The sequence below is a fragment of the Pseudomonas sp. PS01270 genome, assembly GCF_029959775.1.
Lineage (GTDB): Bacteria > Pseudomonadota > Gammaproteobacteria > Pseudomonadales > Pseudomonadaceae > Aquipseudomonas > Aquipseudomonas atacamensis.
In genome coordinates this window covers 1-45,120 of record NZ_JASCPT010000033.1, presented here as the reverse complement: position 1 = coordinate 45,120, position 45,120 = coordinate 1, and the positions used below count along the sequence as shown (strand labels likewise).

Sequence of the window (45,120 nt, the reverse complement as noted above, 5' to 3'; positions counted from 1 at the left end):
AGCAGTGAAACGATGCATCGCCGATGGTAGTGTGGGGTTTCCCCATGTGAGAGTAGGTCATCGTCAAGATTAAATTCCGAAACCCCAATTGCGAAAGCAGTTGGGGTTTTGTTTTGCCTGCGAGAAATGTGTCCGCTTGATTTCTATGCAACGGCCCGGGGCATGGCTATTATGCGGGCCTCATTGTGAGGCGATACCTGCATGCTGACGTTGTTGAATCTACTGAAGGATGGACGATTCCATTCCGGACAGGACCTGGGCGTTGCCCTGGGAATAAGCCGAAGTGCCGTATGGAAGCAGCTACAACAGCTTGAAGCTGAACTTGGCCTGTCGATCCATAAAGTTCGCGGTCGCGGATATCAATTGTCGACGCCTCTGACGCTCCTTGATCCTCTGGAAATAACCAGGAAGATGCCTCAATGGCCGGTGCGTGTGTTCGACTCTGTTGACTCGACAAATGCCGAAGCTCTGCGCTCCATCAGTGACGGCGCCGCCGCGCCGTTTTTGGTGCTCGCGGAGCGACAATTGGCAGGCCGTGGTCGTCGAGGTCGTAAGTGGGTAAGCCCATTTGCAGAGAATCTTTATTACAGCCTTGTACTCCGCATCGAAGGCGGCATGCGTCAGCTTGAGGGATTGAGCCTTGTTGTCGGCTTGGCGGTGATGCAGGCCTTGCGAAACACCGGTGTGCCCAATGCCGGTTTGAAGTGGCCCAATGATGTTTTGGTGGGTAACAAGAAAATAGCTGGCATTCTGCTCGAACTCGTCGGCGATCCGGCGGATGTGTGTCATGTTGTATTGGGTATAGGAATCAACGTGAATATGCAGGTTGCCGATGAGGTCGACCAGCAATGGACTTCTATAAAGCTGGAGTCAGGCAAAGCCTGCGATCGCAATGCTCTGGTGGTTGAATTGAGTAATCAACTCAAGACTTATATCCATAAACACCAGCTCAACGGGTTCGCAAGTCTGCAGGCAGAATGGGCGGAAAATCATCTGTGGCAAGGGCGTTCCGTGTCGTTGATCGCGGGTAACAGCCGTGTCGATGGAGTAGTGCTCGGGATTGATAACCAAGGCGGGTTGCGCTTGATTGTAGATGGTGTTGAAAAGGCCTTTAGTGGCGGAGAGCTCAGCCTGAGGTTGCGTGATGATTCTTGAGCTTGACTGCGGCAATAGCTTTATAAAATGGCGCGTGCTGGATGCGTCGGCGAGCGAGCTGGTCTCGGAAGGAGTTGTGGATTCCAATCAGGCTTTGCTTGAGAGCCTACGCATCATAAAGTCACTCTCGCTGCGCAAGTGTCGTTTGGTAAGCGTCAGGACCAACGAGGAAACCAGCGCTTTAACCGAAATGCTTGAGCGCGAGTTCAGTATTCCTATCGTGTGTGCGAAGCCCGCTCGCGAGATGTCTGGTGTTCGAAACGGCTACGAAGACTATGAGCGTCTGGGGCTTGATCGCTGGCTGGCGTTGCTTGGCGGCTTTCACCTGGCTGCCGAGAGTGCTTGTCTGGTTCTCGACTTCGGTACCGCGGTTACTGCCGATTTTGTCGGGCCTGACGGTGAGCATCTCGGTGGGTTCATTTGTCCAGGCATGCCTTTGATGCGAAACCAGCTTCGCACCCATACCCGTAAAATTCGTTATGGTGATGAGGCGGCAGAGCGCGCCCTTTGCAGTCATGTCCCGGGGCGTACCACCGCGGAAGCGGTGGAGCGGGGTTGTTCTTTGATGCTGAGGGGCTTTGTTCTCACTCAATTAGAGCTGGCTCGAGCGTACTGGGGAGAGCAATTCACCGTCTTTATTACGGGAGGGGATGCCGAGTTGGTTAAAGGCGTCGAGCCTGACGCCAGGGTTGTGCCCGACCTGGTTTTTGTCGGCTTGGCGATGGCGTGTCCCTTGTCCTGAGGTTTATATGCGTTGGTTGTTCCTCCTCCTAGTGGTTCTCAATGTTTTTTACTATGTCTGGCATCAGCAGGAAGCGCCCTTGCGAGCCAAAGATGTAACGCCCCTTAGTCTGTATCGCGGTGCGCAGCAGGATATCCGTCTACTGAGCGAAACTGCTGGTGAAAGCGGGAGAGGGCAGGTGGTGCCGCGTCAGCAGTGTCTTTTCCTTGGTGGATTTTCTGAAGAGGATTCAATTGCCAGGTTGCAACAGCGCCTGGTGGCGATGAAGGTCAATGCTCAATCCGTGCCGAAAGCTGCTGCAGGAAGCGGTTACTGGCTTGCAGTTGCGCCGGATGGCCAGCCGTTGTTGGGCGATCAGCAGTTGCAAAACCTTTCCAAGGAATTCAATGGGTTAAAACATAAAATAATGCTGTGCGAAGGGGTTGCACCTGCTCAATAGTTTGCATAGAATGGCGCCCGCTCCACAGCGAACACCTTAAACGGGATTCGAAGTGAGGCGTGTCAACGCAGCTAACCTCAGGTTTTTAAATGAGAAAATGCTTGACAGGGGTTTGGCATGATATAGAATGCCGGCCTGATTAGGAGGGGTTCCCGAGCGGCCAAAGGGATCAGACTGTAAATCTGACGTCTACGACTTCGAAGGTTCGAATCCTTCTCCCTCCACCAGATTTAAGCGTGAGCTGCAGGCTCCGCGGGTATAGTTTAGTGGTAGAACCTCAGCCTTCCAAGCTGATGATGCGGGTTCGATTCCCGCTACCCGCTCCAAGTTTGCAGGTTGTGCAAAAGGGTTTTGCTCTTGTAGCTCAGTTGGTAGAGCACACCCTTGGTAAGGGTGAGGTCAGCGGTTCAAATCCGCTCAAGAGCTCCATATAACAAGGCAGATATGAAAATATCTGCCTTTGTTTTAATGGTTGATATTGTTTGTCTAATTTCTTCTGTAGAGGGTGATATCGATGGCTAAGGAAAAATTTGATCGTTCCCTGCCCCACGTCAACGTTGGGACCATTGGTCACGTTGACCACGGTAAAACCACTCTGACTGCTGCTCTGACTCGCGTTTGCTCCGAAGTTTTCGGTTCTGCAATCGTTGACTTCGACAAGATCGACAGCGCACCAGAAGAAAAAGCTCGCGGTATCACCATCAACACCGCGCACGTTGAGTACAACTCGAAGATCCGTCACTACGCTCACGTTGACTGCCCAGGTCACGCTGACTACGTGAAGAACATGATCACCGGTGCTGCTCAGATGGACGGTGCTATCCTGGTTTGCTCGGCCGCTGATGGTCCGATGCCGCAAACCCGTGAGCACATCCTGCTGTCCCGTCAGGTTGGCGTTCCGTACATCGTGGTCTTCCTGAACAAGGCTGACCTGGTAGACGACGCTGAGCTGCTGGAACTGGTTGAGATGGAAGTTCGTGACCTGCTGTCGACTTACGACTTCCCGGGCGACGACACTCCGATCATCATCGGTTCGGCTCGTATGGCGCTGGAAGGCAAAGACGACAACGAGATGGGCACCACTGCCGTCAAGAAACTGGTTGAAACTCTGGATGCCTACATCCCAGAACCAGTTCGTATGATCGACAAGCCATTCCTGATGCCAATCGAAGACGTATTCTCGATCTCGGGTCGCGGTACTGTTGTGACTGGTCGTATCGAGCGCGGTATCGTTCGCGTTCAGGATCCGCTGGAAATCGTTGGTCTGCGTGATACCACCGTTACTACTTGCACCGGTGTTGAAATGTTCCGCAAGCTGCTCGACGAAGGTCGTGCTGGCGAGAACTGCGGCGTTCTGTTGCGTGGTACCAAGCGTGACGACGTTGAGCGTGGCCAGGTTCTGGTCAAGCCAGGTTCGGTCAAGCCGCACACCAAGTTCACCGCAGAAGTTTACGTTCTGAGCAAGGAAGAAGGCGGTCGTCACACTCCGTTCTTCAAAGGCTACCGTCCACAGTTCTACTTCCGTACTACTGACGTGACTGGTAACTGCGAGCTGCCAGAAGGCGTTGAAATGGTAATGCCAGGTGACAACATTCAGATGACTGTTACCCTGATCAAAACCATCGCGATGGAAGACGGTCTGCGTTTCGCTATCCGTGAAGGCGGTCGTACCGTCGGCGCTGGCGTCGTAGCCAAAATCATCGAATAAGCGGTTGTAATGTATTTTTCGGGCCGGCATAATGGTCGGCCTGATTTTGTTTTAGGTCAGTAGCTCAATTGGCAGAGCGACGGTCTCCAAAACCGTAGGTTGGGGGTTCGATTCCCTCCTGACCTGCCAGATTCACTCGGTGTGTCTGGCTTTCTTTTCACAGGATCTTCATAGATGACTCCTAAAGCTGAAGCTCAAGGCTCTCGCTTCGATCTGCTCAAGTGGCTTGTAGTAGTCGCTTTGGTAGTTGTTGGCGTTGTTGGCAATCAGTATTACGCTGCTTCGCCGATCCTGTACCGTGTACTCGCTTTGCTTGCCATTGCTGCTGTAGCTGCCTTTGTAGGCCTGCAGACCGCGAAGGGCAAGTCTTTCTTTGTACTGGTTAAGGAAGCTCGCACCGAGATTCGTAAAGTCGTGTGGCCAACTCGCCAAGAAACCACGCAGACCACGCTGATTGTCGTGGCTGTTGTTCTGGTTATGGCGTTGCTGTTGTGGGGTCTTGATTCCCTGCTCGGCTGGCTTGTTTCCTTGATTGTCGGCTAAGGGTGTCCCGTGGCTAAGCGTTGGTATGTTGTGCATGCTTACTCGGGTTACGAGAAGCATGTGATGCGCTCGCTGATCGAGCGCGTAAAGCTGGCTGGCATGGAAGATGGCTTCGGCGAGATTCTGGTTCCCACTGAAGAAGTGGTAGAGATGCGTAACGGCCAGAAGCGCAAAAGCGAACGGAAGTTCTTCCCAGGCTATGTGCTGGTCCAGATGGATATGAACGAGGGTACTTGGCACTTGGTCAAGGATACTCCTCGGGTGATGGGGTTCATCGGCGGTACTGCCGACAAGCCTGCACCAATTACCGATAAAGAGGCAGAAGCGATTCTGCGTCGCGTTGCTGATGGTAGCGACAAGCCTAAGCCGAAGACATTGTTCGAGCCAGGTGAGACGGTGCGTGTCAACGACGGTCCATTCGCTGATTTCAATGGCGTTGTGGAAGAAGTTAACTACGAAAAGAGCCGGATCCAAGTGGCTGTGCTCATTTTCGGTCGCTCTACTCCGGTGGAGCTCGAGTTCAGTCAGGTCGAGAAGGTCTAACTGGGCAAGCAATCCCAACCCCGCAGCCTTAGGCTGTGGGGTTTTGTCGTCACTGGGATAAACGCGCAAGTAACCGGGGAGCCTTTCGAGGCGTTCGAACCCGTAATTGGAGTGCCTCATGGCCAAGAAGATTACCGCTTACATCAAGCTGCAAGTGAAGGCCGCTCAGGCTAACCCAAGTCCACCGGTTGGTCCTGCTCTGGGTCAGCACGGCGTGAACATCATGGAATTCTGCAAGGCTTTCAACGCCCGTACCCAGGGTCTTGAGCCAGGTCTGCCGACTCCAGTGATCATCACTGTCTACAGCGACCGTAGCTTCACTTTCGAAACCAAATCCACCCCTGCTTCGGTTCTGCTGAAGAAGGCGGCCGGTCTGACCAGCGGTTCCGCTCGTCCGAACACCGTTAAGGTTGGCACTGTTACCCGTGCTCAGCTGGAAGAAATCGCGAAAACCAAAAACGCGGATCTGACTGCAGCTGATATGGATGCAGCCGTGCGTACTATCGCCGGTTCTGCTCGTAGCATGGGCCTTAACGTGGAGGGTGTGTAATGGCTAAGCTGACCAAGCGTCAAAAGGCTATCGCCGGCAAAATCGAAGCAGGCAAGGCCTACAACTTTGTAGACGCCGCTGCTCTGCTGGCCGAGCTGTCGACTGTCAAGTTCAGCGAGTCGTTCGACGTTGCTGTAAACCTGGGTGTAGACCCGCGTAAATCTGACCAGGTTGTTCGTAGCGCTACTGTGCTGCCACACGGCACTGGCAAGACCGTTCGCGTTGCTGTGTTCACCCAGGGTCCAGCTGCTGAGGCCGCTCTGGCTGCCGGCGCTGACCGTGTAGGTATGGACGACCTGGCTGCCGAAATGAAAGGCGGCGACCTGAACTATGACGTAGTGATCGCATCCCCGGATGCCATGCGCGTTGTAGGTCAGTTGGGTCAGATCCTCGGTCCACGCGGCCTGATGCCTAACCCGAAAGTCGGCACCGTAACTCCAGACGTAGCTAACGCGGTCAAGAACGCCAAAGCTGGTCAGGTTCGTTATCGCACCGACAAAAACGGCATCATCCACACTTCCGTTGGCAAGATCGGCTTCGACGCTGTCAAGCTGAAGGAAAACGTTGAAGCCCTGATCGCTGATCTGAAGCGTATCAAGCCAGCTTCCTCGAAAGGCATTTACGTCAAGCGCGTTACCCTGAGCACCACTATGGGCCCAGGTCTGGTTATCGATCAGAGCTCGCTCGACGCGTAAGACAAAGGTTGGCGCGGATTGTCGCGCCAATTGAAAGATTGGGGTCCCTGCCTGGCGGGGGCTATCCAAGACCGTAGGCGGCGCAAGCCTTAAACCTCAAGCCTACGCAGATGGTGCTCCCGGTTCCTTACCGAATCAGACACCAAAACGACATTCGGTTCCGATCGAATGAAACGGTAACAAGCAGGAGTTAAACCCGTGGCAATTAATCTCGAAGACAAGAAGGCCATCGTCGCTGAAGTCAACGAGGCTGCCAAAGTCGCTCTGTCCGCTGTCGTGGTTGATGCACGTGGCGTAACAGTAGGCGCAATGACCGGACTCCGTAAAGAGGCTCGTGAAGCTGGCGTTTACGTACGTGTTGTACGTAACACCCTGCTCAAGCGCGCTGTTGCTGACACTCAATACAGTGTCCTCAACGACGTGTTCACCGGCCCGACCCTGATTGCATTCTCGAACGAACATCCGGGCGCTGCTGCCCGTATCTTCAAAGAGTTTGCCAAGGGTCAGGACAAGTTCGAGATCAAGGCAGCTGCGTTCGAGGGCAAGTTCCTCGCAGCTAATCAGATCGACGTACTGGCAACTCTGCCGACCCGTGACGAAGCAATTTCCCAGCTGATGAGCGTGATTCAAGGCGCAACCAGCAAATTGGCTCGTACTCTGGCGGCAATTCGCGACCAGAAAGAAGCTGCCGCAGCCTAAGGCTCGTCACTTCTCGCGTTTTTTGTTTATTTCGATGGTCGCGTAGGCCGTCCCCCAATTCAGGAATTGAGTCATGTCTCTGACTAACGAACAAATCATCGAAGCAATCGGCCAGAAATCCGTAGTGGAAATCGTTGAGCTGATCAAAGCGATGGAAGAAACCTTCGGTGTTACCGCTGCTGCCGCTTCGGCTGGCCCAGCTGTAGCTGCTGCTGCTGTTGAAGAGCAAACCGAGTTCAACGTTGTTCTGCTGGAAGCTGGCGAGAAGAAGGTTAACGTGATCAAGGCAGTTCGTGAACTGACCGGTCTGGGCCTGAAAGAAGCCAAAGAGAAAGTAGACGGCGCTCCTCAGGTTGTAGCTGAAGGCGTTTCGAAAGAAGCGGCTGAAGACGCCAAGAAGAAGCTGGAAGAAGCAGGCGCTAAAGTCGAGCTGAAGTAAGCATCGACTTTGCTCCTCCAGCCCGAGCGTCAAGCGACAGGCTGATGGCTGGTGGCTCTTGCCACCGGCCTTTTTCCGTTATTGGCAGCCGACTGGGTCGGTGCTGATAAAGGCGCTGTAACCACCCGATGCGGTGGCGCAAACCATGGGGTTTGCACGATTTTCTGGCTGCTCCCGTCGGGAGGGCCAAACAAGCAGGTGACCAAGCTGGGGAACGCTGATGGCTTACTCATATACTGAGAAAAAACGTATCCGCAAGGACTTTAGCAAGTTGCCGGACGTCATGGATGTGCCTTACCTCCTGGCCATCCAGCTGGATTCGTATCGTGAATTCTTGCAAGCGGGAGCGACTAAAGATCAGTTCCGCGACGTGGGCCTGCATGCGGCCTTCAAATCCGTTTTCCCGATCATCAGCTACTCCGGCAATGCTGCGCTGGAGTACGTCGGTTATCGCCTGGGCGAACCGGCATTTGATGTCAAAGAATGCGTATTGCGCGGTGTGACTTTCGCCGTACCTTTGCGGGTAAAAGTGCGCCTGATCATTTTCGACAAAGAATCGTCGAACAAAGCGATCAAGGACATCAAAGAGCAAGAAGTCTACATGGGTGAAATCCCCCTGATGACTGAGAACGGTACCTTCGTAATCAACGGTACCGAGCGTGTTATCGTTTCCCAGCTGCACCGTTCCCCGGGCGTGTTCTTCGACCACGACCGCGGCAAGACGCACAGCTCCGGCAAACTGCTGTACTCGGCTCGCATCATTCCTTACCGCGGTTCGTGGCTGGACTTCGAATTCGACCCGAAAGACTGCGTCTTCGTGCGTATCGACCGTCGTCGCAAACTGCCGGCTTCGGTACTGCTGCGCGCACTCGGTTACACCACCGAAGAAGTGCTGGACGCGTTCTACACTACCAACGTATTCCACCTGAGCGGCGAAACCCTCAGCCTGGAACTGGTGCCATCGCGCCTGCGTGGTGAAGTTGCGGTTCTGGATATCCAGGACGAGAAGGGCAAGGTCATCGTTGAGCAAGGCCGCCGTATTACCGCGCGCCACATCAACCAGATCGAAAAAGCCGGTATCAAGACGCTGGACGTGCCACTGGACTACGTCCTTGGCCGCACCACCGCCAAGGCTATCGTGCACCCGGCTACCGGAGAAATCCTGGCCGAATGCAACACCGAGCTGAACACTGAAGTCCTGGCAAAAATCGCCAAGGCTCAGGTCGTTCGCATCGAGACCCTGTATACCAACGACATCGACTGCGGTCCGTTCGTCTCCGACACGCTGAAGATCGACTCCACCAGCAACCAATTGGAAGCGCTGGTCGAGATCTATCGCATGATGCGTCCAGGCGAGCCGCCAACCAAAGACGCTGCCGAAACCCTGTTCAACAACCTGTTCTTCAGCCCTGAGCGCTATGACCTGTCTGCGGTCGGCCGGATGAAGTTCAACCGTCGTATCGGTCGTACCGAGATCGAAGGTTCGGGCGTGCTGTGCAAGGAAGACATCGTCGCGGTCCTGAAGACTCTGGTCGACATCCGCAACGGTAAAGGCATCGTCGATGACATCGACCACTTGGGTAACCGTCGTGTTCGCTGCGTAGGCGAAATGGCCGAGAACCAGTTCCGCGTTGGCCTGGTACGTGTTGAGCGTGCGGTCAAAGAGCGTCTGTCGATGGCAGAAAGCGAAGGCCTGATGCCGCAAGACCTGATCAACGCCAAGCCAGTGGCTGCGGCGGTGAAAGAGTTCTTCGGTTCCAGCCAGCTGTCGCAGTTCATGGACCAGAACAACCCGCTGTCCGAGATCACCCACAAGCGTCGTGTCTCTGCACTCGGCCCTGGTGGTCTGACTCGTGAGCGCGCGGGCTTCGAAGTTCGTGACGTACACCCGACTCACTACGGTCGTGTCTGCCCGATTGAAACGCCGGAAGGTCCGAACATCGGTCTGATCAACTCCCTGGCTGCGTACGCTCGCACCAACCAGTACGGCTTCCTGGAAAGCCCGTACCGCGTGGTGAAAGAGGGTGTTGTCACCGACGAGATCGTGTTCCTGTCCGCTATTGAAGAAGCCGATCACGTGATCGCGCAGGCTTCGGCGACCATGAACGAGCAGAAAGTCCTGATCGACGAACTGGTTGCCGTACGTCACCTGAACGAATTCACCGTCAAGGCGCCGGAAGACGTCACCCTGATGGACGTTTCGCCGAAGCAGGTTGTGTCGGTTGCAGCGTCGCTGATTCCGTTCCTCGAGCACGACGACGCCAACCGTGCGTTGATGGGTTCGAACATGCAGCGTCAGGCTGTACCGACTCTGCGCGCTGACAAGCCGCTGGTAGGTACCGGCATGGAGCGTAACGTAGCCCGTGACTCCGGCGTTTGCGTCGTGGCTCGTCGTGGTGGCGTGATCGATTCCGTCGATGCCAGCCGTATCGTGGTTCGTGTTGCCGATGACGAAGTTGAAACCGGTGAAGCCGGTGTCGACATCTACAACCTGACCAAGTACACCCGCTCGAACCAGAACACCTGCATCAACCAGCGTCCGCTGGTACGTAAAGGTGATCGCGTTCAGCGTAGCGACATCATGGCCGACGGCCCGTCCACCGACATGGGTGAACTGGCACTGGGTCAGAACATGCGCATCGCGTTCATGGCATGGAACGGCTTCAACTTCGAAGACTCCATCTGCCTGTCCGAGCGTGTGGTTCAGGAAGACCGTTTCACCACGATCCACATTCAGGAACTGACCTGTGTGGCCCGTGACACCAAGCTTGGCCCAGAGGAAATCACTGCGGACATCCCGAACGTGGGTGAAGCTGCACTGAACAAGCTGGACGAAGCCGGTATCGTTTACGTAGGTGCTGAAGTAGGCGCAGGCGACATCCTGGTTGGCAAGGTCACTCCGAAAGGCGAGACCCAACTGACTCCGGAAGAAAAACTGCTGCGTGCAATCTTCGGTGAAAAAGCCAGCGACGTTAAAGACACCTCCCTGCGCGTGCCAACCGGCACCAAAGGTACTGTCATCGACGTACAGGTCTTCACCCGTGACGGCGTTGAGCGTGATGCTCGTGCACTGTCGATCGAGAAGTCCCAGCTGGACGAGATCCGCAAGGATCTGAACGAAGAGTTCCGCATCGTTGAAGGCGCGACTTTCGAGCGTCTGCGTTCCGCACTGGTAGGCCACAAGGCTGAAGGCGGCGCCGGCCTGAAGAAAGGTCAGGACATCACCGACGAAGTACTCGACGGTCTTGAGCACGGCCAGTGGTTCAAACTGCGCATGGCTGAAGATGCTCTGAACGAGCAGCTCGAGAAGGCTCAGGCCTACATCGTTGATCGTCGCCGTCTGCTGGACGACAAGTTCGAAGACAAGAAGCGCAAACTGCAGCAGGGCGATGACCTGGCTCCAGGCGTGCTGAAAATCGTCAAGGTTTACCTGGCAATCCGTCGCCGCATCCAGCCGGGCGACAAGATGGCCGGTCGTCACGGTAACAAGGGTGTGGTCTCCGTGATCATGCCGGTTGAAGACATGCCGCACGATGCCAATGGCACCCCGGTCGACGTGGTCCTCAACCCGCTGGGCGTACCTTCGCGTATGAACGTTGGTCAGATCCTCGAAACCCACCTGGGCCTCGCGGCCAAAGGTCTGGGCGAGAAGATCAACCGGATGGTCGAAGAGCAGCGTAAAGTCGCTGAACTGCGCACCTTCCTGGACGAGATCTACAACCAGATCGGCGGTCGTAACGAAGATCTGGACAGCTTCTCCGATCAGGAAATCCTCGATCTGGCGAACAACCTGCGTGGCGGCGTTCCAATGGCCACTCCAGTGTTCGACGGCGCCAAGGAAAGCGAAATCAAGGCCATGCTGAAACTGGCAGACCTGCCGGAAAGCGGCCAGATGCAGCTGACCGACGGCCGTACCGGCAACAAGTTCGAGCGTCCAGTTACCGTTGGCTACATGTACATGCTGAAGCTGAACCACTTGGTAGACGACAAGATGCACGCGCGTTCTACCGGTTCTTACAGCCTGGTTACCCAGCAGCCGCTGGGTGGTAAGGCGCAGTTCGGTGGTCAGCGTTTCGGGGAGATGGAGGTCTGGGCACTGGAAGCATACGGTGCTGCTTACACTCTGCAAGAAATGCTCACAGTGAAGTCGGACGATGTGAACGGCCGTACCAAGATGTACAAGAACATCGTGGATGGCGATCACCGTATGGAGCCGGGCATGCCCGAGTCCTTCAACGTGTTGATCAAGGAAATTCGTTCCCTCGGCATCGATATCGATCTGGAAACCGAATAACACGTGACGCGAATCGAGAGCGGGGCAGGATTGCCCGCTCTCTGCTCCGCCAGGAGGAAAGGCCTTGAAAGACCTACTGAATTTGCTGAAAAACCAGGGTCAAGTCGAAGAGTTCGACGCCATCCGTATCGGATTGGCCTCGCCGGAGATGATCCGTTCGTGGTCGTTCGGTGAAGTTAAAAAGCCGGAAACCATCAACTACCGTACGTTCAAACCCGAGCGTGACGGCCTGTTCTGCGCCAAGATCTTTGGCCCGGTAAAGGATTACGAGTGCCTGTGCGGTAAGTACAAGCGCTTGAAGCACCGTGGTGTGATCTGCGAGAAGTGCGGCGTTGAAGTTGCACTGGCCAAGGTTCGTCGTGAGCGCATGGCGCACATCGAACTGGCTTCGCCGGTTGCCCACATCTGGTTCCTGAAATCGCTGCCGTCGCGTATCGGCCTGCTGATGGACATGACCCTGCGTGATATCGAACGCGTTCTCTACTTCGAGAGCTATGTCGTTATCGATCCAGGCATGACCACCCTTGAAAAAGGTCAGCTGCTGAACGACGAGCAGTACTTCGAAGCGCTGGAAGAGTTCGGTGACGATTTCGACGCCCGCATGGGTGCCGAAGCTGTCCGTGAACTGCTGCACGCTATCGACCTGGAGCACGAGATTGGCCGTCTGCGCGAAGAGATTCCGCAAACCAACTCGGAAACCAAGATCAAGAAGCTGTCCAAGCGTCTGAAGTTGATGGAAGCCTTCCAGGGTTCCGGCAACCTGCCAGAGTGGATGGTGCTGACCGTTCTGCCGGTTCTGCCGCCAGATCTGCGTCCACTGGTCCCGCTGGATGGCGGTCGTTTCGCGACCTCCGACCTCAACGATCTGTATCGTCGAGTGATCAACCGTAACAACCGTTTGAAGCGCCTGCTGGATCTGTCCGCGCCGGACATCATCGTGCGCAACGAAAAGCGTATGTTGCAGGAAGCGGTCGATGCACTGCTCGACAACGGTCGTCGTGGCCGCGCTATCACTGGTTCCAACAAGCGTCCTCTGAAATCCCTGGCTGACATGATCAAGGGTAAGCAAGGTCGTTTCCGTCAGAACTTGCTCGGTAAGCGTGTTGACTACTCCGGTCGTTCGGTAATTACCGTAGGCCCGACCCTGCGTCTGCACCAGTGCGGTCTGCCGAAGAAGATGGCTCTCGAGCTGTTCAAGCCGTTCATTTTCGGCAAGCTGGAAATGCGTGGTCTGGCGACCACCATCAAAGCGGCCAAGAAAATGGTCGAGCGCGAACTGCCAGAGGTTTGGGACGTTCTTGCTGAAGTGATTCGCGAACACCCGGTTCTGCTCAACCGTGCACCGACCCTTCACCGTCTGGGTATCCAGGCGTTTGAACCGGTACTGATCGAAGGTAAGGCTATCCAGCTGCACCCTCTGGTCTGCGCCGCGTACAACGCCGACTTCGACGGCGACCAAATGGCCGTGCACGTACCGCTGACGCTGGAAGCCCAGCTCGAAGCGCGTGCGTTGATGATGTCGACCAACAACATTCTGTCGCCAGCCAACGGTGAGCCAATCATCGTTCCGTCGCAGGACGTTGTATTGGGTCTGTACTACATGACTCGTGAAGCGATCAACGCCAAGGGCGAAGGTCGTGTGTTCGCGGATCTGCAGGAAGTCGACCGTGTGTTCCGTGCCGGCGAAGCCGCACTGCACGCCAAGGTCAAGGTTCGTATCAACGAAACCGTCAACGACCGTGACGGCAACAGCGTGAGCGGTACCCGTATCGTCGACACCACTGTCGGCCGTGCGCTGCTGTTCCAGGTTGTGCCGAAAGGTCTGTCGTTCGACGTCGTCAACCTGCCGATGAAGAAAAAGGCGATCTCCAAGCTGATCAACCAGTGCTACCGCGTGGTTGGTCTAAAAGAGACCGTGATCTTCGCTGACCAGTTGATGTACACCGGTTTCGCTTACTCGACCATCTCCGGCGTTTCCATCGGTGTTAACGACTTCGTTATCCCGGATGAAAAAGCCCGCATCATCGGTGCAGCCACCGACGAAGTGAAAGAGATCGAGAGCCAGTACGCCTCCGGCCTGGTAACCCAGGGCGAGAAGTACAACAAAGTGATCGACCTCTGGTCGAAAGCGAACGACGAAGTTTCCAAGGCGATGATGGCCAACCTCTCGAAAGAGAAAGTCATCGACCGTCACGGCGACGAGGTCGACCAAGAGTCTTTCAACTCGATGTACATGATGGCTGACTCGGGTGCGCGGGGTTCCGCAGCACAGATTCGTCAGCTGGCCGGTATGCGTGGTCTGATGGCCAAGCCGGACGGTTCCATCATTGAAACGCCGATTACTGCGAACTTCCGTGAAGGTCTGAGCGTACTTCAGTACTTCATCTCGACTCACGGTGCTCGTAAAGGTCTGGCGGATACCGCGTTGAAAACCGCTAACTCTGGTTACCTGACTCGTCGTCTGGTAGACGTGGCGCAGGATCTGGTAGTAACCGAGATCGATTGCGGCACCGAACACGGTCTGCTGATGACTCCGCACATTGAAGGCGGTGACGTTGTAGAACCGTTGGGTGAGCGCGTACTGGGTCGTGTCATTGCCCGTGACGTATTCAAGCCAGGCACCGAGGACGTTATCGTTCCTGCCGGTACTCTGGTAGACGAGAAGTGGGTCGAATTCATCGAGCTGAACAGCATCGACGAAGTGATCGTGCGTTCGCCGATCAGCTGCGAAACCCGCTACGGCATCTGCGCCAAGTGCTACGGCCGTGATCTGGCTCGTGGTCACCAGGTGAACATCGGTGAAGCGGTCGGCGTTATCGCTGCCCAGTCCATCGGTGAGCCGGGTACCCAGCTGACCATGCGTACGTTCCACATCGGTGGTGCGGCAAGCCGTACTTCCGCAGCCGACAGCGTTCAGGTGAAGAATGGCGGTACCGTCCGTCTGCACAACCTGAAGCACGTTGAGCGAGTGGATGGCCATCTGGTTGCTGTGTCCCGTTCCGGTGAGCTGGCAATCGCGGATGACTTCGGTCGTGAGCGCGAGCGTTACAAGCTGCCGTACGGTGCTGTGATTTCGGTTAAGGAAGGTGACAAGGTCGACGCTGGCGCAATCGTGGCCAAGTGGGATCCGCACACTCACCCGATCGTTACCGAAATGAAAGGTACCGTGACCTACGTGGGCATGGAAGAAGGCATCACGATCAAGCGTCAGACTGACGAATTGACCGGTATGACCAACATTGAAGTACTTGACGCGAAAGATCGTCCAGCTGCCGGTAAGGAAATCCGTCCAGCAGTGAAGATGGTCGACGACAACGGCAAGGATCTGTTGCTGCCAGGCACTGACGTTATCGCTCAGTACTTCCTGCCAGCCAACGCCCTGGTCGGTGTGGCTGACGGTGCGAAGATTGCGATCGGTGACGTTATCGCTCGTATCCCGCAGGAAACTTCGAAGACCCGTGACATCACCGGTGGTCTGCCGCGTGTTGCCGACCTGTTCGAAGCCCGTCGTCCGAAAGAAGCGTCGATTCTGGCTGAAGTCAGCGGCACCATCGCGTTCGGTAAAGAGACCAAAGGCAAGCGCCGTCTGGTCATTACCCCGAACGACGGTAGCGATCCGTACGAAGAGCTGATTCCGAAGTGGCGTCACCTGAACGTCTTCGAAGGCGAACAGGTAAACCGCGGCGAAGTTATCTCCGACGGTCCAAGCGATCCGCACGACATCCTGCGTCTGCTGGGTGTAAGCGCGCTGGCCAAGTACATCGTCAACGAGATCCAGGACGTTTATCGTCTGCAAGGCGTGAAGATCAACGACAAGCACATCGAGACCATCCTGCGTCAGATGCTGCGTAAAGTTGAGATCTCCGAGTCCGGCGATTCCAGCTTCATCAAGGGCGACCAGATGGAACTGACTCACGTACTGGTAGAGAACGAGCGTCTGGGCGCGGAAGACAAGTTTGTCTCCAAGTTCACTCGCGTTCTGCTGGGTATCACCAAGGCGTCGTTGTCCACCGAATCGTTCATCTCGGCGGCTTCCTTCCAGGAAACCACCCGCGTACTGACCGAAGCGGCAGTCACCGGCAAGCGCGATTACCTGCGCGGCCTGAAAGAAAACGTAGTCGTGGGTCGTCTGATCCCGGCCGGTACCGGTCTTGCCTATCACAGCGAGCGCAAGCGTCGCCGTGATGCCGACAAGCCGTTGCGCGTAAGCGCCAGTGAAGTGGAAGCTGCACTGACCGAAGCGCTGAACTCGAGCGGTAACTGAGTTCTGCGATAAACGAGCGTGAGGCCCTGATCGCTCCGTTCGTCGAATCGAGACATCAAGTCAAGGTTCGATGGGCGGGGAGGTCGGGGCCTTGCCTTGACTGGAATCAAGATCCTCTTTAGACTCTTGATCCCCTAAATTTGGCGGGAATTCGTTCCTGCCATTTTGCTTTTCTTGCAAGACAATAGCGTCGCAAGACAACAGTGGAGCTAGTAGATGGCAACTATCAACCAGCTGGTACGTCAGCCGCGTAAGCGTATCGTCGAGAAATCCGACGTACCTGCGCTGCAGAACTGCCCGCAACGTCGTGGCGTGTGCACTCGTGTGTACACCACCACGCCGAAAAAACCTAACTCGGCACTGCGTAAAGTATGCCGTGTGCGTCTGACCAACGGTTTCGAGGTTTCCTCGTACATCGGTGGTGAAGGCCACAACCTGCAAGAGCACAGCGTGGTACTGATCCGCGGCGGTCGTGTAAAAGACTTGCCAGGTGTTCGTTACCACACCGTTCGCGGCTCCTTGGATACTTCCGGCGTTAAAGGCCGTAACCAGGGTCGTTCGAAGTACGGTACCAAGCGTCCGAAGTAATCGGCCGTTTTGCAGATTTTTATTTTATTGAGTCGATAAGAGTAAGGTCGGGCACGCATCCTCTGGATCTGTCCCGAGCTAACCTGAAGACCGCTTGAGGGCTTATCATGCCAAGACGTCGCGTAGCAGCAAAGCGTGAGATTCTGGACGATCCGAAATACGGAAGCCAGATCCTCGCCAAATTCATGAACCACGTTATGGAAAGCGGCAAGAAAGCCGTTGCCGAGCGTATCGTTTATGGTGCCCTGGAAACCGTTGCGGCCCGTAAGGCTGGCACCGATCCCCTGGAACTCTTCGAAAAAGCACTCGACGCCATCGCTCCGCTGGTCGAAGTGAAGTCGCGCCGCGTTGGTGGTGCTACTTACCAGGTTCCGGTCGAGGTTCGTCCTTCCCGTCGTAACGCTCTGGCAATGCGCTGGTTGGTAGACTTCGCCCGTAAGCGCGGCGAGAAGTCTATGGCTCTGCGTTTGGCTGGCGAACTGCTGGATGCTGCTGAAGGTAAAGGTGCTGCTGTTAAGAAGCGTGAAGACGTGCACCGTATGGCCGAAGCTAACAAAGCTTTCTCGCACTACCGCTTCTAATTTTAGCTTCACTAATTTTGCGAGGGCTTTATGGCTCGTACTACTCCGATTAGCCGCTACCGTAACATCGGTATCGTCGCTCACGTGGATGCTGGTAAAACCACCACCACCGAGCGCGTACTGTTTTACACCGGCAAAAGTCACAAAATGGGCGAGGTGCATGATGGCGCCGCGACCACAGACTGGATGGTTCAGGAGCAGGAGCGTGGTATTACCATTACTTCTGCTGCCATTACCGCCTTCTGGAAAGGTTCCGAGAAGCAGTACTCTCACGAGCACCGTTTCAACGTAATCGATACCCCGGGCCACGTTGACTTCACCATTGAAGTTGAGCGTTCCCTGCGCGTACTCGACGGCGCTGTCGTTGTGTTCTGCGGTACTTCGGGTGTTGAGCCACAGTCGGAAACCGTATGGCGTCAAGCCAACAAATACGGCGTTCCACGTCTTGTTTACGTAAACAAGATGGACCGTGCCGGCGCCAACTTCCTGCGCGTGATCGGTCAGATCAAGCAGCGTCTGGGTCACACTCCGGTGCCGATCCAGTTGGCCATCGGTTCCGAAGACAACTTCCAGGGTCAGATCGATCTGATCAACATGCAAGCTGTCTACTGGAACGACTCCGACAAAGGTATGGTCCCTGTTCGCAAGGACATTCCTGCCGAGCTCCAAGAGCTGGCTGAAGAGTGGCGCAACAACATGGTTGAAGCTGCTGCCGAAGCCAACGAAGAGCTGATGAACAAGTACCTGGAAGGCGAAGAGCTGTCGATCGAAGAGATCAAGGCTGCTTTGCGTCAGCGTACTATCGCCGGCGAAATCGTTCTGGCCGTTTGCGGTTCTTCGTTCAAGAACAAGGGCGTTCCCCTGGTTCTCGACGCCGTTATCGACTACCTGCCTGCTCCGACCGACATTCCTGCTATCAAGGGTTCCAACCCTGATAACGAGGAAGAAGAGATGGAGCGTCATGCAGACGACAACGAGCCTTTCGCGGCTCTGGCGTTCAAGATCGCTACCGACCCATTCGTGGGTACTCTGACCTTCGTTCGCGTTTACTCGGGCGTGTTGAACTCCGGCGACGGCGTGATCAACTCGGTCAAAGGCAAGAAAGAGCGCGTGGGTCGTATGGTGCAAATGCACGCAAACGCCCGTGAAGAGATCAAGGAAGTACGCGCTGGTGACATCGCGGCCCTGATCGGCATGAAGGACGTCACCACTGGTGAAACCCTCTGCAACGCTGACAAGCCAATCATCCTGGTTCGCATGGACTTCCCGGAGCCGGTTATTTCGGTTGCCGTAGAGCCTAAGACCAAGGATGACCAGGAAAAAATGGGTATCGCTCTGGGCAAGCTTGCTCAGGAAGACCCGTCTTTCCGTGTTAAAACTGATGAAGAGACTGGTCAGACGATCATCTCCGGCATGGGCGAGCTGCACCTGGACATCCTGGTTGACCGGATGCGCCGTGAGTTCAACGTCGAAGCCAACATCGGCAAGCCTCAGGTTTCGTATCGTGAGCGCATCACGAAGAACTGTGAAATCGAAGGCAAGTTCGTTCGTCAGTCCGGTGGTCGCGGCCAGTTCGGTCACTGCTGGATCCGTTTTGCTCCTGCTGACGAAGGTCAGGAAGGTCTGCAATTCGTGAACGAAGTTGTAGGTGGTGTGGTTCCTAAGGAATACATCCCGGCTATCCAGAAGGGTATCGAAGAGCAGATGAAGAACGGCGTTGTTGCCGGCTATCCGCTGATCGGCCTGAAGGCTACCGTGTTCGATGGTTCTTACCACGACGTCGACTCCAACGAGATGGCGTTTAAAGTGGCTGCTTCCATGGCGACCAAGCAACTGGCCCAGAAGGGTGGTGGTGAGTTGCTCGAGCCGATCATGGCGGTAGAGGTTGTTACGCCTGAAGACTATATGGGTGATGTGATGGGCGACCTTAACCGTCGTCGCGGCATGATCCAGGGTATGGAAGACACAGTGTCCGGCAAGGTTATCCGTGCCGAGGTTCCACTGGGTGAGATGTTCGGTTATGCGACCGACGTTCGTTCCATGTCCCAGGGTCGCGCAAGCTACTCTATGGAATTCAAAAAATACGATACGGCTCCGTCGCACATCGTCGAATCCGTAACCAAAAAACAAGGCTGATTCAGCCCCTTTAGGCTAGGAGTTAATTGTCGTGGCTAAAGAAAAATTTGATCGTTCCCTACCGCACGTCAACGTTGGCACCATCGGTCACGTTGACCACGGTAAAACCACTCTGACTGCTGCTCTGACTCGCGTCTGCTCCGAAGTTTTCGGTTCGGCCGTCGTTGAATTCGACAAGATCGACAGCGCACCAGAAGAAAAAGCTCGCGGTATCACCATCAACACCGCTCACGTTGAGTACAACTCGACTATTCGTCACTACGCTCACGTTGACTGCCCGGGTCACGCTGACTACGTGAAGAACATGATCACCGGTGCTGCCCAGATGGACGGCGCGATCCTGGTTTGCTCGGCCGCTGATGGTCCGATGCCACAAACCCGTGAGCACATCCTGCTGTCCCGTCAGGTAGGCGTTCCGTACATCGTGGTTTTCCTGAACAAGGCTGACCTGGTAGACGACGCTGAGCTGCTGGAACTGGTTGAGATGGAAGTTCGTGACCTGCTGTCGACCTACGACTTCCCAGGTGACGACACTCCGATCATCATCGGTTCGGCTCGTATGGCGCTGGAAGGCAAAGACGACAACGAAATGGGCACCACTGCCGTTCGTAAGCTGGTTGAAACTCTGGATACCTACATCCCAGAACCAGTTCGTATGATCGACAAGCCATTCCTGATGCCAATCGAAGACGTGTTCTCGATCTCGGGTCGCGGTACTGTTGTGACTGGTCGTATCGAGCGCGGTATCGTTCGCGTTCAGGACGCTCTGGAAATCGTTGGTCTGCGTGACACCACCACCACCACCTGCACCGGTGTTGAGATGTTCCGCAAACTGCTCGACGAAGGTCGTGCTGGCGAGAACTGCGGCGTTCTGCTGCGTGGTACCAAGCGTGACGACGTTGAGCGTGGCCAGGTTCTGGTCAAGCCAGGTTCGGTCAAGCCGCACACCAAGTTCACCGCAGAAGTTTATGTTCTGAGCAAGGAAGAAGGCGGTCGTCACACTCCGTTCTTCAAAGGCTACCGTCCACAGTTCTACTTCCGTACTACTGACGTGACTGGTAACTGCGAGCTGCCAGAAGGCGTTGAAATGGTAATGCCAGGTGATAACATTCAGATGACTGTTACCCTGATCAAAACCATCGCGATGGAAGATGGTCTGCGTTTCGCTATCCGTGAAGGCGGTCGTACCGTCGGCGCTGGCGTCGTAGCCAAAATCATCGAGTAAGACTTTTAAAGTCAGCTTGATGGATTGAAAAAGCCCCCGCTCAGCGGGGGCTTTTTTATTGGGTTGACACCTATCGGGGGCGTCTATAGAATTGCGCCTCCTTTTAACGGGCGTATTGCGCCCGGTGGGAATAGCAGCCGGAGTCTGAAATCCAATGCAAAATCAGCAAATCCGTATCAGGTTGAAGGCTTTTGACCATCGCCTGATCGACCAATCAACCCAGGAAATCGTGGAAACCGCGAAACGTACTGGTGCTCAAGTGCGTGGTCCAATTCCACTGCCTACCCGTAAAGAGCGGTTCACCGTTCTGGTTTCCCCGCACGTCAACAAAGACGCGCGTGACCAGTACGAGATCCGCACTCATAAGCGTGTTCTGGACATCGTCCAGCCAACGGATAAAACCGTTGACGCGCTGATGAAGCTTGATCTTGCGGCCGGTGTGGAAGTGCAGATCAGCCTCGGCTAAGACTCGGTCTTGGTCGTGTAACGCTCTGAAATGGGCGGCCATAGCGGGTGAAAGCCCCGTACACTCATGAGGTTTACAACATGACTATTGGTGTAGTCGGTCGTAAATGCGGTATGACCCGTATTTTCACCGAAGAAGGTGTCTCCATTCCGGTCACGGTCATTGAGATCGAGCCGAATCGCGTCACCCAGTTCAAAACTGAAGAGACCGATGGCTATCGTGCAGTGCAAGTCACTGTCGGCGAGCGTCGCGCTTCGCGTGTAACAGCAGCTCAGGCTGGCCACTTCGCTAAAGCGAACGTTGCCGCTGGTCGCACCACCATGGAATTCCGCCTTGAAGAAGGCGAGTACCAGGCTGGCGATCTGATCAACGCTGAAATCTTCGCCGCTGGTCAACTGGTTGATGTAACCGGTCAGTCCAAGGGTAAAGGCTTCCAGGGTACGATCAAGCGTTGGAATTTCCGCGGGCAAGATAACACCCACGGTAACTCCGTATCCCACCGCGTCCCAGGCTCTATCGGCCAGTGCCAGACTCCTGGTCGTGTATTCAAGGGCAAAAAAATGTCCGGTCATATGGGCGCTGAGCGCGTGACCGTGCAGTCCCTGGAAGTAGTGCGCGTGGACGCTGAACGCAATCTGTTGTTGGTCAAGGGTGCTGTTCCTGGCGCTACTGGCGGCAATCTGGTTGTACGTCCAGCAGCCAAGGCTCGCGGTTAAGGGGAAGCTGACATGCAATTAAATGTAAATGACGCTCAAGCGATCGAAGTTTCCGAACTGACATTTGGCGGCGAATTCAACGAGACGCTGGTTCACCAAGCAGTCGTGGCCTACATGGCCGGCGGCCGTCAAGGTAGCAAGCAGCAGAAGACCCGTTCCGACGTTCGTGGTGGCGGCAAGCGCCCATGGCGTCAGAAAGGTACTGGCCGTGCTCGTGCCGGTACTATCCGTAGCCCAATCTGGCGTGGCGGCGGTACCACTTTCGCAGCTCGTCCACAGGATCACTCCCAGAAGCTGAACAAGAAGATGTATCGCGCAGCAATGCGTTCCATCCTTGCTGAGCTGGTGCGTACTGATCGTCTGGTCGTGGTTCAGGATTTCGCTGTTGAAACTCCGAAAACCAAAGATCTGCTGGGCAAACTGAACAACATGAGCCTGACCGACGTTCTGATCGTGTCGGACGCTGTTGATCAGAACCTGTACCTGGCTGCTCGCAACCTGCCGCACGTAGATGTACGTGATGTGCAAGGTTCCGATCCAGTTAGTCTGATCGCATACGACAAGGTGTTGATCACCGTGTCGGCCGTGAAGAAATTCGAGGAGCTGCTGGGATGAACCAGGAACGCGTATTTAAAGTTCTGCTTGGCCCGCACGTTTCCGAGAAGGCTACGGTTCTGGCAGACAAGAAAGGCCAGTTCGTTTTCAAGGTTGCTACCGATGCAACCAAGCTGGAAATCAAGAAGGCCGTCGAAAGCCTGTTCAGCGTGAAAGTAGAGCGCGTCACTACCCTGAACGTTCTGGGTAAGAGCAAGCGCACTGCTCGCGGTCTGGGCAAGCGTAATGACTGGAAGAAGGCAGTTATCTCCCTTCAGCCAGGCCAAGATCTCGATTTCAGCAGCAGTGCTGAGTAAGGAAGGGGTGCATCATGGCAATCGTTAAATGCAAACCGACTTCCCCTGGCCGCCGTTTTGTGGTCAAGGTGGTCAACCAGGAGCTGCATAAAGGCGCTCCTCACGCACCGCTGCTCGAGAAAAAATCGAAGTCTGGTGGTCGTAACAACAATGGCCGTATTACCACTCGTCACATCGGTGGTGGTCATAAGCAGCATTACCGTATGGTCGATTTCCGTCGCAACGACAAAGATGGCATCGTCGCCACTGTCGAGCGTATCGAATACGATCCAAACCGTACTGCTCACATCGCACTGCTGTGCTACGCAGACGGCGAGCGCCGCTACATCATCGCCCCTAAAGGCGTGAGTGCTGGCGACCAGCTGATCGCAGGCGCTCTGGCTCCAATCAAGCCAGGCAACGCTCTGCAACTGCGCAACATTCCAGTCGGTTCTACCGTACACGGCATCGAATTGAAGCCAGGTAAAGGTGCACAGATCGCTCGTTCCGCTGGTGCTTCGGCTCAGCTGATCGCTCGTGAAGGTGTCTACGTGACCCTGCGTCTGCGTTCCGGTGAAATGCGTAAAGTCCTGGCTGAATGCCGTGCGACCCTGGGTGAAGTCTCGAACTCCGAGCACAGCCTGCGTTCGCTGGGTAAAGCTGGTGCCAAACGCTGGCGTGGCGTTCGCCCAACCGTTCGTGGTGTTGCCATGAACCCGGTTGACCACCCACATGGTGGTGGTGAAGGTCGTACCTCTGGTGGTCGTCATCCGGTATCGCCATGGGGCTTCCCGACTAAGGGCGCGAAGACTCGTGGTAATAAGCGTACCGACAAAATGATCGTCCGTCGTCGCAAGTAAATAGAGGGATACGACAGTGCCACGTTCTCTGAAAAAAGGTCCTTTTATTGATCTTCACCTACTGAAGAAGATCGAAGTGGCGGCGGAAAAGAACGATCGCAAACCAATTAAAACCTGGTCGCGTCGTTCGATGATCCTGCCACAAATGGTCGGTCTGACCATCGCAGTACACAACGGTCGTCAGCACGTCCCAGTTCTCGTTAACGAAGACATGGTCGGCCACAAACTGGGCGAGTTCGCCGGTACCCGCAACTATCGCGGGCACGTGGCTGACAAGAAAGCCAAGCGTTAAGGGGTAAGGAAATGGAAGTAGCCGCTAAGTTGTCGGGCGCTCGAATCTCCGCCCAGAAAGCCCGCTTGGTCGCCGACCAGATCCGCGGGAAGAAGGTGGGCGAAGCGCTCAACCTGTTGGCTTTCAGCAGTAAGAAAGCCGCCGAGATCATGAAGAAAGTGCTGGAGTCGGCCGTAGCCAACGCCGAGCATAACGAAGGCGCAGACGTTGATGACCTGAAGGTCAGCACCGTTTTCGTCAACGAAGGGCGTTCGCTGAAGCGCATCATGCCACGTGCCAAAGGCCGTGCTGATCGCATCGTCAAGCGGTCTTGCCATATCACTGTCAAGGTTGCTGACAAGTAACGGAGTCGAAGAGATGGGTCAGAAAGTACATCCCATTGGCATTCGCCTGGGAATCGTCAAGGAGCACACCTCCGTCTGGTACGCAGACGGTCGGACTTATGCGGACTACTTGTTCGCAGATCTGAAAGTGCGTGAGTATCTCCAAGACAAACTAAAAAGCGCGTCCGTAAGCCGTATCGATATCCATCGTCCGGCCCAAACTGCACGCATCACCATCCACACCGCTCGTCCAGGTATCGTTATCGGGAAGAAAGGTGAAGATGTTGAGAAACTGCGTCAGGACCTGACCAAGCAAATGGGTGTGCCTGTGCACATCAATATCGAAGAGATCCGCAAGCCGGAGCTCGACGGTATGCTGGTTGCGCAGAGCGTAGCTCAGCAGCTGGAGCGTCGTGTAATGTTCCGTCGCGCTATGAAGCGCGCTGTACAGAACGCCATGCGCATTGGTGCCAAAGGCATCAAAATCCAAGTGAGCGGTCGTCTCGGCGGTGCTGAAATCGCACGTACTGAATGGTATCGCGAAGGTCGTGTGCCACTGCACACCCTGCGTGCCGACATCGACTATGCCAACTACGAAGCTCACACCACTTACGGTGTGATCGGTGTAAAGGTTTGGATCTTCAAAGGCGAAGTTATTGGTGGTCGCCAAGAAGAACTGAAACCACAAGCACCAGCGCCTCGTAAAAAAGCTGCTAAGTAAGGGGTACGCCAAATGTTGCAACCAAAGCGTACGAAGTTCCGCAAGCAGATGACCGGCCACAACCGTGGTCTGGCACTGCGCGGTAGCAAAGTCAGCTTCGGCGAGTTCGCGCTGAAGTCTGTTGCTCGTGGTCGTCTCACCGCTCGTCAGATCGAGTCAGCGCGTCGTGCTCTGACCCGTCACGTAAAACGTGGCGGCAAGATCTGGATCCGTGTATTCCCGGACAAGCCGATCTCCAAGAAACCTCTCGAGGTTCGTATGGGTAAAGGTAAGGGTAACGTGGAGTACTGGGTTGCCCAGATTCAGCCAGGCAAAGTCCTGTATGAAATCGAGGGTGTTTCTGAAGAGCTGGCGCGTGAGGCTTTCGCCCTGGCTGCTGCAAAGCTGCCGCTCGCCACCTCCTTTGTTAAACGGACGGTGATGTGATGAAAGCGAATGAACTTCGTGAAAAATCCGCACAGCAGCTGAACGAGCAACTGCTCGGCTTGCTGCGCGACCAGTTCAATCTGCGCATGCAGAAAGCAACTGGCCAGTTGGGGCAGTCTCATCTGCTCTCGCAAGTTAAGCGTGACATCGCTCGCGTGAAGACTGTGCTCAACCAGCAGGCAGGTAAGTGATCATGGCTGAAGCCGAAAAAACTGTCCGTACGCTGACTGGCCGTGTTGTCAGCGACAAGATGGACAAAACCATCACCGTTCTGATCGAGCGTCGCGTAAAGCACCCGATCTACGGTAAATACGTTAAGCGTTCGACTAAGCTGCACGCGCACGACGAAACCAATCAGTGCCACATCGGCGACAAAGTCACTATTCGTGAAACTCGTCCGATGGCCAAGACCAAGTCTTGGGCGCTGGTTGATGTTCTCGAACGCGCTGTGGAAGTCTAAGGGCTAGGGGTCGGAGAAATTATATGATTCAGACTCAATCCATGCTCGATGTGGCCGATAACAGCGGCGCTCGCCGTGTTATGTGCATCAAGGTGCTGGGTGGCTCCCATCGTCGTTACGCTGGTATCGGTGACATCATCAAAGTTACCGTGAAGGAAGCAATTCCTCGCGGTAAGGTGAAAAAAGGCCAAGTGATGACTGCTGTTGTAGTCCGCACTCGTCACGGCGTACGTCGTGCTGATGGCTCCATTATCCGCTTTGATGGCAACGCTGCTGTTCTTCTGAACAACAAGCAAGAGCCGATCGGCACCCGTATCTTTGGGCCAGTGACCCGTGAACTTCGTACTGAGAAGTTCATGAAGATCGTCTCGCTCGCCCCAGAAGTGCTGTAAGGAGATCCGACATGCAAAAGATTCGTCGTGACGACGAGATCATCGTGATCGCCGGCAAAGACAAAGGTAAGCGCGGTAAGGTGCTGAAGGTTCTTGCTGACAACCGTCTGGTTGTTGGTGGTCTGAACCTGGTCAAGCGTCATACCAAGCCTAACCCGATGTCGGGCGTACAGGGCGGTATCGTCGAGAAAGAAGCGCCACTGCACGCTTCCAACGTCGCCATCTTCAACGGCGAAACCAACAAGGCTGACCGCGTTGGTTTCAAAGTAGAAGATGGTAAGAAAATTCGTGTCTTCAAGTCGACCCAAAAAGCGGTTGATGCTTGAACACTGCTAGGTAGAAGACCATGGCACGACTAAAAGAGATTTACCGGAAGGAAATCGCTCCGAAACTTAAGGAAGAACTTAAGCTTTCGAACGTGATGGAAGTTCCGCGCGTTACCAAAATCACCCTGAACATGGGTCTGGGCGAAGCGATCGGCGACAAAAAAGTCATCGAGCACGCTGTTGCTGACCTGGAAAAGATCACCGGCCAGAAAGTCGTTGTGACCTACGCTCGTAAATCCATCGCTGGCTTCAAAGTCCGCGAAGGATGGCCGATCGGCGTCAAAGTGACCCTGCGCCGTGAGCGTATGTACGAGTTCCTGGATCGTCTGCTGTCGATCTCCCTGCCTCGGGTTCGCGACTTCCGCGGCCTGAATGCCAAGTCCTTCGATGGTCGTGGCAACTACAGCATGGGCGTGAAAGAGCAGATCATCTTCCCGGAAATCGACTACGACAAGATCGATGCTCTCCGCGGTCTGGACATTACCCTGACCACCACTGCCAAGAACGATGATGAAGGCCGCGCTCTGCTGCGTGCTTTCAAATTCCCGTTCCGCAACTGATTGGAGTAGGAAAATGGCCAAGAAGAGCATGAAAAACCGTGAGCTGAAGCGTCAGCTCACCGTTGCCAAGTACGCCACCAAGCGTGCAGCGCTGAAAGCTATCATCGTCGATCTGAACGCAAGTCCAGAAGCGCGTTGGGAAGCTACCGTAGCTCTGCAGAAGCAACCACGTGACGCAAGCGCTTCGCGCATGCGTAACCGTTGCCGCCTGACTGGTCGTCCGCACGGCGTGTACCGCAAGTTCGGCCTCGGCCGTAACATGCTGCGTCAAGCTGCAATGCGTGGTGACGTACCAGGTCTGGTTAAAGCCAGCTGGTAACAGTAGTCAAAGTCTCGATGTTCGGGTTCGCAAGAACCTGACCATCGGTGGCCTTGAATCTGAATCAAGCCCCTTTTGGGGCTTGATTCATTTCTGGGGTGTGTCTAGAATGACCGGCTCGCCTGAGCCCGTGTTTTTCTGCCCGGAAGTTCTCGGCGACAAGTAGTAGCCGCAAGGCTAATTTTTTTGTATTAGGAGCGTCTAGCCCATGAGTATGCAGGACCCGTTAGCGGACATGCTAACTCGAATCCGTAATGCCCAGATGGCTGAAAAGTCTGTCGTAAGCATGCCGTCTTCCACGTTGAAGGCTGCTGTAGCAAAAGTCCTGAAGGACGAAGGTTACATCGCGGATTTTCAGATCACCACCGACGCCAAGCCGTCGCTGTCCATCTCGCTGAAGTACTTCGAAGGCCGTCCGGTTATCGAAGAAGTGAAGCGCGTTAGTCGTCCAGGCCTGCGTCAGTACAAGTCCGTTGAAGATCTGCCGAAAGTTCGTGGCGGTCTTGGCGTGTCTATCGTCTCCACCAACAAAGGTGTGATGACGGATCGTGCTGCGCGCGCTGCCGGTGTCGGCGGCGAAGTTCTTTGCACTGTGTTCTAAGGGGGGATAAGCATGTCTCGCGTCGCTAAGAACCCCGTTAAGCTGCCAGCCGGTGTCGAAGTCAAATTCGCAGGCCAACAGCTTTCGGTGAAGGGTGCCAAGGGTACTCTTGAACTGAACATCCATTCGTCCGTTGAGATCGTTGAAGAAGCTGGTGAGCTGCGTTTCGCTGCTCGCAATGGCGATCAACAAACTCGCGCAATGGCCGGTACCACGCGTGCGTTGGTAAACAACATGGTCCAGGGCGTAAGCCAAGGCTTCGAGCGCAAGCTCCAGCTGGTCGGTGTTGGATACAAAGCGCAAGCAAAAGGTCAGGTTCTGAACCTGGCTCTTGGCTTCTCGCACCCAGTGGATTACGAACTGCCGGAAGGCATCACCGCTGAGACTCCTAGCCAGACCGATATCCTGATCAAGGGCATCGACAAGCAGCTGGTAGGTCAAGTGGCCGCCGAGATCCGCGACTTCCGTCCACCAGAGCCATACAAAGGCAAAGGTGTGCGCTACGCGGACGAAGTCGTCCGTCGTAAAGAAGCCAAGAAGAAGTAGGGCATAGCAAATGACCGACAAAAAAGTTACTCGACTGCGTCGCGCTCGCAAAGCACGCCTGAAAATGCACGAACTCGAAGTCGTGCGTCTCTGCGTGTTCCGCTCGTCGCAGCACATCTACGCCCAGGTCATCTCGGCCGACGGCAACAAAGTCCTGGCAAGTGCCTCGACTTTGGATAAAGAACTGCGTGATGGTGCCACTGGCAACATCGACGCGGCCACAAAGGTTGGCCAGCTGGTCGCTACGCGTGCTAAGGCCGCTGGCGTATCGCAAGTGGCTTTCGACCGCTCTGGCTTCAAGTACCACGGCCGCGTTAAAGCGCTGGCTGATGCTGCTCGTGAAGCTGGGCTGGAGTTCTAAGTTATGTCAAATAACGACCAAAAGCGCGACGAAGGCTACATCGAGAAGCTGGTTCAAGTTAACCGCGTAGCCAAAACCGTTAAAGGCGGCCGTATCTTCACTTTCACCGCGTTGACCGTGGTTGGTGATGGTAAAGGGCGTGTTGGCTTCGGCCGTGGCAAGTCGCGTGAAGTGCCTGCTGCGATCCAGAAGGCAATGGAAGCTGCTCGCCGCAACATGATTCAAGTTGACCTGAACGGCACCACTCTGCAGTACGCAATGAAGTCCGCTCACGGCGCTTCGAAGGTGTACATGCAGCCTGCTTCTGAAGGTACCGGTATCATCGCTGGCGGCGCTATGCGTGCTGTCCTCGAAGTTGCTGGCGTTCAGAACGTTCTGGCCAAGTGCTATGGCTCGACTAACCCGGTAAACGTGGTTCACGCCACTTTCAAGGGTCTGAAGGCTATGCAGTCTCCTGAGTCCATCGCTGCCAAGCGTGGCCTGCGTGTTGAGGAGATCAAGTAATCATGGCTACCGTTAAAGTTACGCTGATCAAAAGCATGACCGGCCGCATCCCTAACCACAAACTGTGCGTTAAGGGTCTGGGTCTGCGTCGCATCGGTCACACTGTAGAAGTCCAGGATACTCCCGAGAATCGCGGGATGATCAACAAGGCTTACTACATGCTGCGTGTCGAGGGTTAATCGATGAAACTCAATGATCTGAGTCCAGCGCCGGGTTCCCGTCGCGAAAAGCATCGTCCGGGCCGTGGTATCGGTAGTGGTTTGGGCAAGACTGGTGGCCGTGGTCACAAAGGTCAGACCTCCCGCTCCGGTGGCACCATCGCTCCAGGCTTTGAAGGCGGTCAACAGCCGCTGCATCGTCGCCTGCCTAAGTTCGGTTTCGTTTCCCTGAAAGCCATGGATCGCGCAGAAGTGCGTTTGTCCGAGCTGGCCAAAGTGGAAGGCGACATCGTTACTGTGCAGTCCCTGAAAGATGCCAACGTGATCAACGTCAACGTACAGCGTGTGAAAATCATGCTGTCCGGTGAAGTGACTCGCGCTGTCACTATCGGCAAGGGAATCGGCGCCACCAAAGGTGCGCGTGCGGCTATCGAAGCAGCTGGCGGCAAGTTCGAGGAATAAATGGCTAAGCAAGGTGCTCTCTCTGCGCTCGGCAAAGGCGGTATGTCTGAACTCTGGGCTCGTCTGCGTTTTCTGTTCCTGGCGATTATCGTCTACCGAATAGGCGCACACATCCCGGTTCCAGGTATCAACCCGGACCGACTCGCAGACCTGTTTCGACAGAATGAGGGGACCATTCTTAGCTTGTTCAACATGTTCTCCGGCGGCGCGCTGGAACGGATGAGCATCTTTGCACTGGGAATCATGCCGTACATTTCGGCATCGATCATCATGCAACTGATGACCGCCGTCAGCCCGCAGCTGGAGCAGTTGAAGAAGGAAGGTGAAGCTGGCCGTCGCAAGATTAGCCAGTACACCCGCTACCTCACCGTCGCTCTCGCTCTGGTCCAGGCTATTGGCATGTCCATTGGTCTGGCGGGGCAGGGCGTCGCGTTCACTGGTGACTTTGGCTTCCATTTCGTCGCGGTAACCACATTTGTGGCTGGTGCGATGTTCATGATGTGGCTGGGTGAGCAGATTACTGAGCGTGGTGTTGGCAACGGTATCTCGATGTTGATTTTTTCGGGTATCGTCGCCGGTCTTCCGAGAGCAATCGGGCAGTCTTTCGAGTCTGCGCGTCAGGGTGATATCAACATCTTCGCCCTGGTTGCCATCGGTTTGCTGGCAGTAGCGATTATCGGTTTCGTGGTGTTCATTGAGCGTGGTCAGCGTCGTATTGCTGTTCACTACGCCAAGCGTCAGCAGGGCCGCAAGGTTTTTGCTGCGCAGACAAGCCACTTGCCGCTGAAGGTGAACATGGCCGGTGTTATTCCGGCTATTTTCGCGAGCAGCATCTTGCTGTTTCCGGCTTCGTTGGGTGCCTGGTTCGGTCAGTCTGAAGGTATGGGCTGGTTGCAGGACATCTCGCAGTCGATCGCTCCTGGTCAGCCGTTGAATATTCTGCTGTTTAGTGCAGGGATTATTTTCTTCTGCTTCTTCTATACGGCGTTGATGTTCAATCCGAAAGACGTAGCGGAAAACCTGAAGAAGTCCGGTGCCTTTATTCCGGGCATCCGTCCAGGTGAGCAGTCTGCGCGCTATATTGATGGCGTTCTGACCCGCTTGACCCTGTTCGGTGCTCTTTACATGACGGCCGTGTGCCTGTTGCCCCAATTCCTGGTGGTTGCAGCAAACGTTCCGTTCTACCTTGGCGGGACCTCGTTGCTGATCGTGGTCGTGGTTGTGATGGACTTCATGTCCCAAGTACAATCGCACCTCGTTTCGCACCAGTACGAATCCCTGATGAAGAAAGCCAACCTGAAGGGTTACGGCAGCGGCATGTTGCGCTGAGTACCCATAAGGTTCGAGGAGTTGGTGATGAAAGTTCGTGCATCGGTGAAAAAGCTGTGCCGTAACTGCAAGATTATTCGCCGCGAAGGTGTTGTTCGAGTAATTTGCAGCGCGGAACCGCGTCACAAACAGCGCCAAGGCTGAGTGTGATTGTGCTTCAAGCCCGGTAGCTAGTGCGCTACCGGGTTGATTATTTGTTATTACAGCGATATTATCTCGCGCCCTATTTCTTGGCTTCCGGGGCGTAGGTAGCTGTCAATTGGAGTCCCACTGAATGGCCCGTATTGCAGGCGTTAACATTCCAGATAACAAGCATACTGTTATCTCGCTGACCTACATCTATGGTGTTGGTCGCACTACTGCGCAGAAGATCTGTGCAGTGACTGGGGTAAACCCAGCAGCAAAGATCAAAGATCTGAGCGACGAGCAAATTGAACAGCTGCGTGGCGAAGTGGCGAAGTTCACCACTGAAGGTGACCTGCGTCGCGAAATCAACATGAAAATCAAGCGCTTGATGGACCTCGGTTGCTATCGCGGTCTGCGTCATCGTCGTGGTCTGCCAGTACGCGGTCAGCGTACCAAGACCAACGCGCGTACCCGTAAAGGTCCGCGTAAGCCGATCCGCAAGTAATCGCCCCAGCGAATCGACAGGAATTTAATCATGGCAAAACCTGCTGCTCGTCCTCGTAAAAAAGTTAAAAAGACAGTGGTTGATGGCATCGCCCACATCCATGCATCTTTTAACAACACCATCGTGACCATTACCGACCGTCAAGGTAACGCTCTTTCCTGGGCTACCTCCGGTGGTTCGGGTTTCCGCGGTTCCCGCAAGTCCACCCCGTTCGCTGCTCAAGTAGCTGCTGAGCGTGCTGGTCAAGCTGCGCTGGAATACGGCCTGAAAAACCTCGACGTAAACGTCAAGGGTCCAGGTCCAGGTCGTGAATCCGCAGTCCGCGCTTTGAACGGCTGTGGCTACAAGATCGCCAGCATCACCGACGTGACGCCAATCCCGCACAACGGGTGCCGTCCGCCGAAGAAGCGCCGCGTGTAATCCAGGAGATTGTAAAGAATGGCTCGTTACATTGGTCCAAAATGCAAACTCGCTCGTCGCGAAGGCACCGATCTCTTCCTGAAGAGCGGCGTGCGCGCGATCGAATCGAAGTGCAACATTGAAGCAGCACCTGGTATCCACGGCCAACGCCGCGGTCGCCAGTCCGACTACGGCACCCAACTGCGTGAAAAGCAGAAGGTCCGTCGTATCTACGGCGTTCTCGAGCGTCAGTTCAGCGGCTACTACAAAGAAGCTGCTGGCAAGAAAGGTGCAACCGGTGAAAACCTGCTGCAACTGCTCGAATGCCGTCTGGACAACGTTGTATACCGTATGGGCTTTGGTTCGACTCGTGCCGAATCCCGCCAGCTGGTATCGCACAAGTCGATCAGCGTAAACGGTCAGACCGTAAACGTTCCGTCGTATCAGGTTCGTGCTGGTGACGTGGTTGCAGTTCGCGAGAAAGCAAAAAACCAGCTTCGCATTGTCCAAGCTCTCGATCTGTGTGCCCAACGTGGCCGCGTAGAATGGGTAGAAGTAGACACTGAGAAGAAGTCGGGCGTTTTCAAGAACGTTCCTGCTCGCAGTGATCTGTCCGCCGACATCAACGAAAGCCTGATTGTCGAGCTCTACTCCAAGTAAGGGCTAGAAAATAGGTGCATCCATGCAGATTTCGGTAAATGAGTTCCTGACACCCCGCCACATTGATGTGCAGGTTGTCAGTCCAACCCGCGCCAAGATCACTCTCGAGCCTCTCGAGCGTGGTTTTGGCCACACCCTGGGCAACGCGCTGCGCCGCATCCTGTTGTCCTCAATGCCCGGCTGCGCAGTAGTCGAGGCCGAGATTGACGGTGTGCTCCACGAGTACAGCGCCATCGAAGGTGTACAGGAAGACGTAATTGAAATCCTGTTGAACCTTAAAGGTCTGGCCATCAAGCTGCACGGTCGTGACGAAGTTACGCTGACCTTGTCGAAGAAGGGTTCGGGGGTGGTTACCGCTGCCGATATTCAGCTGGATCATGATGTCGAGATCGTTAATCCCGATCACGTAATCGCTAACCTGGCGTCTAACGGCGCCCTGAACATGAAGCTCACCGTAGCTCGTGGTCGTGGTTATGAACCAGCCGACTCGCGTCAGAGCGATGAAGACGAAAGCCGCAGCATCGGTCGCTTGCAGCTCGACTCTTCGTTCAGCCCGGTTCGCCGTATCGCTTACGTGGTGGAAAACGCCCGTGTCGAACAGCGTACCAACCTGGACAAGCTGGTTATTGATCTGGAAACCAACGGTACCCTGGATCCTGAAGAGGCTATCCGTCGCGCTGCAACCATCCTGCAACAGCAGCTGGCTGCGTTCGTCGACCTCAAAGGTGAAAGTGAGCCGCTGGTTGTCGAGCAGGAAGACGAGATCGATCCGATCCTGCTTCGCCCGGTTGACGATCTGGAACTGACTGTACGTTCGGCTAACTGCCTTAAGGCGGAAAACATCTACTACATCGGCGACCTGATTCAGCGTACCGAAGTAGAGCTGTTGAAGACTCCGAACCTGGGCAAGAAATCCTTGACTGAAATCAAGGACGTTCTGGCCTCCCGCGGTCTGTCCCTCGGCATGCGCCTCGACAACTGGCCGCCTGCAAGTCTTAAGAAGGACGACAAGGCGACTGCCTGATCGTCGTAATCACCGAACGTAGTGTTTGGTAAGGAATGAACCATGCGTCATCGTAAAAGTGGTCGTCACCTGAGCCGCACCAGCTCGCACCGCAAGGCCATGTTCCAAAACATGGCGGTGTCGCTGTTCGAGCACGAGCTGATCAAAACTACTCTGCCAAAAGCCAAAGAACTGCGCCGCGTTGCCGAGCCGCTGATCACTCTGGCCAAGACAGACAGCCTGGCTAACCGCCGTCTGGCTTTCGACCGTACTCGTTCGAAAGCTATCGTTGGTAAGCTCTTCAACGACCTGGGCAAGCGTTACGCTACCCGTGAGGGTGGCTACCTGCGCATCCTCAAGTGCGGTTTCCGCGCTGGCGACAACGCGCCTATGGCGTACGTCGAGTTGGTTGATCGTGCTACTGCTGGCGAAGCTGTATCCGCCGAGTAAGACGTCAGTCTGAAACAAAGAACCGGGCCTAGTGCCCGGTTTTTTGTGCCTGTAAGAAATGCGCCGTCCGTACAAGTTTCTGACATGGTTGAACTGCCACTATGTGCCGGGAAAACATAATTAGTAATTATCTATCGATGCCTGCAAGTTAATGAATTTGTAGCTGTAACGTCGATGATCAATACTTCCCGCCAAGCCCATTAGCCGGCAGTTCAAGACTGACAGAGGAAGAAGACCGCATGAGCCAGACCAAGACGCTTACAACCGCCAGTGGCGCGCCAGTCGCTGACAACCAGAATTCCCGTTCCGCCGGCCCACGCGGTCCGCTGCTTCTCGACGATTTCCATCTGATCGAAAAGCTCGCGCACTTCAACCGTGAAAACATTCCAGAACGCCGTGTCCACGCTAAGGGCTCGGGCGCTTACGGTACGTTCACCGTCACCCGTGACATCACCGAATACACCAGTGCAAAGTTGTTCGAATCGGTAGGCAAACAAACGCCAACCTTTCTGCGCTTTTCCACCGTAGGTGGCGAGCGTGGTTCGGCCGACACTGAGCGCGATCCGCGCGGCTTCGCCTTGAAGTTCTACACCGAGGAAGGCAACTGGGACATCGTTGGCAACAACACGCCAGTGTTCTTCATCCGCGATCCGCTGAAGTTTCCGGACTTTATCCATACGCAAAAACGTCTGCCGCAAAGCAACCTGAAAAGCGCGCAGATGATGTGGGATTTCTGGTCGCATTCGCCTGAAGCGTTGCACCAGGTCACCATCCTGTTTTCTGATCGTGGCATCCCTGACGGCTATCGCCATATGCACGGCTTCGGCAGTCACACTTACAGCCTGATCAACGACAAAGGCGAGCGTCACTGGGTGAAGTGGCACTACAAGACTCAGCAAGGCATCAAGAACCTGGCGCCAGCCGAGGCCGCCCGTTTGGCCGGTACCGACCCGGACTATGCGCAGCGTGACCTGTTCGAGGCCATCGAGCGCGGTGAATTCCCGAAATGGCGCGTGTGCATTCAGATCATGACCGAAGCGCAAGCGGCGGCTCATTACGAGAATCCGTTCGACGTGACCAAGACTTGGTCGCAGAAAGAGTTTCCACTGATCGAAGTCGGTGAGCTGGAGTTGAATCGCAACCCGCTGAACTACTTCGCGGAAGTTGAACAGGCTGCGTTTGGCCCGAGCAACATGGTGCCAGGTGTCGGTCTGTCGCCAGACCGCATGCTGCAAGGCCGTGTATTCGCCTACGCTGACGCACACCGTTACCGTGTGGGCACCAATCACCAGCAATTGCCGGTGAACGCTCCGCGCAGCCCGGTGAATACTTATCAGCGTGACGGCTCCATGGCTTTCGGCAGCAATGGCGGCGCGGCGCCGAACTATGAACCGAACAGCTACGTTGAGTCGCCGAAACAAGCGCCACATTACGCTGAGCCAGCGCTGGCCTTGAGCGGTGCCGCCGATCGTTATGATCACCGCGAAGACACCGACTACTACAGCCATGCCGGTGCCTTGTTCCGCTTGATGAGCGACGAGCAGAAAGCATTGCTGGTCAGCAACATTGCCGGCGCAATGGCGGGTGTTTCCAGCGACGTCGTGGATCGTCAGCTGCAGCATTTCTACAAAGCCGATCCGGCGTATGGAGAAGCAATCGCAAAGCTGCTCAACTGACAGCTTAACGTAGTCTAAACGAGAAGCAGAACCGCCCTCATTTGGGCGGTTTTTGCGTTATTTGGCCTGCTTTTCTCAGAATATCTTCGCTTTTATTGCGCGAAGCGAGTGACCTTCCGGTCAGGTTGGTTCAAACTACAGACTTTCAGGAAGGGAGATGTAGGGCGATGCAAGGCCACCCAGATGTAATCGATTACCTCAATACGTTGCTGACCGGCGAACTGGCCGCGCGTGACCAATATTTCGTTCATTCGCGGATGTATGAGGACTGGGGGTTCACCAAGCTCTACGAGCGCATCAACCACGAGATGGAAGAAGAAGCCGGCCACGCCGATGCATTGATGCGGCGGATTCTGATGCTCGAAGGCACGCCGCGCATGCGTCCGGATGATCTGGATGTCGGCACCACCGTGCCTACGATGCTCGAAGCTGATTTGCGCCTCGAATACAAAGTCCGCGCTGCGCTGTGCAAAGGCATCGAACTTTGCGAGCAACACAAGGACTATGTCAGCCGCGAAATTCTGCGGGTTCAGCTCAACGACACCGAAGAAGATCACACCTACTGGCTGGAAAAGCAGTTGGGCCTGATCAAGCTGATCGGTCTCGAGAACTACCTGCAATCCCACGCGTCCTGATTGCACCAGCTACAAAAAAGCCCCTGGCACCTTAACGGTGCCAAGGGCTTTTTCATGCCTGGCAGTTAAGCCCGGTCACGGATCAGCAGTGGCTTTAGGTAATGGCCGGTGTGAGATTGCTTCATCTCGGCGACTTCCTCCGGCGTACCGGTGGCAATGATCTGCCCGCCCTTGGAACCGCCTTCAGGACCAAGGTCCACCAGCCAGTCAGCGGTCTTGATCACATCGAGGTTGTGCTCGATGACCACCACGGTGTTGCCGTGGTCGCGCAGACGATGGAGGACGTCGAGCAATTGCTGGATATCGGCAAAGTGCAGACCGGTGGTCGGCTCATCGAGGATGTACAGGGTCTTGCCGGTATCGCGTTTGGACAGCTCGCGCGACAACTTGACCCGCTGTGCTTCACCGCCGGACAGGGTCGTTGCCGACTGCCCCAGCTTGATGTAGGACAGGCCGACATCCATCAGCGTTTGCAGCTTGCGCGCCAGTGCCGGAACCGCGTCGAAGAATTCCCGTGCTTCCTCAATGGTCATTTCGAGGGTTTCATGGATGCTCTTGCCCTTGTACTTGATTTCAAGGGTTTCGCGGTTGTAACGCTTGCTCTTGCACACATCGCAGGGCACGTAGATGTCCGGCAGGAAGTGCATTTCCACCTTGATCAGGCCATCGCCCTGGCACGCTTCGCAGCGACCGCCCTTGACGTTGAACGAGAAACGCCCCGGGCCGTAACCCCGGGAGCGCGACTCGGGCACGCCGGCAAACAGTTCGCGGATCGGCGTGAACAGCCCGGTGTAGGTCGCCGGGTTGGAGCGCGGCGTGCGGCCGATCGGGCTCTGGTCGATATCGACGACTTTGTCGAGATGTTCCAGACCTTTGATGCTGTCATGCGCAGCCGCTTCCAGCGTGGTCGCGCCATTCAGTGCCGTGGCGCTGAGCGGGAACAGCGTGTTGTTGATCAGTGTCGATTTGCCCGAACCGGATACGCCAGTCACGCAAGTCAGCAGGCCGATCGGGATGTCCAGATCGACGTTGCGCAGGTTGTTGCCACGCGCACCTTTGAGCGACAGGTTGAGCTTCTTGTTGCGCGGCGTGCGTTTGGCCGGCACTTCGATCTTCACCCGGCCGGACAGGTATTTGCCGGTCAGCGAATCCGGGTGCGCCATGACTTCGTCCGGCGTGCCTTCGGCAACGATCCGCCCGCCGTGCACACCGGCGCCAGGGCCGATATCGACGACATAGTCAGCCAGACGAATCGCGTCTTCATCATGCTCGACCACGATCACCGTGTTGCCAATATCGCGCAAATGCTTGAGCGTACCGAGCAGCCGATCGTTGTCGCGCTGATGCAGACCAATGGATGGTTCATCGAGGATATACAGAACGCCGACCAGACCGGCGCCAATCTGGCTGGCCAGACGAATCCGTTGCGCCTCGCCACCGGACAATGTGTCGGCACTGCGATCCAGCGACAGATAGTCGAGGCCGACGTTGACCAGAAACTGCAGACGCTCGCGGATTTCCTTGAGGATCTTGTCGGCAATCTCGCCGCGGCGACCGGTCATCTTCAGCGCGCCGAAATATTCGCAGGCATCGCCGATCGGCAGATTGGTCACTGCCGGCAAGGTTTTCTCGCCGACCCAGACGTGCCGCGCTTCACGGCGCAGACGCGTGCCACGGCAATCCGGGCAGGCCTGATGGCTGAGGAACTTGGCCAGCTCTTCGCGCACGCTCGCCGATTCGGTTTCGCGATAGCGACGCTCAAGATTCGGCACGATGCCTTCGAACGGGTGCGAGCGTTTGACGATATCGCCACGGTCGTTGAGGTATTTGAAGTCTACGTTCTGCGAGCCGCTGCCATGCAGGATGAACTTCTGCTGCTCGGCGCTGAGGTCGTTGAAGGGCTTGTCCAGGCTGAACTTGTAGTGCGAGGCGAGTGAGCCGAGCATCTGGAAGTAATAGACGTTGCGCCGGTCCCAGCCGCGTATTGCACCTTCGGCCAGGGTCAGCTCGCCATTGACCAGACGCTTGATGTCGAAGAACTGCTTCACGCCCAAGCCATCACAGGTCGGGCAGGCGCCGGCCGGGTTGTTGAAGGAAAACAGCTTTGGTTCCAGCTCGCTGATCGCATGGCCGCAGATCGGGCAGGCGAAGCGTGCGGAGAAGATCATTTCTTCGCCCGGCTCGTCGTCCATCGGCGCGACCAGGGCAATGCCGTCGGCGAGTTTCAGCGCGGTCTCGAAAGACTCGGCCAGACGCTGCTGCAGATCGGCGCGGACCTTGAAGCGGTCGACGATCACATCGATCGAATGCTTCTTCTGTTTATCCAGCTTCGGCAGCTCGTCGAGCTCGCAAATGCGTCCGTTGACCCGGGCGCGGACGAAACCCTGCGCACGCAATTCTTCGAAGACCGACAGGTGTTCGCCTTTGCGTTCGCGGATCACCGGTGCCAGCAACATCAGTTTGCTGCCTTCCGGCTGCGCCAGCACCAGATCGACCATCTGGCTGACGGTCTGCGCTTCCAGTGGAATGTCGTGATCCGGGCAACGCGGCGTACCCACGCGGGCATAGAGCAAGCGCAAGTAGTCGTAGATTTCGGTGATGGTGCCGACCGTGGAACGCGGGTTGTGCGAGGTCGACTTCTGTTCGATGGAGATCGCCGGCGACAGGCCTTCGATGGTGTCGACGTCGGGTTTTTCCATCATCGACAGGAACTGCCGGGCATAGGCCGACAGCGATTCGACATAGCGGCGCTGACCTTCGGCATACAGCGTGTCGAACGCCAGCGACGACTTGCCGGATCCGGACAGGCCGGTGATGACGATCAGTTTGTCCCGTGGCAGGGTCAGGTCGATGTTCTTCAGGTTGTGGGTACGGGCCCCACGTATCAGGATCTTGTCCAAAGTGGCCTCGCTTGGCGGGCGTCGAAAACGTAGGAGTATACGGGCAAATACTGGATGGATGCACACTATCAAACGAAGGGCGTTTTGCCGTTCATGAAGAGAGTTTCATCTATACGCGTCATAGCGTCGCGATATACCCCGTCTTCCGATGGGACTGGTAGAATCGCCGCCGGTTCACACGAGGTTTTTCCATGCACGATCCCCACAGCGAACGCATGAGTGGCAGCGAGACCCGCGCGGCGAGCGGTCTGGCCCTGGTGTTCGCTTTCCGTATGCTTGGCATGTTCATGGTGTTGCCGGTGCTGGCGACCTATGGCATGGATCTGGCGGGAGCGACCCCGGCCCTGATCGGGCTGGCGATTGGCGCTTACGGTCTGACCCAGGCAATTTTCCAGATTCCGTTCGGGATCATTTCCGACCGCATCGGTCGCCGGCCGGTGATCTACCTCGGCCTGATCGTCTTCGCTCTCGGCAGTGTTCTGGCTTCCCAGGCCGATTCGATCTGGGGCGTGATCGCCGGGCGAATCCTGCAGGGCGCCGGGGCGATTTCTGCAGCGGTGATGGCGCTGCTTTCCGACCTGACCCGCGAGCAGCATCGGACCAAAGCCATGGCGATGATCGGCATGACCATCGGCCTGTCGTTTGCGGTGGCCATGGTGGTGGGGCCGTTACTGACCAGTGCGTTCGGGCTGTCCGGGCTGTTCCTCGCCACTGGCGCCATGGCGCTGGTCGGCATCCTGATCATCATGTTCATGGTGCCGCAATCCACCGGGCCGTTGCAGCACCGGGAATCCGGAGTGGCCCGGCAGGCGCTGATGCCGACGCTCAAGCACCCGGACTTGCTGCGCCTGGATCTGGGCATCTTTGTGTTACATGCCATGTTGATGTCGAGCTTCGTTGCCTTGCCCTTGGCACTGGTGACAAAAGCCGGTCTGCCCAAGGAACAGCACTGGTGGGTTTACCTCACCGCGCTGCTGATTTCGTTCTTCGCCATGATCCCGTTCATTATCTACGGCGAGAAGAAACGCAAAATGAAACGAGTTTTGCTCGGCGCCGTCCTGACATTGATGCTGACTGAACTATTCTTCTGGCAGTTCGGCGACAGCCTGCGTGCTCTGGTGATCGGTACTGTGGTGTTTTTCACCGCGTTCAATCTGCTCGAGGCATCGTTGCCGTCGCTGATCAGCAAGGTTTCACCGGCGGGCGGCAAGGGCACGGCCATGGGCGTGTACTCCACCAGCCAGTTCCTCGGTTCGGCACTCGGCGGGATACTCGGCGGCTGGTTGTTCCAGCATGGCGGTCTGTCGGTTGTGTTCCTCGGATGCGCCGCGCTGGCTGCACTTTGGCTGGCCTTTGCTGTTACCATGCGCGAACCTCCCTACGTGACGAGCCTGCGCTTGCCGTTGTCGCCCGAAGCGATCCGCGAAGCGGGTCTGGTCGAGCGCCTCAAGGCCCTGGTAGGGGTAACAGATGCAGTGATAGTCGCCGAAGAGGCGGCTGTTTACATCAAACTGGACAAAGAATTAGTGGATCGCAGCACCCTCGAACGCCTGGTCAACAACCCGGCCGGGGCTGCGTGCGACGCTTAGGAGAACGTTATGGCCCGTGGGGTTAACAAAGTCATATTGGTCGGCACTTGCGGCCAGGATCCCGAAGTTCGCTACCTGCCTAACGGTAATGCCGTGACCAACCTGAGTCTGGCCACCAGCGAACAATGGACCGACAAGCAGACCGGTCAGAAGGTCGAGAAGACCGAGTGGCACCGTGTGTCGATGTTCGGCAAGGTGGCCGAGATTGCCGGTGAATACCTGCGCAAGGGTTCGCAGGTCTACATCGAAGGCAAGCTGCAGACCCGCGAGTGGGAAAAGGACGGCATCAAGCGTTACACCACCGAAATCGTGGTCGACATGCAAGGCACCATGCAACTGCTCGGCGGCCGCCCACAACAGGGCGATCAGCAAGGCGGCGGCAACAACTACCAGCAGCAGGCGCCACGTCAGCAGGCTCCACGCCCGCAGCAGTCGGCTCCACAGCAGCGTTCGGCTCCGGCACCGCAGCAGGCCGCACCGCAACCGGCTCCGGATTTCGACAGCTTCGATGACGATATTCCGTTCTGATTTGCCGCTGTAACCGCTTTGAATGACAAAGGCCCGTCGCTTAAACGACGGGCCTTTTTTGTTCAGGAAATTCCTGGCTACTCACAATCTCCTGTGGGAGCGAGCCTGCTCGCGAAGGCGTCAGATCAGTCGATGCACCTGTAACTGACAGGACGCTTTCGCGAGCAGGCTCGCTCCCACAAGGTAACTTCGTCTTAATCCAGGATCAGGTGCGGCAAAAATCGACTGGAATCCTTGGTGATCAGACTATTGTCCTCGCGCACACCAATCCCCGCCGCCTCATCACCAATCACCCACGAGCCAATCAGCGTGTAGCTGTCGCCAAACTTCGGCAGCGGTGCGAACTCCTGCAAGATGAACGGCGCATCGGTGTAAGGCCCGTCCTCTTTGACGATCAGACCCTCCGCTGTTTGCAGTTCGATGTTGGCGCCTTCGCGGGAAAAGTACGGCTTGCGCACCCAGCCCTTTGGTACGGCACTTTGCGGATTCGGATCAAGGTGCGCAGCGAGCAGATTCGGATGTCCCTTGTGCAATTCCCACAGCAGCGGCAGCGCACCCTTGTTCGACAGGATCGCCTTCCACGCCGGTTCGAAAAACTGCGTGTCGCACTCGGCGATCGCTGCGCCGAACGGTTCGTGGAAGATGAATTCCCAGGCGTGCAGCTTGAACAGGTGCGGGATCCAGCGATCCTGCAGATCGACGAAACGACCCTCAGCCGTCAGGCCGATGTCTTCGATATCGATATGGCGTGATTCGATGCCGACCTTTTCCGCGATCAGCCGCAGATAGTCGGTGGTGCCTTTGTCCTCGACCGAGTCCTTCATCGAGGCAAAGTAGAACGGCCGCTTCAACTGCAATTCGGCGAAGGCCTGATGCAGCTTGGTGTCGATGCTGTTGAACTGGTCGGCGTGCCGGGGCAAGGTGCCGCGTTCGATGCACTGCTCCAGCCAGCCCCACTGAAACGCCGCCGCTTCATAGAGGCTGGTCGGCGTGTCGTAGTTGAGCTCCAACAGTTTCGCCGGCCCGTTGCCGCTGTAGGAAAAGTCCATGCGCCCGTACAGATGCGGATGACCCTCGCGCCAGGAGGTGCGGATCATGTCGTAGTACCCCGCCGGAATACTCAGGCGATCGAGCAACTCCTCGCTGTTGACGACGCGATCAACCAGATCCATGCACATCTCGTGCAGTTCGGTGGTCGGATCTTCGAGATCGTTTTCGATCTGCGCGAGGCTGAACTGGTAGTAGGCGCTTTCGTCCCAGTACGGTTCGTCGTCGATGGTGTGGAACAGGAAACCGAGGCTTTCGGCGGTGTGTTTCCAGTCGGGGCGCTCGGCGCAGTGGATCTTTTTCATGTCAGCTGCTCGAGCGTCCGGAACTGCTGCCCCAGCCACCCCAACCGCTGCGGGCGCTGGACTGGCTGCCGAAACCGCCGCGCGAAGTCGACGACGCAACGTTCACCGGTTTGCTCTTGCTGCTCTCGTAATCCGACTGGCTGCGCGAGGTTGTGTCAGCTCGGCGGTACTGCGTTGAGGTGTTGTACGGCTGGCGCGTTTCGCGATCACGGTAAACGGTGCGTTCGGCGTTGTTGCTCATTGCGTTGCCGATCAGCCAGCCGGTCAGCCAGCCATTGCCGCCGCCACCTGAGCCACCGGAATAGTGCGAGCCGCCGTGGCTGGCACTGCTGCTGGTGGTGTCGCCCGCCGGCATTTGCGAATTGGCGATGGCATCGAGATCTTGCGGCGTCTCGGCATTGCCGGGCACTTTGAAGCCGCCGAGTTTCGGCACGAAACGGCCATCGGAATTTTTCTGACACCAGCCAGCGGCAAAGTCTGCGTCGCACTTGGCCTTGTCGGTGTAGGCCGGGGCGATGCGCCGGTGCTCGTTCAGGGCGGCGACGTAGGCGCTGGAGCAGAGATCGGCGGCCAATTCGGCGTCGACACACTGTTCAACGCTTTGGAAGTTGCGCGGCTGATCCAGCGCCGCTGCTTCACCGGAAATCGCCATCGCCACCGACGCGGCGAGGGACAATTGCACGTATTTGCTGCGTTTCATCGAGAGGCTTCCTGCCGGTCAGTGGGACGGGGTCATGCACGCGGCATTGAGCATGCCGACGCTGATCGCCACGGCAGCCACATAGATGCCGGCCGCGACTTCGCCGTTGGCGATGCGCTGGGAAGTGCCCTTGAGCACCAGCCCGGTCGCAACGAACGCCAACAGCTGCACGACTGCAGCGATGACTGCCCAGAGGACGAAGTCGAGCACGTTGACCGAGTAGGCGATCACGTTGCTCGCCGGAATCGCGAAACCGATGATCGCCCCGGACAGGGCAATGGCGGCGGCAGTGTTGCCGGCACGGATCAGTTCGAATTCCTTGTGCGCGGTGATGCGCGTGTAGACGAATTGAAACAGCATGAACAGCAACACGGCGCCGATCAGGTAGACGACAAAACCGACCAGCGCGGTTTTGTTCAGGGAAACGGCCAAGACTTCCAGCATGAAAAACTTCCTTTTTTAGATGGCGCTCAAATCAGTCGTGTACAGCGAGATGCCCAGCGAGGTGCTCAGGCTGACGGTGCCTTCTTCGTCCTGTTCGACGGAGAACAGCAGCAGTTCGCGGCGATCGGTCAGGCCGGTGTCGCGGGCGTACAGCATGGCGTGGTGCTTGATGGTGTAGGACTCGTCCGGGTTGACCACGTGTTCGGTCATTGGCACCAGTTCGGTCTGATGCAACTCAGTGCCCCATTCACGGGTGTATTCAACACCGTCGTGGTGGTAGGTCGGCAGACCGATCAGGCTGTTCGGGCCGGCCAGACGCTGCAGTTCGGCGTCACTGTTGACCGTTACATAGCTGAGGTAATTGAACAGGGTGACCGACTCGACCTGATCATCGCCGGTGACGTGGATCTGCACCCAGAAATCCTCGTCGTTCATGTAGTAGCGGTGCAGCTTGTTGGACTGGCCGAGATCGACCCAACCGGCGCTCCACACCGCTTGATCGAATGGCACCCGCACCGAAGTCGAGCCTTCCAGCAGCAATGCCAGGGTCGTGTCGAAGCGCACGCCTTTGCCTTGTGCCATGCCCAGCGGGCCGCTGGCGCCAGTGCTCGTTGGCGCAGCGGTCTGCCAATTGCTGGTGCCGAGCAAGTCTTTAAACCATCCCATGGGTACGTTCCTTGAAGCGGGTGGAGGTGTTCGGGGGTGAAAAAGTGGCGGTAGTGTAACGGGCGAAGCGGTGAACGAGCAGGGGCAATTACGCCGCAAAACCATGTGGGAGCGAGCCTGCTCGCGAATGGGTTGTGTCAGTCACTCGATTATTTGATTGTCACGACGCTTTCG

The 45,120-nt window shown here is 56.2% G+C and carries 53 protein-coding genes and 4 tRNA genes; 52 read left to right on the top strand and 5 right to left on the bottom strand.

Translation table 11 applies throughout. The features are described 5' to 3' along the window. The first annotated feature begins 201 nt into the window (after positions 1-201). The 50 genes from birA (at position 202) to bfr (ending at position 36,767) form a co-directional block, all read left to right on the top strand. Positions 202-1,155 carry a bifunctional biotin--[acetyl-CoA-carboxylase] ligase/biotin operon repressor BirA gene (birA, locus tag QMX86_RS12500; protein ID WP_282383935.1) on the top strand — a complete coding sequence of 318 codons (954 nt, stop codon included), beginning with the start codon at positions 202-204 and terminating at the stop codon, positions 1,153-1,155. Continuing rightward, on the top strand, positions 1,145-1,897 hold the full coding sequence (locus QMX86_RS12495) for a pantothenate kinase (protein ID WP_282383937.1): 753 nt from the start codon (positions 1,145-1,147) through the stop codon (positions 1,895-1,897). The genes birA and QMX86_RS12495 overlap by 11 nt, the downstream gene beginning before the upstream one ends. Positions 1,898-1,904: 7 nt before the next feature. After that, on the top strand, positions 1,905-2,336 hold the full coding sequence (locus tag QMX86_RS12490; protein ID WP_024014525.1) for a hypothetical protein: 432 nt from the start codon (positions 1,905-1,907) through the stop codon (positions 2,334-2,336). A 142-nt stretch (positions 2,337-2,478) separates the two neighbouring features. Then, positions 2,479-2,563: transfer RNA gene (locus QMX86_RS12485), tRNA-Tyr, on the top strand. 25 nt (positions 2,564-2,588) lie between these two features. Further along, positions 2,589-2,662 (top strand) — tRNA-Gly (locus QMX86_RS12480). A gap of 27 nt (positions 2,663-2,689) precedes the next feature. After that, positions 2,690-2,765, top strand: a tRNA-Thr gene (locus QMX86_RS12475). A gap of 85 nt (positions 2,766-2,850) precedes the next feature. Continuing rightward, a complete protein-coding gene (gene tuf, locus QMX86_RS12470; RefSeq protein ID WP_064361246.1) occupies positions 2,851-4,044 on the top strand; it encodes an elongation factor Tu in 1,194 nt (397 codons plus the stop codon). Positions 4,045-4,097: 53 nt separating this feature from the next. Beyond that, positions 4,098-4,173 (top strand) — tRNA-Trp (locus tag QMX86_RS12465). A 45-nt stretch (positions 4,174-4,218) separates the two neighbouring features. Next, entirely contained in the window at positions 4,219-4,587 is a 369-nt protein-coding gene (gene secE, locus QMX86_RS12460) for a preprotein translocase subunit SecE (RefSeq protein ID WP_016772937.1), read from the top strand. Positions 4,588-4,596: 9 nt separating this feature from the next. Next, complete coding sequence (gene nusG, locus QMX86_RS12455; protein WP_007957598.1) at positions 4,597-5,130, top strand: transcription termination/antitermination protein NusG; 534 nt, start codon at positions 4,597-4,599, stop codon at positions 5,128-5,130. A 118-nt stretch (positions 5,131-5,248) separates the two neighbouring features. Continuing rightward, on the top strand, positions 5,249-5,680 hold the full coding sequence (gene rplK / locus QMX86_RS12450) for a 50S ribosomal protein L11 (RefSeq protein WP_003176435.1): 432 nt from the start codon (positions 5,249-5,251) through the stop codon (positions 5,678-5,680). Next, complete coding sequence (gene rplA, locus QMX86_RS12445; protein WP_282383941.1) at positions 5,680-6,375, top strand: 50S ribosomal protein L1; 696 nt, start codon at positions 5,680-5,682, stop codon at positions 6,373-6,375. The genes rplK and rplA overlap by 1 nt, the downstream gene beginning before the upstream one ends. A 198-nt stretch (positions 6,376-6,573) precedes the next feature. Continuing rightward, positions 6,574-7,074: a 50S ribosomal protein L10 gene (gene rplJ, locus QMX86_RS12440; RefSeq protein WP_008081912.1), complete on the top strand. Its 501-nt coding sequence runs from the start codon at positions 6,574-6,576 to the stop codon at positions 7,072-7,074. Between the two features lie 73 nt (positions 7,075-7,147). Beyond that, positions 7,148-7,513 (top strand): 50S ribosomal protein L7/L12, encoded by a 366-nt coding sequence (gene rplL, locus QMX86_RS12435; RefSeq protein ID WP_007962228.1) that lies wholly within the window; start codon positions 7,148-7,150, stop codon positions 7,511-7,513. Positions 7,514-7,733: 220 nt separating this feature from the next. After that, positions 7,734-11,807 (top strand): DNA-directed RNA polymerase subunit beta, encoded by a 4,074-nt coding sequence (gene rpoB, locus QMX86_RS12430; protein WP_016772939.1) that lies wholly within the window; start codon positions 7,734-7,736, stop codon positions 11,805-11,807. A gap of 64 nt (positions 11,808-11,871) precedes the next feature. Further along, positions 11,872-16,071, top strand: coding sequence for a DNA-directed RNA polymerase subunit beta' (rpoC, locus tag QMX86_RS12425; protein WP_071173747.1), 4,200 nt, complete (start codon positions 11,872-11,874; stop codon positions 16,069-16,071). Between the two features lie 216 nt (positions 16,072-16,287). Continuing rightward, positions 16,288-16,659 (top strand): 30S ribosomal protein S12, encoded by a 372-nt coding sequence (gene rpsL / locus QMX86_RS12420; RefSeq protein WP_003186084.1) that lies wholly within the window; start codon positions 16,288-16,290, stop codon positions 16,657-16,659. Between the two features lie 107 nt (positions 16,660-16,766). After that, positions 16,767-17,240: a 30S ribosomal protein S7 gene (gene rpsG, locus QMX86_RS12415; RefSeq protein ID WP_016772941.1), complete on the top strand. Its 474-nt coding sequence runs from the start codon at positions 16,767-16,769 to the stop codon at positions 17,238-17,240. A 30-nt stretch (positions 17,241-17,270) separates the two neighbouring features. Continuing rightward, complete coding sequence (fusA, locus tag QMX86_RS12410; protein ID WP_016772942.1) at positions 17,271-19,376, top strand: elongation factor G; 2,106 nt, start codon at positions 17,271-17,273, stop codon at positions 19,374-19,376. Positions 19,377-19,407: 31 nt separating this feature from the next. Then, positions 19,408-20,601: an elongation factor Tu gene (gene tuf, locus QMX86_RS12405; RefSeq protein ID WP_024014521.1), complete on the top strand. Its 1,194-nt coding sequence runs from the start codon at positions 19,408-19,410 to the stop codon at positions 20,599-20,601. 154 nt (positions 20,602-20,755) lie between these two features. After that, complete coding sequence (gene rpsJ / locus QMX86_RS12400) at positions 20,756-21,067, top strand: 30S ribosomal protein S10 (RefSeq protein ID WP_003186070.1); 312 nt, start codon at positions 20,756-20,758, stop codon at positions 21,065-21,067. 80 nt (positions 21,068-21,147) lie between these two features. Next, positions 21,148-21,783, top strand: coding sequence for a 50S ribosomal protein L3 (gene rplC / locus QMX86_RS12395; RefSeq protein WP_003228738.1), 636 nt, complete (start codon positions 21,148-21,150; stop codon positions 21,781-21,783). A gap of 12 nt (positions 21,784-21,795) precedes the next feature. Next, complete coding sequence (rplD, locus tag QMX86_RS12390; RefSeq protein WP_003228735.1) at positions 21,796-22,398, top strand: 50S ribosomal protein L4; 603 nt, start codon at positions 21,796-21,798, stop codon at positions 22,396-22,398. Beyond that, positions 22,395-22,694, top strand: coding sequence for a 50S ribosomal protein L23 (rplW, locus tag QMX86_RS12385; RefSeq protein WP_002555488.1), 300 nt, complete (start codon positions 22,395-22,397; stop codon positions 22,692-22,694). Before rplD ends, rplW begins: the two co-directional genes overlap by 4 nt. A 14-nt stretch (positions 22,695-22,708) precedes the next feature. After that, positions 22,709-23,533 (top strand): 50S ribosomal protein L2, encoded by an 825-nt coding sequence (gene rplB / locus QMX86_RS12380; protein ID WP_016772943.1) that lies wholly within the window; start codon positions 22,709-22,711, stop codon positions 23,531-23,533. 16 nt (positions 23,534-23,549) lie between these two features. After that, on the top strand, positions 23,550-23,825 hold the full coding sequence (gene rpsS / locus QMX86_RS12375; protein ID WP_011336172.1) for a 30S ribosomal protein S19: 276 nt from the start codon (positions 23,550-23,552) through the stop codon (positions 23,823-23,825). Positions 23,826-23,836: 11 nt separating this feature from the next. Beyond that, on the top strand, positions 23,837-24,169 hold the full coding sequence (rplV, locus tag QMX86_RS12370) for a 50S ribosomal protein L22 (protein WP_003103908.1): 333 nt from the start codon (positions 23,837-23,839) through the stop codon (positions 24,167-24,169). 13 nt (positions 24,170-24,182) lie between these two features. Next, positions 24,183-24,869 carry a 30S ribosomal protein S3 gene (gene rpsC, locus QMX86_RS12365; RefSeq protein WP_003176422.1) on the top strand — a complete coding sequence of 229 codons (687 nt, stop codon included), beginning with the start codon at positions 24,183-24,185 and terminating at the stop codon, positions 24,867-24,869. A 12-nt stretch (positions 24,870-24,881) separates the two neighbouring features. Then, positions 24,882-25,295 (top strand): 50S ribosomal protein L16, encoded by a 414-nt coding sequence (gene rplP / locus QMX86_RS12360; protein ID WP_003228729.1) that lies wholly within the window; start codon positions 24,882-24,884, stop codon positions 25,293-25,295. After that, positions 25,295-25,486 (top strand): 50S ribosomal protein L29, encoded by a 192-nt coding sequence (gene rpmC / locus QMX86_RS12355; RefSeq protein WP_002555481.1) that lies wholly within the window; start codon positions 25,295-25,297, stop codon positions 25,484-25,486. Before rplP ends, rpmC begins: the two co-directional genes overlap by 1 nt. 2 nt (positions 25,487-25,488) lie before the next feature. Then, positions 25,489-25,755 carry a 30S ribosomal protein S17 gene (rpsQ, locus tag QMX86_RS12350; protein WP_003194644.1) on the top strand — a complete coding sequence of 89 codons (267 nt, stop codon included), beginning with the start codon at positions 25,489-25,491 and terminating at the stop codon, positions 25,753-25,755. 23 nt (positions 25,756-25,778) lie between these two features. Beyond that, positions 25,779-26,147, top strand: coding sequence for a 50S ribosomal protein L14 (rplN, locus tag QMX86_RS12345; RefSeq protein ID WP_002555479.1), 369 nt, complete (start codon positions 25,779-25,781; stop codon positions 26,145-26,147). Between the two features lie 11 nt (positions 26,148-26,158). Continuing rightward, positions 26,159-26,473 (top strand): 50S ribosomal protein L24, encoded by a 315-nt coding sequence (gene rplX, locus QMX86_RS12340; protein WP_003186046.1) that lies wholly within the window; start codon positions 26,159-26,161, stop codon positions 26,471-26,473. Between the two features lie 20 nt (positions 26,474-26,493). Continuing rightward, complete coding sequence (rplE, locus tag QMX86_RS12335) at positions 26,494-27,033, top strand: 50S ribosomal protein L5 (RefSeq protein ID WP_003210069.1); 540 nt, start codon at positions 26,494-26,496, stop codon at positions 27,031-27,033. A gap of 13 nt (positions 27,034-27,046) precedes the next feature. Beyond that, positions 27,047-27,352, top strand: a complete 306-nt coding sequence (gene rpsN, locus QMX86_RS12330; RefSeq protein WP_003186042.1) for a 30S ribosomal protein S14 — start codon at positions 27,047-27,049, stop codon at positions 27,350-27,352. A gap of 208 nt (positions 27,353-27,560) precedes the next feature. After that, positions 27,561-27,953, top strand: coding sequence for a 30S ribosomal protein S8 (rpsH, locus tag QMX86_RS12325; RefSeq protein WP_016772944.1), 393 nt, complete (start codon positions 27,561-27,563; stop codon positions 27,951-27,953). A 12-nt stretch (positions 27,954-27,965) separates the two neighbouring features. Further along, positions 27,966-28,499 (top strand): 50S ribosomal protein L6, encoded by a 534-nt coding sequence (rplF, locus tag QMX86_RS12320; protein WP_003228722.1) that lies wholly within the window; start codon positions 27,966-27,968, stop codon positions 28,497-28,499. 10 nt (positions 28,500-28,509) lie between these two features. Then, on the top strand, positions 28,510-28,860 hold the full coding sequence (gene rplR, locus QMX86_RS12315; RefSeq protein ID WP_003186037.1) for a 50S ribosomal protein L18: 351 nt from the start codon (positions 28,510-28,512) through the stop codon (positions 28,858-28,860). A 3-nt stretch (positions 28,861-28,863) separates the two neighbouring features. Then, entirely contained in the window at positions 28,864-29,364 is a 501-nt protein-coding gene (gene rpsE, locus QMX86_RS12310) for a 30S ribosomal protein S5 (RefSeq protein ID WP_007955637.1), read from the top strand. A gap of 2 nt (positions 29,365-29,366) precedes the next feature. Next, a complete protein-coding gene (gene rpmD / locus QMX86_RS12305) occupies positions 29,367-29,543 on the top strand; it encodes a 50S ribosomal protein L30 (protein WP_003176408.1) in 177 nt (58 codons plus the stop codon). Between the two features lie 3 nt (positions 29,544-29,546). Then, positions 29,547-29,984, top strand: a complete 438-nt coding sequence (rplO, locus tag QMX86_RS12300; RefSeq protein ID WP_003228720.1) for a 50S ribosomal protein L15 — start codon at positions 29,547-29,549, stop codon at positions 29,982-29,984. Next, on the top strand, positions 29,985-31,313 hold the full coding sequence (secY, locus tag QMX86_RS12295; protein WP_016772945.1) for a preprotein translocase subunit SecY: 1,329 nt from the start codon (positions 29,985-29,987) through the stop codon (positions 31,311-31,313). A gap of 27 nt (positions 31,314-31,340) precedes the next feature. After that, the gene (rpmJ, locus tag QMX86_RS12290; RefSeq protein WP_002555468.1) at positions 31,341-31,457 is read left to right on the top strand and encodes a 50S ribosomal protein L36; all 117 of its coding nucleotides are present in this window, start codon (positions 31,341-31,343) and stop codon (positions 31,455-31,457) included. Between the two features lie 130 nt (positions 31,458-31,587). Next, positions 31,588-31,944: a 30S ribosomal protein S13 gene (rpsM, locus tag QMX86_RS12285; RefSeq protein ID WP_003186020.1), complete on the top strand. Its 357-nt coding sequence runs from the start codon at positions 31,588-31,590 to the stop codon at positions 31,942-31,944. Between the two features lie 30 nt (positions 31,945-31,974). After that, positions 31,975-32,364, top strand: a complete 390-nt coding sequence (rpsK, locus tag QMX86_RS12280; protein ID WP_002555466.1) for a 30S ribosomal protein S11 — start codon at positions 31,975-31,977, stop codon at positions 32,362-32,364. An 18-nt stretch (positions 32,365-32,382) separates the two neighbouring features. Then, positions 32,383-33,003 carry a 30S ribosomal protein S4 gene (gene rpsD, locus QMX86_RS12275; RefSeq protein WP_003176404.1) on the top strand — a complete coding sequence of 207 codons (621 nt, stop codon included), beginning with the start codon at positions 32,383-32,385 and terminating at the stop codon, positions 33,001-33,003. Between the two features lie 22 nt (positions 33,004-33,025). Further along, positions 33,026-34,027 carry a DNA-directed RNA polymerase subunit alpha gene (rpoA, locus tag QMX86_RS12270; RefSeq protein WP_016772946.1) on the top strand — a complete coding sequence of 334 codons (1,002 nt, stop codon included), beginning with the start codon at positions 33,026-33,028 and terminating at the stop codon, positions 34,025-34,027. A 42-nt stretch (positions 34,028-34,069) separates the two neighbouring features. Then, on the top strand, positions 34,070-34,456 hold the full coding sequence (gene rplQ, locus QMX86_RS12265) for a 50S ribosomal protein L17 (protein ID WP_003176402.1): 387 nt from the start codon (positions 34,070-34,072) through the stop codon (positions 34,454-34,456). Between the two features lie 239 nt (positions 34,457-34,695). Beyond that, complete coding sequence (locus QMX86_RS12260; RefSeq protein WP_110646970.1) at positions 34,696-36,132, top strand: catalase; 1,437 nt, start codon at positions 34,696-34,698, stop codon at positions 36,130-36,132. 167 nt (positions 36,133-36,299) lie between these two features. Next, positions 36,300-36,767: a bacterioferritin gene (gene bfr, locus QMX86_RS12255; RefSeq protein ID WP_016772947.1), complete on the top strand. Its 468-nt coding sequence runs from the start codon at positions 36,300-36,302 to the stop codon at positions 36,765-36,767. Positions 36,768-36,832: 65 nt separating this feature from the next. Here the strand turns inward: bfr and uvrA are convergent, their stop codons facing one another. After that, on the bottom strand, positions 36,833-39,667 hold the full coding sequence (uvrA, locus tag QMX86_RS12250; RefSeq protein ID WP_024014519.1) for an excinuclease ABC subunit UvrA: 2,835 nt from the start codon (positions 39,665-39,667) through the stop codon (positions 36,833-36,835). 191 nt (positions 39,668-39,858) lie between these two features. On the opposite strand from uvrA, the gene QMX86_RS12245 reads away from it, so the two are divergent. Further along, the gene (locus QMX86_RS12245) at positions 39,859-41,256 is read left to right on the top strand and encodes an MFS transporter (protein ID WP_073475767.1); all 1,398 of its coding nucleotides are present in this window, start codon (positions 39,859-39,861) and stop codon (positions 41,254-41,256) included. A gap of 9 nt (positions 41,257-41,265) precedes the next feature. Then, positions 41,266-41,784, top strand: a complete 519-nt coding sequence (locus QMX86_RS12240) for a single-stranded DNA-binding protein (RefSeq protein WP_003228709.1) — start codon at positions 41,266-41,268, stop codon at positions 41,782-41,784. A 194-nt stretch (positions 41,785-41,978) separates the two neighbouring features. Here the strand turns inward: QMX86_RS12240 and QMX86_RS12235 are convergent, their stop codons facing one another. Genes QMX86_RS12235 through QMX86_RS12220 form a run of 4 tightly spaced genes read right to left on the bottom strand, consistent with a single transcriptional unit; the run spans position 41,979 to position 44,946 of the window. Next, the gene (locus QMX86_RS12235) at positions 41,979-43,136 is read right to left on the bottom strand and encodes a glutathionylspermidine synthase family protein (RefSeq protein ID WP_282387741.1); all 1,158 of its coding nucleotides are present in this window, start codon (positions 43,134-43,136) and stop codon (positions 41,979-41,981) included. Between the two features lies 1 nt (position 43,137). After that, positions 43,138-43,836, bottom strand: coding sequence for a DUF1190 domain-containing protein (locus tag QMX86_RS12230; protein ID WP_041477668.1), 699 nt, complete (start codon positions 43,834-43,836; stop codon positions 43,138-43,140). An 18-nt stretch (positions 43,837-43,854) separates the two neighbouring features. Continuing rightward, a complete protein-coding gene (locus QMX86_RS12225) occupies positions 43,855-44,280 on the bottom strand; it encodes a DUF350 domain-containing protein (protein WP_016772952.1) in 426 nt (141 codons plus the stop codon). A gap of 15 nt (positions 44,281-44,295) precedes the next feature. Then, a complete protein-coding gene (locus QMX86_RS12220) occupies positions 44,296-44,946 on the bottom strand; it encodes a DUF2491 family protein (protein ID WP_024014515.1) in 651 nt (216 codons plus the stop codon). Between the last annotated feature and the right edge of the window lie 174 nt (positions 44,947-45,120).

What these genes read in the sequence shown, in the direction of transcription:
- birA (WP_282383935.1), top strand. Translation starts at nt 202, where the DNA reads ATGCTGACGTTGTTGAATCTACTGAAGGATGGACGATTCCATTCCGGA.
- QMX86_RS12495 (WP_282383937.1), top strand. Translation starts at nt 1,145, where the DNA reads ATGATTCTTGAGCTTGACTGCGGCAATAGCTTTATAAAATGGCGCGTG.
- QMX86_RS12490 (WP_024014525.1), top strand. Translation starts at nt 1,905, where the DNA reads ATGCGTTGGTTGTTCCTCCTCCTAGTGGTTCTCAATGTTTTTTACTAT.
- tuf (WP_064361246.1), top strand. Translation starts at nt 2,851, where the DNA reads ATGGCTAAGGAAAAATTTGATCGTTCCCTGCCCCACGTCAACGTTGGG.
- secE (WP_016772937.1), top strand. Translation starts at nt 4,219, where the DNA reads ATGACTCCTAAAGCTGAAGCTCAAGGCTCTCGCTTCGATCTGCTCAAG.
- rplK (WP_003176435.1), top strand. Translation starts at nt 5,249, where the DNA reads ATGGCCAAGAAGATTACCGCTTACATCAAGCTGCAAGTGAAGGCCGCT.
- rplA (WP_282383941.1), top strand. Translation starts at nt 5,680, where the DNA reads ATGGCTAAGCTGACCAAGCGTCAAAAGGCTATCGCCGGCAAAATCGAA.
- rplL (WP_007962228.1), top strand. Translation starts at nt 7,148, where the DNA reads ATGTCTCTGACTAACGAACAAATCATCGAAGCAATCGGCCAGAAATCC.
- rpoB (WP_016772939.1), top strand. Translation starts at nt 7,734, where the DNA reads ATGGCTTACTCATATACTGAGAAAAAACGTATCCGCAAGGACTTTAGC.
- rpsL (WP_003186084.1), top strand. Translation starts at nt 16,288, where the DNA reads ATGGCAACTATCAACCAGCTGGTACGTCAGCCGCGTAAGCGTATCGTC.
- rpsG (WP_016772941.1), top strand. Translation starts at nt 16,767, where the DNA reads ATGCCAAGACGTCGCGTAGCAGCAAAGCGTGAGATTCTGGACGATCCG.
- fusA (WP_016772942.1), top strand. Translation starts at nt 17,271, where the DNA reads ATGGCTCGTACTACTCCGATTAGCCGCTACCGTAACATCGGTATCGTC.
- rpsJ (WP_003186070.1), top strand. Translation starts at nt 20,756, where the DNA reads ATGCAAAATCAGCAAATCCGTATCAGGTTGAAGGCTTTTGACCATCGC.
- rplC (WP_003228738.1), top strand. Translation starts at nt 21,148, where the DNA reads ATGACTATTGGTGTAGTCGGTCGTAAATGCGGTATGACCCGTATTTTC.
- rplD (WP_003228735.1), top strand. Translation starts at nt 21,796, where the DNA reads ATGCAATTAAATGTAAATGACGCTCAAGCGATCGAAGTTTCCGAACTG.
- rplW (WP_002555488.1), top strand. Translation starts at nt 22,395, where the DNA reads ATGAACCAGGAACGCGTATTTAAAGTTCTGCTTGGCCCGCACGTTTCC.
- rplB (WP_016772943.1), top strand. Translation starts at nt 22,709, where the DNA reads ATGGCAATCGTTAAATGCAAACCGACTTCCCCTGGCCGCCGTTTTGTG.
- rplV (WP_003103908.1), top strand. Translation starts at nt 23,837, where the DNA reads ATGGAAGTAGCCGCTAAGTTGTCGGGCGCTCGAATCTCCGCCCAGAAA.
- rpsC (WP_003176422.1), top strand. Translation starts at nt 24,183, where the DNA reads ATGGGTCAGAAAGTACATCCCATTGGCATTCGCCTGGGAATCGTCAAG.
- rplP (WP_003228729.1), top strand. Translation starts at nt 24,882, where the DNA reads ATGTTGCAACCAAAGCGTACGAAGTTCCGCAAGCAGATGACCGGCCAC.
- rpmC (WP_002555481.1), top strand. Translation starts at nt 25,295, where the DNA reads ATGAAAGCGAATGAACTTCGTGAAAAATCCGCACAGCAGCTGAACGAG.
- rpsQ (WP_003194644.1), top strand. Translation starts at nt 25,489, where the DNA reads ATGGCTGAAGCCGAAAAAACTGTCCGTACGCTGACTGGCCGTGTTGTC.
- rplN (WP_002555479.1), top strand. Translation starts at nt 25,779, where the DNA reads ATGATTCAGACTCAATCCATGCTCGATGTGGCCGATAACAGCGGCGCT.
- rplX (WP_003186046.1), top strand. Translation starts at nt 26,159, where the DNA reads ATGCAAAAGATTCGTCGTGACGACGAGATCATCGTGATCGCCGGCAAA.
- rplE (WP_003210069.1), top strand. Translation starts at nt 26,494, where the DNA reads ATGGCACGACTAAAAGAGATTTACCGGAAGGAAATCGCTCCGAAACTT.
- rpsN (WP_003186042.1), top strand. Translation starts at nt 27,047, where the DNA reads ATGGCCAAGAAGAGCATGAAAAACCGTGAGCTGAAGCGTCAGCTCACC.
- rpsH (WP_016772944.1), top strand. Translation starts at nt 27,561, where the DNA reads ATGAGTATGCAGGACCCGTTAGCGGACATGCTAACTCGAATCCGTAAT.
- rplF (WP_003228722.1), top strand. Translation starts at nt 27,966, where the DNA reads ATGTCTCGCGTCGCTAAGAACCCCGTTAAGCTGCCAGCCGGTGTCGAA.
- rplR (WP_003186037.1), top strand. Translation starts at nt 28,510, where the DNA reads ATGACCGACAAAAAAGTTACTCGACTGCGTCGCGCTCGCAAAGCACGC.
- rpsE (WP_007955637.1), top strand. Translation starts at nt 28,864, where the DNA reads ATGTCAAATAACGACCAAAAGCGCGACGAAGGCTACATCGAGAAGCTG.
- rpmD (WP_003176408.1), top strand. Translation starts at nt 29,367, where the DNA reads ATGGCTACCGTTAAAGTTACGCTGATCAAAAGCATGACCGGCCGCATC.
- rplO (WP_003228720.1), top strand. Translation starts at nt 29,547, where the DNA reads ATGAAACTCAATGATCTGAGTCCAGCGCCGGGTTCCCGTCGCGAAAAG.
- secY (WP_016772945.1), top strand. Translation starts at nt 29,985, where the DNA reads ATGGCTAAGCAAGGTGCTCTCTCTGCGCTCGGCAAAGGCGGTATGTCT.
- rpmJ (WP_002555468.1), top strand. Translation starts at nt 31,341, where the DNA reads ATGAAAGTTCGTGCATCGGTGAAAAAGCTGTGCCGTAACTGCAAGATT.
- rpsM (WP_003186020.1), top strand. Translation starts at nt 31,588, where the DNA reads ATGGCCCGTATTGCAGGCGTTAACATTCCAGATAACAAGCATACTGTT.
- rpsK (WP_002555466.1), top strand. Translation starts at nt 31,975, where the DNA reads ATGGCAAAACCTGCTGCTCGTCCTCGTAAAAAAGTTAAAAAGACAGTG.
- rpsD (WP_003176404.1), top strand. Translation starts at nt 32,383, where the DNA reads ATGGCTCGTTACATTGGTCCAAAATGCAAACTCGCTCGTCGCGAAGGC.
- rpoA (WP_016772946.1), top strand. Translation starts at nt 33,026, where the DNA reads ATGCAGATTTCGGTAAATGAGTTCCTGACACCCCGCCACATTGATGTG.
- rplQ (WP_003176402.1), top strand. Translation starts at nt 34,070, where the DNA reads ATGCGTCATCGTAAAAGTGGTCGTCACCTGAGCCGCACCAGCTCGCAC.
- QMX86_RS12260 (WP_110646970.1), top strand. Translation starts at nt 34,696, where the DNA reads ATGAGCCAGACCAAGACGCTTACAACCGCCAGTGGCGCGCCAGTCGCT.
- bfr (WP_016772947.1), top strand. Translation starts at nt 36,300, where the DNA reads ATGCAAGGCCACCCAGATGTAATCGATTACCTCAATACGTTGCTGACC.
- QMX86_RS12245 (WP_073475767.1), top strand. Translation starts at nt 39,859, where the DNA reads ATGCACGATCCCCACAGCGAACGCATGAGTGGCAGCGAGACCCGCGCG.
- QMX86_RS12240 (WP_003228709.1), top strand. Translation starts at nt 41,266, where the DNA reads ATGGCCCGTGGGGTTAACAAAGTCATATTGGTCGGCACTTGCGGCCAG.
- QMX86_RS12235 (WP_282387741.1), bottom strand. Translation starts at nt 43,136, where the DNA reads ATGAAAAAGATCCACTGCGCCGAGCGCCCCGACTGGAAACACACCGCC.
- QMX86_RS12230 (WP_041477668.1), bottom strand. Translation starts at nt 43,836, where the DNA reads ATGAAACGCAGCAAATACGTGCAATTGTCCCTCGCCGCGTCGGTGGCG.
- QMX86_RS12225 (WP_016772952.1), bottom strand. Translation starts at nt 44,280, where the DNA reads ATGCTGGAAGTCTTGGCCGTTTCCCTGAACAAAACCGCGCTGGTCGGT.
- QMX86_RS12220 (WP_024014515.1), bottom strand. Translation starts at nt 44,946, where the DNA reads ATGGGATGGTTTAAAGACTTGCTCGGCACCAGCAATTGGCAGACCGCT.